At 62.3% G+C, this 54724-nt stretch carries 58 protein-coding genes and 3 pseudogenes (2 of these 61 running past the window's edge); 23 read left to right on the top strand and 38 right to left on the bottom strand.

Annotation, left to right across the window (positions count from 1 at the left end; all coding sequences use genetic code 11):
• A protein-coding gene (locus tag HJB82_RS16435; RefSeq protein WP_221140683.1) for a hypothetical protein crosses the window boundary here: on the top strand, positions 1 to 17 show its final stretch. It extends 1828 nt beyond the left edge of the window; 17 of the gene's 1845 nt are visible here — the last part of the coding sequence; its start codon lies beyond the left edge, outside the window; the stop codon is at positions 15 to 17.
• Between the two features lie 24 nt (positions 18 to 41).
• Here HJB82_RS16435 and HJB82_RS16440 read toward each other — a convergent pair whose 3' ends face one another.
• Positions 42 to 287: a hypothetical protein gene (locus HJB82_RS16440; protein ID WP_221140770.1), complete on the bottom strand. Its 246-nt coding sequence runs from the start codon at positions 285 to 287 to the stop codon at positions 42 to 44.
• Positions 288 to 607: 320 nt separating this feature from the next.
• On the opposite strand from HJB82_RS16440, the gene xseA reads away from it, so the two are divergent.
• From xseA to HJB82_RS16460, 4 genes are all read left to right on the top strand, one after another.
• The gene (xseA, locus tag HJB82_RS16445; protein ID WP_221140685.1) at positions 608 to 2194 is read left to right on the top strand and encodes an exodeoxyribonuclease VII large subunit; all 1587 of its coding nucleotides are present in this window, start codon (positions 608 to 610) and stop codon (positions 2192 to 2194) included.
• Positions 2195 to 2264: 70 nt separating this feature from the next.
• On the top strand, positions 2265 to 2960 hold the full coding sequence (locus HJB82_RS16450; protein ID WP_221140686.1) for a YafY family protein: 696 nt from the start codon (positions 2265 to 2267) through the stop codon (positions 2958 to 2960).
• Positions 2961 to 3026: 66 nt separating this feature from the next.
• Complete coding sequence (locus HJB82_RS16455; RefSeq protein ID WP_207582559.1) at positions 3027 to 3401, top strand: VOC family protein; 375 nt, start codon at positions 3027 to 3029, stop codon at positions 3399 to 3401.
• A gap of 3 nt (positions 3402 to 3404) precedes the next feature.
• Entirely contained in the window at positions 3405 to 3893 is a 489-nt protein-coding gene (locus HJB82_RS16460) for an EVE domain-containing protein (RefSeq protein WP_221140687.1), read from the top strand.
• 36 nt (positions 3894 to 3929) lie between these two features.
• Here the strand turns inward: HJB82_RS16460 and HJB82_RS16465 are convergent, their stop codons facing one another.
• Complete coding sequence (locus tag HJB82_RS16465) at positions 3930 to 4430, bottom strand: MarR family winged helix-turn-helix transcriptional regulator (RefSeq protein ID WP_207584238.1); 501 nt, start codon at positions 4428 to 4430, stop codon at positions 3930 to 3932.
• 81 nt (positions 4431 to 4511) lie between these two features.
• Here HJB82_RS16465 and HJB82_RS16470 point away from each other — a divergent pair, with 81 nt between their 5' ends.
• Positions 4512 to 5423 (top strand): EamA family transporter, encoded by a 912-nt coding sequence (locus HJB82_RS16470; protein ID WP_221116671.1) that lies wholly within the window; start codon positions 4512 to 4514, stop codon positions 5421 to 5423.
• On the opposite strand, the gene HJB82_RS16475 is transcribed toward HJB82_RS16470, so the two are convergent.
• On the bottom strand, positions 5371 to 6624 hold the full coding sequence (locus HJB82_RS16475; RefSeq protein WP_221140688.1) for an aminopeptidase: 1254 nt from the start codon (positions 6622 to 6624) through the stop codon (positions 5371 to 5373). The genes HJB82_RS16470 and HJB82_RS16475 overlap by 53 nt on opposite strands.
• Positions 6625 to 6749: 125 nt before the next feature.
• The gene (locus HJB82_RS16480) at positions 6750 to 7433 is read right to left on the bottom strand and encodes a glutathione S-transferase family protein (protein WP_221140689.1); all 684 of its coding nucleotides are present in this window, start codon (positions 7431 to 7433) and stop codon (positions 6750 to 6752) included.
• 110 nt (positions 7434 to 7543) lie between these two features.
• On the opposite strand from HJB82_RS16480, the gene HJB82_RS16485 reads away from it, so the two are divergent.
• On the top strand, positions 7544 to 7987 hold the full coding sequence (locus HJB82_RS16485) for a MarR family winged helix-turn-helix transcriptional regulator (RefSeq protein WP_221116672.1): 444 nt from the start codon (positions 7544 to 7546) through the stop codon (positions 7985 to 7987).
• Here the strand turns inward: HJB82_RS16485 and ybaK are convergent, their stop codons facing one another.
• From ybaK to HJB82_RS32010, 4 genes and pseudogenes are all read right to left on the bottom strand, one after another.
• Positions 7988 to 8461 carry a Cys-tRNA(Pro) deacylase gene (ybaK, locus tag HJB82_RS16490; RefSeq protein WP_207582565.1) on the bottom strand — a complete coding sequence of 158 codons (474 nt, stop codon included), beginning with the start codon at positions 8459 to 8461 and terminating at the stop codon, positions 7988 to 7990.
• 28 nt (positions 8462 to 8489) lie between these two features.
• Positions 8490 to 8840 carry an ArsC family reductase gene (locus HJB82_RS16495; protein WP_207582566.1) on the bottom strand — a complete coding sequence of 117 codons (351 nt, stop codon included), beginning with the start codon at positions 8838 to 8840 and terminating at the stop codon, positions 8490 to 8492.
• 101 nt (positions 8841 to 8941) lie between these two features.
• Positions 8942 to 10003, bottom strand: coding sequence for a succinylglutamate desuccinylase/aspartoacylase family protein (locus tag HJB82_RS16500; protein WP_221116673.1), 1062 nt, complete (start codon positions 10001 to 10003; stop codon positions 8942 to 8944).
• Between the two features lie 96 nt (positions 10004 to 10099).
• A pseudogene (locus HJB82_RS32010) lies at positions 10100 to 10709 on the bottom strand (2'-5' RNA ligase family protein).
• A 168-nt stretch (positions 10710 to 10877) separates the two neighbouring features.
• Between HJB82_RS32010 and HJB82_RS16510 the strand changes: the two are divergent.
• Positions 10878 to 11441 carry a methylated-DNA--[protein]-cysteine S-methyltransferase gene (locus HJB82_RS16510; protein WP_207582569.1) on the top strand — a complete coding sequence of 188 codons (564 nt, stop codon included), beginning with the start codon at positions 10878 to 10880 and terminating at the stop codon, positions 11439 to 11441.
• A 34-nt stretch (positions 11442 to 11475) separates the two neighbouring features.
• Here HJB82_RS16510 and HJB82_RS16515 read toward each other — a convergent pair whose 3' ends face one another.
• Genes HJB82_RS16515 through HJB82_RS16525 form a run of 3 tightly spaced genes read right to left on the bottom strand, consistent with a single transcriptional unit; the run spans position 11476 to position 13503 of the window.
• A complete protein-coding gene (locus HJB82_RS16515; RefSeq protein WP_221132390.1) occupies positions 11476 to 12210 on the bottom strand; it encodes an SDR family oxidoreductase in 735 nt (244 codons plus the stop codon).
• 36 nt (positions 12211 to 12246) lie between these two features.
• Positions 12247 to 13098 carry an oxidoreductase gene (locus HJB82_RS16520; RefSeq protein WP_221132391.1) on the bottom strand — a complete coding sequence of 284 codons (852 nt, stop codon included), beginning with the start codon at positions 13096 to 13098 and terminating at the stop codon, positions 12247 to 12249.
• A gap of 36 nt (positions 13099 to 13134) precedes the next feature.
• Positions 13135 to 13503, bottom strand: a complete 369-nt coding sequence (locus tag HJB82_RS16525; protein ID WP_221116675.1) for an Atu4866 domain-containing protein — start codon at positions 13501 to 13503, stop codon at positions 13135 to 13137.
• A 125-nt stretch (positions 13504 to 13628) separates the two neighbouring features.
• On the opposite strand from HJB82_RS16525, the gene HJB82_RS16530 reads away from it, so the two are divergent.
• The 3 genes from HJB82_RS16530 (at position 13629) to HJB82_RS16540 (ending at position 16136) form a co-directional block, all read left to right on the top strand.
• The gene (locus tag HJB82_RS16530; protein ID WP_221132392.1) at positions 13629 to 14525 is read left to right on the top strand and encodes a LysR family transcriptional regulator; all 897 of its coding nucleotides are present in this window, start codon (positions 13629 to 13631) and stop codon (positions 14523 to 14525) included.
• Positions 14526 to 14697: 172 nt separating this feature from the next.
• Complete coding sequence (locus tag HJB82_RS16535) at positions 14698 to 15552, top strand: helix-turn-helix domain-containing protein (protein ID WP_221140690.1); 855 nt, start codon at positions 14698 to 14700, stop codon at positions 15550 to 15552.
• Positions 15553 to 15590: 38 nt separating this feature from the next.
• On the top strand, positions 15591 to 16136 hold the full coding sequence (locus HJB82_RS16540) for a YbhB/YbcL family Raf kinase inhibitor-like protein (RefSeq protein ID WP_221132394.1): 546 nt from the start codon (positions 15591 to 15593) through the stop codon (positions 16134 to 16136).
• A 349-nt stretch (positions 16137 to 16485) separates the two neighbouring features.
• On the opposite strand, the gene HJB82_RS16545 is transcribed toward HJB82_RS16540, so the two are convergent.
• The 6 genes and pseudogenes from HJB82_RS16545 to HJB82_RS16570 form a co-directional block, all read right to left on the bottom strand.
• Positions 16486 to 17298 carry an aldo/keto reductase gene (locus HJB82_RS16545; protein WP_221140772.1) on the bottom strand — a complete coding sequence of 271 codons (813 nt, stop codon included), beginning with the start codon at positions 17296 to 17298 and terminating at the stop codon, positions 16486 to 16488.
• A 124-nt stretch (positions 17299 to 17422) separates the two neighbouring features.
• Positions 17423 to 17938, bottom strand: a pseudogene (locus HJB82_RS16550) (dihydrofolate reductase family protein); the annotation flags it as partial.
• A 188-nt stretch (positions 17939 to 18126) separates the two neighbouring features.
• A pseudogene (gene rpiB, locus HJB82_RS16555) lies at positions 18127 to 18575 on the bottom strand (ribose 5-phosphate isomerase B).
• Positions 18576 to 18640: 65 nt separating this feature from the next.
• Positions 18641 to 20203, bottom strand: coding sequence for a glutamine-hydrolyzing GMP synthase (guaA, locus tag HJB82_RS16560; protein WP_221140691.1), 1563 nt, complete (start codon positions 20201 to 20203; stop codon positions 18641 to 18643).
• Positions 20204 to 20316: 113 nt separating this feature from the next.
• Positions 20317 to 20955 (bottom strand): 5'-methylthioadenosine/S-adenosylhomocysteine nucleosidase, encoded by a 639-nt coding sequence (locus HJB82_RS16565; RefSeq protein ID WP_207582571.1) that lies wholly within the window; start codon positions 20953 to 20955, stop codon positions 20317 to 20319.
• On the bottom strand, positions 20952 to 21401 hold the full coding sequence (locus tag HJB82_RS16570) for a PaaI family thioesterase (RefSeq protein WP_003544704.1): 450 nt from the start codon (positions 21399 to 21401) through the stop codon (positions 20952 to 20954). Before HJB82_RS16570 ends, HJB82_RS16565 begins: the two co-directional genes overlap by 4 nt.
• Before the next feature lie 219 nt (positions 21402 to 21620).
• Between HJB82_RS16570 and HJB82_RS16575 the strand changes: the two genes are divergently transcribed.
• On the top strand, positions 21621 to 22697 hold the full coding sequence (locus HJB82_RS16575) for a DUF2252 family protein (protein WP_221140692.1): 1077 nt from the start codon (positions 21621 to 21623) through the stop codon (positions 22695 to 22697).
• A 59-nt stretch (positions 22698 to 22756) separates the two neighbouring features.
• Here the strand turns inward: HJB82_RS16575 and HJB82_RS16580 are convergent, their stop codons facing one another.
• The 9 genes from HJB82_RS16580 to HJB82_RS16620 all read right to left on the bottom strand — a co-directional run bounded on the left by HJB82_RS16580 (position 22757) and on the right by HJB82_RS16620 (position 33014).
• A complete protein-coding gene (locus HJB82_RS16580) occupies positions 22757 to 23836 on the bottom strand; it encodes a DUF1513 domain-containing protein (RefSeq protein WP_221140693.1) in 1080 nt (359 codons plus the stop codon).
• 4 nt (positions 23837 to 23840) lie between these two features.
• Entirely contained in the window at positions 23841 to 24944 is a 1104-nt protein-coding gene (locus HJB82_RS16585) for an imelysin family protein (protein ID WP_221140695.1), read from the bottom strand.
• A complete protein-coding gene (locus tag HJB82_RS16590; RefSeq protein ID WP_221140696.1) occupies positions 24944 to 26482 on the bottom strand; it encodes a di-heme oxidoredictase family protein in 1539 nt (512 codons plus the stop codon). Before HJB82_RS16590 ends, HJB82_RS16585 begins: the two co-directional genes overlap by 1 nt.
• A 46-nt stretch (positions 26483 to 26528) precedes the next feature.
• On the bottom strand, positions 26529 to 27803 hold the full coding sequence (locus tag HJB82_RS16595) for an imelysin family protein (RefSeq protein ID WP_207582576.1): 1275 nt from the start codon (positions 27801 to 27803) through the stop codon (positions 26529 to 26531).
• Between the two features lie 266 nt (positions 27804 to 28069).
• Entirely contained in the window at positions 28070 to 29359 is a 1290-nt protein-coding gene (locus HJB82_RS16600; RefSeq protein ID WP_207582577.1) for an RsmB/NOP family class I SAM-dependent RNA methyltransferase, read from the bottom strand.
• Positions 29360 to 29512: 153 nt separating this feature from the next.
• Positions 29513 to 29875 (bottom strand): septal ring lytic transglycosylase RlpA family protein, encoded by a 363-nt coding sequence (locus tag HJB82_RS16605; RefSeq protein WP_221116681.1) that lies wholly within the window; start codon positions 29873 to 29875, stop codon positions 29513 to 29515.
• 407 nt (positions 29876 to 30282) lie between these two features.
• Positions 30283 to 31152, bottom strand: coding sequence for an SDR family oxidoreductase (locus tag HJB82_RS16610; protein ID WP_221132395.1), 870 nt, complete (start codon positions 31150 to 31152; stop codon positions 30283 to 30285).
• On the bottom strand, positions 31152 to 32309 hold the full coding sequence (queG, locus tag HJB82_RS16615; protein WP_221132396.1) for a tRNA epoxyqueuosine(34) reductase QueG: 1158 nt from the start codon (positions 32307 to 32309) through the stop codon (positions 31152 to 31154). Before queG ends, HJB82_RS16610 begins: the two co-directional genes overlap by 1 nt.
• 12 nt (positions 32310 to 32321) lie before the next feature.
• Entirely contained in the window at positions 32322 to 33014 is a 693-nt protein-coding gene (locus HJB82_RS16620) for a glutathione S-transferase family protein (RefSeq protein ID WP_207582581.1), read from the bottom strand.
• Between the two features lie 247 nt (positions 33015 to 33261).
• Here HJB82_RS16620 and HJB82_RS16625 point away from each other — a divergent pair, with 247 nt between their 5' ends.
• Entirely contained in the window at positions 33262 to 34059 is a 798-nt protein-coding gene (locus tag HJB82_RS16625) for an undecaprenyl-diphosphate phosphatase (RefSeq protein WP_207582582.1), read from the top strand.
• 680 nt (positions 34060 to 34739) lie between these two features.
• Here the strand turns inward: HJB82_RS16625 and HJB82_RS16630 are convergent.
• The 7 genes from HJB82_RS16630 to dnaN form a co-directional block, all read right to left on the bottom strand.
• On the bottom strand, positions 34740 to 35720 hold the full coding sequence (locus HJB82_RS16630) for a complex I NDUFA9 subunit family protein (protein ID WP_221116685.1): 981 nt from the start codon (positions 35718 to 35720) through the stop codon (positions 34740 to 34742).
• A 111-nt stretch (positions 35721 to 35831) separates the two neighbouring features.
• Positions 35832 to 36119, bottom strand: coding sequence for a DUF1330 domain-containing protein (locus HJB82_RS16635; protein ID WP_221116686.1), 288 nt, complete (start codon positions 36117 to 36119; stop codon positions 35832 to 35834).
• 28 nt (positions 36120 to 36147) lie between these two features.
• Positions 36148 to 36855, bottom strand: coding sequence for an orotidine-5'-phosphate decarboxylase (gene pyrF, locus HJB82_RS16640; protein ID WP_221116687.1), 708 nt, complete (start codon positions 36853 to 36855; stop codon positions 36148 to 36150).
• Between the two features lie 6 nt (positions 36856 to 36861).
• Positions 36862 to 37443, bottom strand: coding sequence for a histidine phosphatase family protein (locus tag HJB82_RS16645; RefSeq protein WP_221116688.1), 582 nt, complete (start codon positions 37441 to 37443; stop codon positions 36862 to 36864).
• A gap of 1 nt (position 37444) precedes the next feature.
• Positions 37445 to 38044, bottom strand: a complete 600-nt coding sequence (gene pmtA / locus HJB82_RS16650; protein ID WP_207582587.1) for a phospholipid N-methyltransferase PmtA — start codon at positions 38042 to 38044, stop codon at positions 37445 to 37447.
• Positions 38045 to 38139: 95 nt separating this feature from the next.
• A complete protein-coding gene (locus HJB82_RS16655) occupies positions 38140 to 39051 on the bottom strand; it encodes a DUF72 domain-containing protein (protein WP_207582588.1) in 912 nt (303 codons plus the stop codon).
• 54 nt (positions 39052 to 39105) lie between these two features.
• A complete protein-coding gene (gene dnaN / locus HJB82_RS16660; RefSeq protein WP_207582589.1) occupies positions 39106 to 40224 on the bottom strand; it encodes a DNA polymerase III subunit beta in 1119 nt (372 codons plus the stop codon).
• Positions 40225 to 40471: 247 nt separating this feature from the next.
• On the opposite strand from dnaN, the gene rsmI reads away from it, so the two are divergent.
• The 3 genes from rsmI to HJB82_RS16675 all read left to right on the top strand — a co-directional run bounded on the left by rsmI (position 40472) and on the right by HJB82_RS16675 (position 42428).
• The gene (gene rsmI, locus HJB82_RS16665) at positions 40472 to 41389 is read left to right on the top strand and encodes a 16S rRNA (cytidine(1402)-2'-O)-methyltransferase (protein ID WP_207582590.1); all 918 of its coding nucleotides are present in this window, start codon (positions 40472 to 40474) and stop codon (positions 41387 to 41389) included.
• Positions 41379 to 41747, top strand: a complete 369-nt coding sequence (locus HJB82_RS16670; protein WP_221140698.1) for a YraN family protein — start codon at positions 41379 to 41381, stop codon at positions 41745 to 41747. The genes rsmI and HJB82_RS16670 overlap by 11 nt, the downstream gene beginning before the upstream one ends.
• A gap of 177 nt (positions 41748 to 41924) precedes the next feature.
• A complete protein-coding gene (locus HJB82_RS16675) occupies positions 41925 to 42428 on the top strand; it encodes a cupin domain-containing protein (RefSeq protein ID WP_221116691.1) in 504 nt (167 codons plus the stop codon).
• A 20-nt stretch (positions 42429 to 42448) separates the two neighbouring features.
• Here HJB82_RS16675 and HJB82_RS16680 read toward each other — a convergent pair whose 3' ends face one another.
• Entirely contained in the window at positions 42449 to 43459 is a 1011-nt protein-coding gene (locus HJB82_RS16680) for a LacI family DNA-binding transcriptional regulator (RefSeq protein WP_221116692.1), read from the bottom strand.
• A 336-nt stretch (positions 43460 to 43795) separates the two neighbouring features.
• Between HJB82_RS16680 and HJB82_RS16685 the strand changes: the two genes are divergently transcribed.
• The 5 genes from HJB82_RS16685 (at position 43796) to HJB82_RS16705 (ending at position 50187) form a co-directional block, all read left to right on the top strand.
• Positions 43796 to 44779, top strand: coding sequence for a sugar ABC transporter substrate-binding protein (locus HJB82_RS16685; protein ID WP_221116693.1), 984 nt, complete (start codon positions 43796 to 43798; stop codon positions 44777 to 44779).
• 156 nt (positions 44780 to 44935) lie between these two features.
• Positions 44936 to 46456 (top strand): sugar ABC transporter ATP-binding protein, encoded by a 1521-nt coding sequence (locus tag HJB82_RS16690; RefSeq protein ID WP_221116694.1) that lies wholly within the window; start codon positions 44936 to 44938, stop codon positions 46454 to 46456.
• The gene (locus HJB82_RS16695) at positions 46440 to 47468 is read left to right on the top strand and encodes an ABC transporter permease (RefSeq protein WP_207582596.1); all 1029 of its coding nucleotides are present in this window, start codon (positions 46440 to 46442) and stop codon (positions 47466 to 47468) included. The genes HJB82_RS16690 and HJB82_RS16695 overlap by 17 nt, the downstream gene beginning before the upstream one ends.
• A 62-nt stretch (positions 47469 to 47530) precedes the next feature.
• Positions 47531 to 48478: a glutathione synthase gene (gene gshB / locus HJB82_RS16700; protein ID WP_207582597.1), complete on the top strand. Its 948-nt coding sequence runs from the start codon at positions 47531 to 47533 to the stop codon at positions 48476 to 48478.
• A gap of 176 nt (positions 48479 to 48654) precedes the next feature.
• The gene (locus HJB82_RS16705) at positions 48655 to 50187 is read left to right on the top strand and encodes a YifB family Mg chelatase-like AAA ATPase (protein WP_221140700.1); all 1533 of its coding nucleotides are present in this window, start codon (positions 48655 to 48657) and stop codon (positions 50185 to 50187) included.
• Between the two features lie 128 nt (positions 50188 to 50315).
• Here the strand turns inward: HJB82_RS16705 and cysK are convergent, their stop codons facing one another.
• Both cysK and HJB82_RS16715 read right to left on the bottom strand, forming a co-directional pair.
• Positions 50316 to 51278 (bottom strand): cysteine synthase A, encoded by a 963-nt coding sequence (gene cysK / locus HJB82_RS16710; protein WP_207582599.1) that lies wholly within the window; start codon positions 51276 to 51278, stop codon positions 50316 to 50318.
• 144 nt (positions 51279 to 51422) lie between these two features.
• Positions 51423 to 52040 (bottom strand): LysE family translocator, encoded by a 618-nt coding sequence (locus HJB82_RS16715; protein ID WP_221116695.1) that lies wholly within the window; start codon positions 52038 to 52040, stop codon positions 51423 to 51425.
• 234 nt (positions 52041 to 52274) lie between these two features.
• On the opposite strand from HJB82_RS16715, the gene HJB82_RS16720 reads away from it, so the two are divergent.
• Complete coding sequence (locus tag HJB82_RS16720; protein WP_221116696.1) at positions 52275 to 52793, top strand: Dps family protein; 519 nt, start codon at positions 52275 to 52277, stop codon at positions 52791 to 52793.
• Positions 52794 to 52886: 93 nt separating this feature from the next.
• On the opposite strand, the gene HJB82_RS16725 is transcribed toward HJB82_RS16720, so the two are convergent.
• Positions 52887 to 53801 carry a DMT family transporter gene (locus tag HJB82_RS16725; protein WP_207582602.1) on the bottom strand — a complete coding sequence of 305 codons (915 nt, stop codon included), beginning with the start codon at positions 53799 to 53801 and terminating at the stop codon, positions 52887 to 52889.
• Between the two features lie 97 nt (positions 53802 to 53898).
• Here HJB82_RS16725 and HJB82_RS16730 point away from each other — a divergent pair, with 97 nt between their 5' ends.
• On the top strand, positions 53899 to 54363 hold the full coding sequence (locus tag HJB82_RS16730) for an Lrp/AsnC family transcriptional regulator (RefSeq protein ID WP_221116697.1): 465 nt from the start codon (positions 53899 to 53901) through the stop codon (positions 54361 to 54363).
• A gap of 145 nt (positions 54364 to 54508) precedes the next feature.
• Here the strand turns inward: HJB82_RS16730 and HJB82_RS16735 are convergent, their stop codons facing one another.
• On the bottom strand, positions 54509 to 54724 hold the final stretch of the coding sequence (locus HJB82_RS16735) for a GNAT family N-acetyltransferase (RefSeq protein ID WP_221116698.1). It continues 684 nt past the right edge of the window; only the last 216 of its 900 coding nucleotides appear in the window; its start codon lies off the right edge, out of view — the gene reads right to left on this strand; the stop codon is at positions 54509 to 54511.

Raw genomic sequence — 54724 nt, forward strand, 5'->3', positions numbered from 1 at the left:
GGCCGGTGGCGAACTGACGCCGGCAGCTTTCGGTAAAAAATTTAGTGGGAAACACGTGTCGCGCGACGACGACGCGCATTGGCAAAGAGCCCGAGAACGAAGAGCATGAGGCCGCCATTAAAGCCGAGCACGGCATAGACGAACGCCAGGATCGACACTGGTCCGGGCGAGGTTATCGCCGCCGCCGCGAACATTATTCCTATCAGAGCGGCGACCAGCGCGATTGCGGCAGCCGAGCGGGTTTGCCCGGCGCTAATGCCCAATGCTGCTGCTGTGAGAATAATCATTTCAGCACCTTCCCAGAGATAACGAGGGGAAGCATAGGAAGCGCCAACTAACAAAGATTTACCGGCGGCCACCGCCGAAAAGCCTTTGTATTGCGGTGGTTAGCAACTCCTTTCGTCTATAACGCGCATTCTAACTATACGTTCCGCAACCAAACGGATTTACCCGATTTCGTTGTTCATCCGCCAAGCTGCCACGGCCGCATGGTGAGCATGCGTGGCGTAGCGTGCGCCCGCCGCCAACGACCTCGACATCCCGGAAAACAGATCTCGGCGATGACCGCGACCTTCCAGTTTGCCGCCGATGGACATAGAAAGAAGGGATGAGCAACGTCATCGACAGCGATTCGCCGACCAACCTTGCCGAATATTCGGTTTCGGAGCTTTCCGGCTCGATCAAGCGCACCGTCGAAACCGCCTTCGACCAGGTCCGCGTGCGCGGCGAGATCTCCGGCTATCGTGGCCCACACTCCTCCGGCCATGCCTATTTCGCGCTGAAGGACGACCGTGCCCGCATCGATGCCGTCATCTGGAAGGGCACCTTCTCGCGGCTGAAATTCCGCCCGGAAGAAGGCATGGAGGTCATTGCCACCGGCAAGGTCACCACCTTTCCCGGCTCTTCGAAATATCAGATCGTCATCGAGACGCTGGAACCGGCCGGCGCCGGCGCGCTGATGGCGCTGATCGAGGAGCGCAAGCGCAAGCTTGGCGCCGAGGGCCTGTTCGATGCCGCCCGCAAGAAGCGGCTGCCCTTCATGCCAAGGGTGATCGGCGTCGTCACCTCGCCGACCGGTGCGGTAATCCGCGATATTCTTCACCGCATCTCCGATCGTTTTCCCGTGCATGTCCTCGTCTGGCCGGTGAAGGTTCAGGGCGAGGGGTCCGGCGAGGAGGTGGCGAACGCCATTCGCGGCTTCAACGCGCTGGAGCCGGCCGGCGCCATTCCCCGCCCCGACGTGCTGATCGTCGCGCGCGGCGGCGGCAGCCTCGAAGATCTCTGGAGCTTCAACGACGAAATCGTCGTGCGTGCTGCGGCCGAAAGCCGGATCCCGCTGATCTCGGCCGTCGGTCATGAGACCGACTGGACGCTGATCGACTATGCCGCCGATGTCCGTGCGCCGACGCCGACAGGGGCTGCGGAAATGGCGGTGCCGGTCAAGGCGGAGCTCGAGGCCCAGGCCGCCGCCCTTGCCGCGCGGCTGCAGGGCTGCATGAACCGGCAGATGGATCAGCGCCGCCAGTCCGTCCGGGCGCTGATGCGGGCATTGCCGTCGCTCGATCAGCTTCTCGCCTTGCCGCGCCGGCGTTTCGACGAGGCGGCGGCCGGCCTCGGGCGCGGGCTGGAGCTCAACACCATCAACAAGCGTCGCGGCTTCGAGCGCGTGGCCGCGCATTTGCGCCCTGATCTGCTCTCCGGCCGCATCGCCGAGCGCCGCCAGACGCTGAACGAGCGGATCGGGCGGGCCGAGCGCATGGTCGAGCGGCTGATCGACCGTTCGAAATCGCGGGTCGACCGTGCCGAGGCGGTCTTCGCCACACTGCCCGCCCGCCTGCAGGCGCAGACCGGCCGCGCCCGCGACCATCTCGCCAATCTCGTCAGGCACGCCGATACCGCGACATCCCATCGGCTGATTCGGGCAAAAGCCGCGCTTGCGGCGCAGGACCGCGTGCTGCAGTCGCTCTCCTACAAGAATGTGCTGAAGCGCGGTTACGCGGTGATCCGCGACGACGAGGACAGGCCGGTCTCTGAGGCCACAGCTCTTTCGGCAGGTGCGGCGGTCTCGATCGAATTTTCCGACGGCCGCATCGGCGCGGTGACCACCGAAGGCGGCATGCCGCCAACCTCGCTGAAGAGGCGGCCTGCCAAGCCGGAAGCCGGCGGTCCATCGAAGCAGGGAAGTCTTTTCTAGCAATTTGAGTAAAACGCGCAGTCTGATCCTGCCACTATCTGGCAGTGGCAAGAATGTATAGTTTGTCTGCATGTCCCGTTCAGAACGCCTCCTCGATCTTCTCCAGGTGCTGCGCCGCCACCGTCGGCCGGTGAGTGGCGTGGTGCTGGCCGACGAAATCGGCGTCAGTATCCGCACCCTTTATCGCGATATCGCCAGCCTTCAGGCCCAGGGCGCCGCGATCGAGGGTGAGCCGGGCGTTGGTTATGTCTTGAAACCGGGATTTCTCCTGCCGCCGCTGATGTTTCCGCCGGAAGAGATAGAAGCGCTTGTGCTCGGCTCCCGGTGGGTGGCGGACAGAGCCGACGGTCATCTGCGCGATGCGGCGCGAAATGCGCTGGCACGGATCGCCGCCGTGTTGCCGACCGAGCTGCGTGACGAGCTGGACGCCTCTGCGCTTCTGGTGGGACCTGGCGTCGGCATTCCTGTCGACTCCGTCGATCCGGCCCTTCTGCGCAAGGCGATCCGCACCGAACGCAAGCTTTCCCTGTCCTATCGCGATGGAGCCGGCGTCGGGTCGGAGCGTGTGGTATGGCCGTTTGCGCTGGCCTTTTTCGATCAGGTGCGTGTGCTCCTCGGCTGGTGCGAACTCCGCCAGGATTTCCGTTCTTTTCGCACGGATCGAATTGCCCATGCGGAAGCGCTCGACGCCCGCTATCCCAAGCGCAGGCAGGCACTGCTGAAACAGTGGCGGGAGGGTCAGGGAATATCGCAAGGAGACAGATGATACTGCCAGTTTCTGGCAGTATCATTTCATAAGGTCATAACGTCCAACCAACGACAGGAGATCCTTATGACCGACAAAAACAGCATTCTTCTCTACGTGACCGACGCCCCGACCAGCGCCCGCTTCTACACCACGCTGCTTGGGCAGGAGCCCGTAGAGACAAGTGCAACCTTCGCCATGTTTATCTTGCCGTCCGGCCTGGGGCTCGGTCTCTGGGGCAAAGCCGGTGTGGAGCCCTCGCCGGCGGCAGCCGGCGGCGGCAACGAGATAGGGTTCAAGGTTTCCACGGCCGGCAAGGTCGATGCGACCCATGCCGATTGGCAGGCCAAGGGCGCCAACATCGTCATGGCGCCGACCGATCTTGACTTCGGCCGAAGCTTCGTCGCGGCCGATCCCGATGGGCATCGCCTGCGGGTCTATACCGTGTCCGAGGCGGTTTGAGCCATGGCCAATGCCTGGATCGCCGTCGCTTCCGCAGCGCATGTCCGCATCGGCCGTCAAGCCGGTTTCATGCAGGTCTGTCACGGCAAGGCGTCACCCCTCAGGCGAATCACGCCTGGGGATCGTGTGATCTACTACTCGCCCACTGTCGTCTTTGGCGGCAAGGACCGCCTGCAAGCTTTCACCGCGATCGGTCTGGCACACGATGGCGCGCCTTACCAGGTGGAGTTGGAAAGCGGTTTCAGCCCCTGGCGGCGGGATGTCGATTGGCGGCCTGCGGAGGAAACCTTGATCCGGCCGCTGCTCGGCCGGCTCGCCTTCACGCAGGTCGGCCCCAATTGGGGTTATCAGCTCCGTTTCGGTCTGTTCGGCATCAGCAATGAGGATGCCGATATGATTGCAGAAGCAATGCGGCAAGAGCGGCAGGATTTCTCCCCGAATGCCGCCATCTCTGAGCCTTCGAAGCAGGCCCCGGAATGCTGCATGGCATAACCGCAGTGTTCATCATCACCGGCAAGCGTGCGAAAATTACTCGAAATCCGCAAGCAGCTTCCGCAACAGCCTGTCGAGGTCCGCCTTCTCGGCAGCGCTCAGGTTTTTCGACAGCCGGTGCTGATTGGCGACATGGGCGTCGACAGCGGTCTCGACCGTCGCAAGTCCCTTTTCCGTCAGCGCGATGAGCACGCTCCTGCGGTCGTCGGGATTGAGGATCCGCTCGACGAGGCCCGCTTTTTCCAGCTGGTCGATGCGGTTCGTCATCGTGCCGGAGCTGACCATGGTCATCTCGAGGAGCTCGCCCGGCGAAAGCCGGTGGGGCGCACCGGCGCGGCGAAGCGTCGCCAGCACGTCGAAGGCGGAGGACGAAAGCCCCTGCTTCAGCAGCACCGCCTCTACCTCGCGGCCGAGATGGGTGCCGAGGCGCTTCAGGCGCCCGAGGATGCCCATCGGTTCGACGTCGAGATCCGGCCGCTCGCGTCGCCATTGCGCCAGGATCTTGTCGACATGGTCGATCTTGCCGTCTTCGCTCATCATCCACCGATAGCATTCATTATCTTGACGTCAAGATAAGAACCGATAGGATGGATTTGTCTTGAAATAGAGATTCTTGAGATGAAGATAAATTCTGGCTATGCCACCGATCTTGCGATGACCGCACTTGCACCCGCCATCTGGGGCAGCACCTACATCGTCACCACCGCATTGCTGCCGGCCGGGTATCCGCTGACGGTGGCGATGCTGCGGGCGCTGCCGGCCGGCCTGCTGCTTCTGCTGCTGGTGAGAAAGCTGCCGTCCGGCATCTGGTGGGGAAGGACCTTCGTTCTCGGCGCGCTGAACTTCTCGTTCTTCTGGGCGATGCTCTTCGTCTCCGCCTACCGGCTGCCGGGCGGCGTTGCCGCAACGGTCGGCGCGGTGCAGCCGCTGATCGTCATCGCGCTGTCGCGGCTTTTTCTCGGCAAGCCGGTCCGGCAGCTCGCCGTGTTGGCCGGTCTTGCCGGCATGGCCGGCGTCGGGTTGCTGGTGTTGACGCCTACGGCGGGGCTCGATCCCGTAGGGGTCGCCGCCGGTCTCGCCGGCGCCGTCTCGATGGCCTTCGGCACGGTGCTGACACGGCGCTGGGCGCCGCCGGTCTCGAACCTCACCTTCACCGCCTGGCAATTGACGGCAGGCGGCATCCTGCTGGTGCCCTTTGCGCTTTGCCTCGAACCGGCGCTGCCGGCACCGAGCCTCGCAAACATTGCCGGCATCGCCTATCTCGGCCTGATCGGCGCTGCCTTTACCTATTTGCTGTGGTTTCGCGGCCTGTCGCGCATCGAACCCTCGGCAGTCTCTTCGCTTGGCTTTCTGAGCCCGCTGGTCGCGACCCTACTCGGCTGGCTGGCGCTCGGCCAGAGCCTGGCGCCGGCGCAGATCGCCGGCCTCGCCATGGTGCTTGCCAGCGTCTGGCTCAGTCAGCGCATAATGATGCCGGTCAGGCCCATTCGCCCTGCCGCATCACCGGAACCCGCGAGCCATCGGGCTTGACGCCGTCGATATCGACCTTATCAGAGCCGATCATCCAGTCGATATGGATCAAGCTGGAATTGCCGCCCTGCGCCTTGATCTGCTCCTGGCTCAGTGTTGCGCCGTCAAGGAAGCACTTGGAATAGCACTGGCCGAGCGCGATGTGGCACGAGGCGTTCTCGTCGAACAGCGTGTTGTAGAACAGGATACCGCTGGCCGAGATCGGCGAGGAATGCGGCACCAGCGCCACTTCGCCGAGCCGGCGCGCACCCTCGTCGGTATCGAGCACCTTGTTCAAGACCTTTTCACCGCGCGAGGCCTTGGCCTCGACGATGCGGCCGCCTTCGAAGCGCACCTGGATATTGTCGATCAGCGTGCCCTGGTGCGAAAGTGGCTTGGTGCTGGAAACATGGCCTTCGACGCGTAGCGCATGCGGCGTGGTGAAGACTTCCTCGGTCGGGATGTTGGGATTGCAGGTAATGCCGTTTTTGGCGGTGGACGCGCCTCCATGCCATTCATGCCCGTCGGCAAGCCCGACCATCAGGTCGGTGCCCGGTCCCTGGAAATGCAGCGAGGCGAAGCGCTCGCCGTTCAGCCAGGCGGAGCGCTTGGCGAGATTCGCATTGTGCTCGGCCCAGGCGGCGACCGGATCGCTGACATCGACGCGCGAGGCGGTAAAGATCGCCTTGGCGAGCTTGGCGATGGCGATCGGCTCGGGATCGTCGGGGAAGACCACCTTGGCCCAGGATGGATTGGGATAGGAGACGATGTTCCAGTTGATGTCGAAATTCGAGATCTTTTCTAGCGCCGGCTTGTAGGCGGTTGATGTGGCGCGATTGGCGCGGCCGACCTTGTCGGCATCCTGCTCGGAAAGCAGCAAAGGATTGTCGCCGGCGATCGCCAGCCGGGCCGCCCCGTTGGCATAGGCCTTGGCCATGCCCTCGTAGAGCCAGCCGGAGGCGCGGTCGAAGCTCTCGTCGCTGCCATGCTGATAGCGCGAAAGCGTCGTTTCCTCGTCGGAATAGAAGGCGGTGACCAGGCCGGCGCCGGCCTGATAGGCGTGTTTGGTGATCAGGCGAACGAGCGGCAGCGCCACCACCGGCGCGGTAATCACCAGATCCTGACCCTTCTGCAGCTGCAGCCCGACCTTGACGGCAACTTTCGCAAGCTTCTCCAGCTTGACGGGATCAATGGTGTTCTGGCTCTGGGGCATGAAAGTCATGGTTCAACCTGCCTTTTGTCATCGACGTTCTCAAGGCTGGCAGACTTAGACCCGTTTGCGGCGAAAATGAAGCGCGCCGCTACCGAATTGCCAGCGGCCGGATCGACACCCGGCCACTTGCGCGCTCAGGCGGCGGCAGGCTGCCTAAGCAGGATCGAGTTGTGTTTGTTGAGGAAATCCGTCAGTCGCTCGGGGTAATCCTCGCCAACGGCGGCTCGGACACTCGCGCGCTCTGACAGCGCCTTGCGCCAGCGCTTTACCCGCTCGAGCCCGTCGAAAATGCCGCTGTCGCCGAGCGTGTCGAAGAGATCGAAATAACGAAACACAGGCGCGAAGACGGCGTCGACGAGGCTGAAGCCACTGCCGGGAAAATAGGCCCCGTCGCCCAGCGCGCCCTCGAGCGTCGTGAATTTTGCGATGAGCGCCTTGCGCTTGGCCTCCAGCTGCAGTTCATCCTGCGCCGTTTCATAACCCCAGAGATCGGACAGCACGGACGTGCCGAATTCCATCCAGCCGCGATGACGGGCGCGGGTCAGCGGATCGGCCGGATGCAGCGCAGTTCCCACCTGCGTTTCCTCCAGATATTCGCAGATGACGCTGCTTTCGAACAGCACGGCCTCGCTGCCATCCTTTTGTTCGATCCGCAGCAGCGGCACCTTGCCGAGCGGCGAGATTTTCAGGAACCAGTCCGGCTTGTTGGCAAGATCGATGTTGATGCGCTCGAACGGCACGCCCTTTTCGAGAAGCACGATCGCGGCGCGCTGCACATAGGGGCAGAGGTGGTGGCTGATCAATGTAAGCTTGCTCATGGCGCTCTCCTGATGCCGCACGCCGCGGCTGAAAATATCAATAACGATGATAGATGCAAATGCATATAATAGCGATTGCGCCGGCGTTCAAGTTAAATGTAACTGCATCTATGTCCGATAAGTCCCCGACGCCGAGCGAAGCCGCGACCAGCGCATGGATACACATCATGCGCGCCCGCGATCGTCTGCTTGCGGCGATCGAAATCGATTTCAAGGCGGCGAAAATGCCGACGCTTTCCTGGTACGACGTGCTTTGGGAGCTGGCGAGGGCAAAGGGCGGGCGATTGCGTCCCTATGAGATCGAAGAACGGACACTGCTTGCCCAATATAATCTCTCCCGTCTGGTAGACCGGCTGGAAAGGGAGGGCTTGGTCCACCGCGAGACCTTCGACGAGGATGCGCGCGGCCGCTGGGTCGTGATCACCGATGCCGGGCTGCAGCTGCGAGAGCGCATGTGGGCGGTCTATGCCAGGTCGATCGAAACCCATATTGGCTGCAAGCTTGCCGAGACCGAGGCAAATACCATAACAGCTTTACTGGCTCGTTTCCTTTGATCAGGCGATCAACGATACGCCGACCGCTTTCAAGGCCTTCAACGCATCCTTTGGATCGAGCCGCACCTGCAGTCCGCGTTGGCCGCCATTGATATAGACGAGCGGTTCGGCCAGGGCGGTTTCCTCGATCGCCGTCGGCATGGATTTCTTCTGGCCGAAGGGGCTGATGCCGCCGACATGATAACCCGTCAGCCGCTCGGCATCGGCCGGCTTCATCATATTGGCCGATTTGCCGTGAAAGGCGCTCGCAAGCTTCTTCATGCTGACTTCGCGGTCCGACGGCACGACGACGCAGACCGGCTTGCCGTCCACCTCCGCCATCAACGTCTTCAGCACCCGGTGCGGCGCTTCGCCAAGGGCTTCCGCCGCCTGCAGGCCGACGCGCTCGGCGCCCGGGTCGTAGTCATAGGCATGGACCGTGAAGGCGACGCCTGCCTGGGAAAGAACCTGTGTCGCGCGCGTGGTCTTGGACATCTCTAGCTCGGGAGTTGTTGCCTGTCGTTCAGCCTGCAAATGCACAGGCGTAAATCGCCGGCTTGAAGCCGATCAGCAACTTGCCGCTGGCCTCCAGCACCGGCCGTTTGATCATCGACGGCTGGTCGAGCATCAGTTGGATCGCCTTCTCCCAGCTGAGGTTCTCCCGCTCTGCATCAGCCAGTTTGCGGAAGGTGGTGCCGGCGCGGTTGAGCACGGTATCGAGCCCGGCCTGATCGATCCAGGCATCAAGATGGGCGCGGTCGATGCCGAGCGCCTTGTAATCGTGAAACGCATAGGCAACGCCGTGTTCTTCCAGCCAGCTGCGGGCCTTCTTCATCGTGTCGCAATTCTTGATACCATAGATGGTGACGGTCATGCCCGATCGATTCCCTGTGATCGCTGCGAGATACCATGCAAGAAGACCGGCGCAAATGCCCGCGACACTTTATCCCGGCGCTCGCCGGGATCCGGCTCGGCTCAATTCTCCAGCGTGCCGGCCTTGCGCAAGGCGTCGCTGGGACTGTCGCAGACAATCTTCATCAGGTCGCCGCGCCGCCGTACCAGCCGGTCGGACGTTCGGGTCAGGATCAACCCGTCTTGCGGGGCGCGGAGTTCGATGCTGCCACCCGGCTGACCCGGGCGGGTGACAATCGTCGCCAGGAGCTCGCCTTCCACAACCCTGTCGCCGATGGCGCGATGCAAGAGCACGGCCCCACCTTCAGGAGCGCGAATGATCTCGACATTGTCGAGCGGCACGGCCGGACCGGAAAACGCCTTTGCCTCAGCCTTCACCTCACCGACGATCCCCCGTGCCGCAAGGAACCGCCACAGCCCCTCCGCATCCTTCTCAGCCAGCACCGGATCGACGTCGCGTTTGCCGCGCAGCTCGACGGTGACCGAAAGCCTGCCCGGCAGCCGCGATTGGCGCTCGCCGGAAACCTCATATTTCCAGGCAAAACCGACCGCCTCTTCGAAGGCCGAGCTTTCGCCATCCGAAAGCAGCGCGGCCTCCATATCGAGTGCAGCGGCAAGATCGGCCGCCTCCGGCCAGAAGGCTTCGTCGATATAGGCATATTGCAGGGATTCGTCGTCGCAATGCAGGTCGAGGACGAGATCGGCGCCAAGCGCCATATGCAAGAGCTGTCGTTTCAGCCTGTCGGTAGCCGGATAATCATCGAGGTCTTCGATCAGCGTGGCCCGATCGGCAAGGGAGATCAGCGGAAAATCCCGGTTGAAATTGGTGCGTGAGCCAAGGTCGAAACGACCCTGCAGGTCGCCGAAATGCGATTGCGCCGCACCGATCGGATTGGCCTGCGGCACGATGGTGATGTCGCCGACGATCCCGCCTTCGCTTTCCGCCTGCCGCAGCCGCTCGCAGAGGAAATGCAGGAGCACCGTTCCCGGCAGTTCCCCGGCATGCAGTGCGGCCTGGATATAGATCTTCGGCGCCTTCGGATCGTGGCCCGCAAAGCGCAGCACCGGCAGCCGCCACTCCGTTCCCGGCGTATCTCCTGGGATGATGATCTCTGAAACATCCATGCTGTCTTCGTTCTCCGTTTGCCATCCCGACGGTTGTTCAGCTTTATGCGCGGAAATCGCGGAAGCGCAAGCCTTGGTCCGGAGATGCCATTGCCGTCAGCCAAGCAGCGGCCAGCGATCGATGATGTGGTGTTCGGTTTTTCCAAGAACGCTGTGAATGAGCAGGAATTCCCGCGCCGTCCACGAAACCGGTTGGTCGAGGCTCGTCGGCGGCACTGCTTTGCGGTCATAGAGCAGCGTCATATGCGCCGTGAAATTGCGATCGATATTGTCACGCAATCCGGTATTGTGCAGGCCGACACCAAGCTGGACATGCAGTCGCATGAGCGGCATCAGCCCGTCTTTGCTGCAGAGCACCAGAGGCCGCGCCTTGCCTTCCCGCTTGAAGCTCATGATCCTGTCGAAGGTGGACGGCGATCGGCGCGCCCTCGACTGTGGCGGCGGCCTGCCGGGCCGCAAAGATCACGTCCTCCGGCAACACTTCATAGTCGCCGATGCCGATAACGCTCACATGCAGGGTCGTCAGCCGCGGCTTTGCGGAAACGGAGAAGGTTTTGCAATAGTCGTCGGCGATCGAAGCCGCTTGCCGTTCGACGATCGCAGGCGGGCGGAGCGCAAAGAAAAGCCTGTGGCCGCCGTTCCGGCTTTCACCCGCCTGCCCGCGTCGATTTTGACCATGGTCGAAATCGAAGGAAATCTGGTTCATGGCCTGTCAGGTCGTCATGACCGCCTCGCGCTCCAAAAAAGAGGTGAAAGATACGCCGGCAAGGTAGAATATCAAGAACAAAAAAAGAACGAGATGCGCAAGAATCGGGTTGAAACAGCGGCCGTTCCGTACGATTTTGGTGGTAATCGAAAACGCGGAGGCTGTGTCATGGCCCAGACGATCCATCACTATCTCATCTTCGAAACCGCGGCTGGTTTCTGCGGCATCGCCTGGAGCGACGCCGGCATCGCCCGCTTCCAGCTGCCGACGAAAACCGCGGAAGCGACCGAGCGGCTCTTACTGCGCCGCCTGCCGGGTGCCGAGCCCGGCGCGCCGACGCCTGATGTGCTCGAAACGGTCGCCGCCGTGAAGCGCTATTTCCAGGGCGAGGAAACGGATTTTTCCGACGTCGAACTCGATCTTGCCGGGCAGGATGCCCTCTTCAGGGATATTTACGCGGCGGCAAGGCGTGTCGGCTGGGGCCATACGACCACCTACGGCGCGCTGGCGAAAGAGCTTGGCGCCGGGCCGGAAGTCGCGCGCGACGTCGGCCAGGCGATGGCGAAGAACCCGGTCGCATTGATCATCCCCTGCCACCGGGTGCTGGCCGCCGGCGGCAAAATCGGCGGTTTCTCGGCTCCCGGCGGCTCGTCATCGAAGACCCGCATGCTGGAGCTTGAAGGCGTCCAGCTCGGCCCGCCGCCGCCCGCCCAGCAATCGCTGGGGTTTTAGGCGGCGGGGCGGTCTCAGCCGGGATGCCGGCTGCTCAATGCGGGCTGGCCGTTGGCCGGACGATGATCTCGCTGACATCGACATCGTCAGGCTGGCTGACGGCATAGAGGATCGAATTGGCGATAGCCTCGGGGCTGATCGTGACCGCCCTGAAAACCCTCATGGCGTTCCGCGCGGTCGGATCGGTAATCGTGCCGGCCAGTTCCGATGTCGTGGTGCCGGGGGAGATGACCGTCACCCGGATGCGATCTGTCTCCTGCCGCAACCCGTCCGAGATCGCCCGCACCGCGAATTTCGTCGCGCAATAGACCGCGGCCGTTGGGGAAACGGCGTGGCCGCCGATCGAAGCCAGGTTGATGATCTGTCCGGATCCCTGCGCCTTCATGATCGGAAGCGCAGCGGCGATGTCGTAGAGCACACCCTTGATGTTGACGTCGACCATCCGGTCCCACTCGTCGACCTTGAGGGCCGCAAGCGGCGAGAGCGGCATGACGCCGGCATTGTTGACGATAACGTCCAACCGGCCGAATTCGGACCTGGCAAAACCCGCAAAGGCCTCCACTTGGGAACGGTCGGTGACATCAAGCTTTCGCAGCCGCACGCTGCCGCCCTTGGCTGCTATTTCGCCGGCGAGTGTCTCCAGCCGCTCGGTGCGGCGCGCGCCGATCACGAGATGCGCGCCCGCGGCAGCCAGCACCTTTGCAGCAGCCTCTCCGATGCCGCTGCTGGCCCCGGTAATGGCGATGACTTTTCCTTCGATCGTCGACATTTCAAGCTCCTTTGTCGATTGAGTGTTTCTTGGTGGTCAGCTGGGGAAATCGGCGCTGAGCGTCGTCTCCGCCCAGGCGTCGAAGTTTCCGCGCAGCGCGTCCAGCCGTTCGCGGGCGATCTTCAGGGCAGGTGCGCCGAGCAGCAGACGCAGCGGCGGTTCCTCCGCCTCGAAGGCCGATAGGATGGCGGCTGCGGCACGGACCGGATCTCCCGGCTGTTTGCCGGAGACCGAGCGGGTGGCCTGGCGCCGCTTGCCCGATGTCTCGGCATAGTCGTCGATAACGGTGCTGGATTCGACCATCGACCGGCCGGCCCAGTCCGTGCGGAAAGCGCCGGGCTCGACGATCGTCACATCGATGCCAAGCGGCTTGACCTCATGAGACAGCGATTCCGACAGCGCCTCGACCGCGAATTTGGTGGCGTGGTAATAGCCGGTGGCAGCGAAGGCGACGAGACCGCCGAGCGAGGAGACATTGAAGATGTGCCCTCGCCGGCGTGTCCGCATACCCGGCAGAACCTGCTTGGTGACATCGATCAATCCGAAGACATTGGTCTCGAACTGGGCGCGTATCTCCGCATCGTCGCCCTCCTCGATCGCCGCGAGATAGCCGTAGCCGGCATTGTTGACGAGCACGTCGATCGCGCCGAAATGTCTCTCGGCGTCATGAACCGCGCCGGCGACGGAGCGGCCGTCCGTCACATCGAGTGCGAGAGCAAGCGCGCGGTTGCCGTGTTCAGCTGCGAGATCCCTGAGGGTCTCTGGTCTGCGCGCGGTCACGGCGGCGCGCCAGCCACGGGCGAGAACCGCCTCCGCAAGCGCCCGGCCGAGGCCGGACGATGCGCCGGTGATGAACCAGATGGGTGTGGTGGAAGACATGATCGTCATCCTTTCCGGCCGAAACGGCCTTCTCCCGAGTGATGTCTATTGGCGGCGGAGCACCATGCCGCCATGATGGAGCGTATCGCCGTCGACGAAATCGCCGTCGGCCGTGAAGCCGGTGTCGTCCCAGTATTCGATATGGCTTCCGGTGACTTCGTAACGGCCTCGATAGGCGCTCTCCCGGTTGCCGCGGGCCTCGTCGTAACGGCCGTCGGGCAGGAGTTCATGGCGGATACGGCCATCATCCGTCACCCATATGCCGACATAGGGATGTTGCTGCATCGTGTTCTCGCTTGTTTGTTGACGTATGGATCGCCGGTCGTTGACGGCATCCGCGGGGCCGATCGCCGTGCCGGCCAGGGTGGTGACGGCGAAAATTTGCAGAACAGCGCTCTTGGAAATCCTTCGCATCGTTTTTCCTTTCGATAGAGGGCTGGCATGACGGCCGCCTTGCCTGACCTCGAGAGAAAAATAGGCTGCGCAATCGAGTTGATTAAGTTGCCAATACCGGATGCCTTGGTTAGAGCTGCTAACCAATGATCGACGATCTCGAAGGCATTTCAGTCTTTCTCGCCGTGGCGGAAGCGCGGAACTTCCGGCTGGCCGGTGAGCGACTTGGCGTCACCCGCTCCGCCGTCAGTCAGGCTCTGCAGCGTCTGGAGGATCGTCTTGGGGTCGCGCTGGTCCAGCGCACGACGCGCAGCGTTAGCCTGACCGAAGCCGGCGACGTGTTCTTCGAGGCGGTTCGCCCATCGGTCCGGCAGGTCAAGGATGCGATGCAGACGGTGCGGGAGATGCAGGCGCGCCCGAGCGGCCTGCTGAGGATCACCGTTTCCTCGATCGCCGAGAGTTTTCTGTCCGGCACCTTGTTGGCCGGGTTCATGCAAGCCTGCCCTGAGATCAAACTCGATATCACCGTCACCGATGACGAATTCGATATCGTCGAGGCCGGCTTCGACGCCGGTGTCCGGCTCGGCGAAGTCATCGAGCAGGATATGATCGCGATCTCGGTCTCCGAGCCGCAGCGCCAATCCGCGGCCGCATCCCCCGCCTACCTTGAGCGCCGCGGCCATCCCCGCCATCCCAGCGAACTGCAGGATCACGCCTGCATCGGCTGGCGACCTCGCCCCGATACGGCGCCTTATCGCTGGGAGTTCACCGAAAATGATCGCGACTTCGACGTCGCGGTCGATCCCGCCGTCACCACCAACGACATGGGGATGATGATCCGCATGGCCTGCGCCGGCGCCGGGATCACCTTCGGCATGGTGGAAACCTTTGAGGCCTATATCGAACGCGGCGAACTCGTGCCGCTGCTCGAAGATTTCTGCCCGCCCTTCCCGGGCTTCTATCTCTATTATCCCAGGCGCCAGAGGCAGCCGCTGAAGCTGCGGGCGCTGGTGGAGCATATCAGGAAGTCCGCTAGGCATTAGATATGGTCGAGCCCTGCCCGAACCCGGTACGATACCAGCGAATTTCCCGAGGATGAGAGCGGCTGGCTCCTGCGGCATAGGCCCCGGCTCAAGGTTGCCCCAGTCACGCGGTTTTGCTATTTCCCCATCGCTAAGGATCAGGGGCGAGGGGCATCCTATTGCCGGAGAACCTATGCTGGACGACGTCTTTCCCATTCCGACCAGGGCCCTGATCCGTCAGGGTGGACGCGCCTGCTTTTCTCGTCTCGTCAGCACGAGCCCCTTGTTGATCCAGGTGCAATCCGGAACGAAGATCGTCATGGCGGATGATAAGGCTTTGCGCCTCGAGGCAGGCGCATATGCCTTGCTGCCCGACTATCGACCGTTGACCATGGAGAATATTCCCAGGGCGCCACAGAAATATCAGACCCTGGCGCTTCCTGTCCCCAGACCGCTCTTCGAAGATGCCTATAGCAGCATGGAGTCGGTGGCCGTTCCATCGCGGCCTATCCCGGCAGGCGCCTCAAACCTGCCGGAGGAAGCAGCGGCATTGTTTGACTATTGCTGTCAGCCCGGCAATCTGACGCGGCTTCCCGGCGTTATTGCCAAGGCTCGTCTGATGGAACTCGTCACCTGGTTTGCGCTCTGCGGAGCGGTGCTGGGTCAATGCCAGAGCCCTCGGCTCGAGGATCGGCTGAGGCAGATGATTGAAGGTGATACGGCCCGTGATTGGACGCTGGGGCAGGCGGCGCGCGCCTTCAACATGAGCGAGGCGACGCTCAGGCGTAAGCTGGCCGCCGAGAATACCGGTTTCAGCGAGATCTTGAGCGATACAAGAATGAATCGCGCCCTGGGCCTCATTCAAACCACAACCTTGCCGATGGCGCAGGTTGCGCTTGAGGTCGGTTACGATTCCCCGTCGCAATTCTCGGCGCGGTTCAAAGAGCGGTTTGGCGTCAATCCGCGCCACGTGCGGGGCGGATCTGAGCGTTTTGAGCGGATCGGGGCAGAAGTTGAGCATAGCGGGGCAGATGCACCTGCTCCGTGACGATAGCTTTCCTGCATTATCAACCGCAGGAAAACAGCATGCGTTCCATAATAGCAGTCCTTCTCGCCGCGTCCGTCTTCGGCGCCGCCGCCGCCCATGCCGAAATGAAGCTCACCTCGAAAGATCTGACTTCAGGCAAGTCCATGGCCGATGCGCAGGTCTTCAACAGCTTCGGCTGCGCCGGCAAGAACATCTCGCCGGAACTGGCCTGGTCGGATGCTCCCCCGGCGACCAAGAGCTTCGCCGTCATGGCTTACGATCCGGATGCTCCAACGGGTTCGGGCTGGTGGCATTGGTCGGTGTTCAACATTCCCGCGGATGCCTCGGAGATCGCCACCGGCGCCAGCGGTGACAAAAAGCTTCCCGCAGGCGCCGTGGAAGGCCACACGGATTTTGGTGTCTCAGGGTATGGCGGCGCCTGCCCGCCGGCCGGCGACACGCCGCACCATTACCAGTTCACCGTCTACGCGCTTTCGGTTGACAAGCTGCCGCTTCCCGATACTGCGCCGGGCGCCATGGTTGGTTTCTATGTCAGGGCAAACACGCTCGACAAGGCCTCCGTCGAGGTCACCTACGGCCGCTGAGCTTGGCATCGCAGCCGTCATCCCTAGTGCATGTCGCCCTGAAGTGTGCGGCGGTTCTGGGATAACGATATGCATAGAAACAAAGGACTAAAGCGCGGCGCATGAATCAAGTTTGATGCGCCGCGCTTTAGATCAGGATAATTTTAGGCCTGATCGGCCTAGAATCTGAATCCCGATCTAAATCAAAGCAATAGAGCATGATGTCATAAGAAAACCGCGCACACTTTGCGGCATCATGCTCTGGATGACAAACAGCCGGCCGAGGTGAGTGAACCTCGGCCGTTACTGCTGACGACGATCCTGACCGGCCAAACAGCCATCCGTGTTGGCGGTCTGCCTTACGTTCAGATCATCCGAGGTGTCGCGGATCGCCGCTCGGCCAGGCCACCCCGTCACCGAGGTCCATCGTTTCGATGGCGCGCATGTCGTTTGCGTCGATAGCGAATACGAAGATGTCGAGATTCTCGCGCATGCGTGCCGGGTCCATGGTTTTGGGAAGAACCGCAAAGCCCTTCTGCACGCCCCAGCGGAGCAACAACTGAGCTTCCGTGACGCCGTATTTTGCCGCCATTGCCTTAAAAGGCGATGCCGCTTCGGCCCCCGTTGCTTTCATCTCCTCGGTCTTGGCGCTTTCTTGACCGTCTTTCGCCCGCCACGTCGAGAGCGGCACCAGGGAACTGTAGGCAATCGGTGCGATGCCATTGTCGGCAAGATAAGCGACCAGATCCGGCTTCTGCGACCAGGGGTGCAACTCGATCTGGTTGGCTGCCGGCAGAGGCAAACCGGCAGCCTTGATCTCGTCGATATGCGCCTCCGTGAAATTGCTGACGCCGATCGCTCTGATCTTGCCCTGTGACTTGAGGTCGACGAGGGCGCGCCATTCGTTCAGCCGCTCGGTGCCCCCGGATGGCGCATGGATGAGGTAGAGGTCGAGATAGTCCAGCTCCAATGCGGCAAGGCTTTTTGCAAATGCCGCCATGATGCCTTCGTAGGTCTTCGGCGCATCACCCCAGGCAGCATTGCCGGGCCAGACCTTGGTGGTCACGAAAATGTCCTTTCGGGCAAGACCCGCGGCGGTGAGGCCGGCTTTGATGCCTTGGCCGACGCCCGCCTCGTTCTGATAGCCCTCGGCCGTATCGATATGACGGTAGCCGGCAAGAATGGCAGCCTTGACCGTGGCTGGGGCGTCCTCGGCAGAGACGTGGAAGGTGCCGAAGCTGCGCCACCGCGCCCCCGGGAAAAGCCTTCGAGCTCATCAGCTTGAGAGGCGCTGGGGCGGGGAGTTCGCAGAACAGCGGCAGGCCTTTGCCCAGCGCCACGGGGATCACAAGCAGGGCGAATTGATCGACCAGTCCCTGGGCGACAAGACTGCGGGCAAAGCTGACGCCGCCGTGGGCGATGATCGGCTTGCCCTCCTGGGCCTTCAACTTGGTGATTTCCTCCGAGAGCTCACCGCTCGCCACATAGGCCTCCGCCCAACTGCTTGCGCCGGGCTGCAATTCCGCAGACTGTCCGGTCCCCTTGGCGCTGATGTCATCGAGCGCCGCCGTGACATTCGTGAGGATCGCCGGCCCCTGTCGTGAGAAGACGGCCTTGGGGATCTGGTTCATCGGCGGCGCGAACGCCAGGGTGGAGGTCGGCCAGAAGGGGGCCATGGAAAGGAAGCTGCGGCTGCCCATAATGTGCAGGCCGGCATTCCCTATAAACTCGATGCTCCAGGCCTTCGCCTCCCGATCGAAGCCGAACATCCATGTGTTTCGGCCGTCCAGGTCACTGATGAAGCCGTCGACCGATATGGACATCTTCAGGATCAGGTCTCTCACGGCGCTCTCCTCCTTGGGTGCTGACCCAAGGACGCACCAGATCGACAAGATCCGACATCACACGATCGTTTTGTAGCCGTCGGCCCTTCTGTCGCCGCCGGCCCGGGCATTCCTCTGCCGCTGAGCCTACTCGACATCTTCTCCCAAAGAAGACGCAAGGAACGGCGCTACTCCTCCAGCGCCCCAATCATTTCCACCCGCGTCGCATGCCGACCGCCCTCGAACTGGGCGGTTAGGAACGCATCTACGATGTCGAGCGCCAGCCCTTCGCCCACCACGCGCACACCAATCGACAGCATGTTGGCATCATTGTGCTGTCGGATCATGCGGGCTGAAAACGTGTCGGCGCAGATGCCGCAACGGATACCCTTTACCTTATTCGCTGCCATCATGATGCCCTGGCCGGTGCCGCATAGGATGATGCCAAACCGGCAATCACCAGAGGCGACGAGCCGCGCCGCCGCTCGCCGTGTTTGGGATAGTGGGTGCTTTCCGGCGTCGTCGGTCCGATGTCGACCACCACCCAGCCATGTGCCGCGATATGGGCGGCAATGGCCTGTCGGAGCTGAATGGCCGTGTGGTCGCTAGAGAGGACAATACGATTGTTGGCTGTCATGGAGAAGTCGTCCCGTTTCCCCGAAGCAATTTAGCGGGCTGGGCGAGTTGGATCAACTCAGCCCTTCATTCCCACTCGATCGTGCCAGGCGGCTTCGATGTCACATCATAAACCACGCGGTTGATGCCGCGCACCTCGTTGATGATGCGGGTCGCGGCGCGGCCGAGGAATTCCATGTCGTAGTGGTAGAAGTCCGCCGTCATGCCGTCGACGGAGGTGACGGCGCGCAGCGCGCAGACGAATTCGTAGGTGCGTCCGTCGCCCATGACGCCGACGGTCTGGACGGGGAGCAGCACGGCGAAGGCCTGCCAGATGGCGTCGTAGAGGCCGGCCTTGCGGATTTCGTCGAGATAGATCGCATCGGCCTCGCGCAGGATCTCCAGCTTTTCGCGGCTGATACCGCCGGGGCAGCGGATCGCAAGGCCGGGGCCGGGGAAGGGGTGACGGCCGATGAAGCTGTCGGGCAGGCCGAGTTCGCGGCCGAGCGCACGCACCTCGTCCTTGAAGAGTTCGCGCAGCGGCTCGACGAGCTGCATCTTCATGCGCTCCGGCAGGCCGCCGACATTGTGGTGCGACTTGATCGTCGCCGAAGGGCCGCCGGTGAAGGAAACACTTTCGATCACGTCCGGATAGAGCGTGCCCTGGCCGAGGAAATCGGCGCCGCCGAGTTTCTTTGCCTCTTCCTCGAAGGTTTCGATGAACAGCCGGCCGATGATCTTGCGCTTGGTTTCCGGGTCGCCGACGCCTTCGAGTTCGCCGATGAAGCGGTCCGAGGCATCGACATGCAGGAGATGCAGATTGTAGTGCTCGCGGAACATGGCGACGACGCCGGCCGCCTCGTCCTTGCGCATCAGGCCGTGGTCGACGAGGATGCAGGTCAGCTGGTCGCCGACCGCCTCGTGGATCAGCAGCGCTGCGACCGAACTGTCGACACCGCCCGAAAGCGCGCAGATGACGCGCTTGTCGCCTATCTGCTTGCGGATCTCGTCGACCGCCTTCTGGCGATAGGCCGACATCGACCAGTCGCCCTTGAGGCCGGCGATGTTGTGAATGAAGTTGCCGATCAGCTTGGCGCCGTCGGGCGTATGCACCACTTCGGGATGGAACTGCACGCCGTAATATTTGCGCTTCTCGTCGGCGATGAAGGCGTAGGGCGCGTTGGAGGAGGTGGCGACCACCTCGAAACCATCCGGCAGCGCGGTGACGCGGTCGCCATGGCTCATCCAGACCTGGTGGCGCGAGCCGGAGGACCAGAGGCCCTCGAACAGCTGGCAGTCCTTGTCGACATCGAGGAAGGCGCGGCCGAATTCGCGGTGATGGCCGCTCTCGACCTTGCCGCCAAGCTGCATGCACATCGTCTGCTGGCCATAGCAGATGCCGAAGACCGGCAGGCCGCTGTCGAAGATGATCTGGGGCGCTCGCGGCGATCCCTCGTCCACCGTCGAAGCCGGGCTGCCGGACAGGATCACGGCCTTCGGCTGCAGGCGCTTGAAGCCCTCTTCGGCCGATTGAAAGGGAACGATCTCGCAATAGACGCCGGCCTCGCGCACGCGCCGTGCGATGAGCTGGGTCACCTGGCTGCCGAAATCGACGATGAGAACGGAGTCGGGATGTGCTGTCTGGGTCATGGCGAGGCTTTAATGAAAAGCGCTTCGCCTTGCAATCCGGGAAATCGGCGCCATTCGGTTTTTATTGTTTCGATTGTCCCCGCGCACCGGGCAAAACGTGCGGCGCTGAGGGCTCAGAACCAGAAAACCCCGTCCTCCAGCGCCGTGAACAGGCTGTCGACGCCGTAGGAGAGCTTGCGGTCGACGATGTGCAGATATTCGGTCCAGCCGGAAATATGCTGCAGCTCGACCGCGCCGTCGGAAATGCCGCGCAAGCCGATCAGCGGCAGCTTATAACCCTGGCAGGCGCGCAGCACCGCAAAGGTCTCCATGTCAACCATGTCGGCGTCGATGTCGGTATAGGCGGCACCCGAAATGACGTTGCCGCCGGTGGAAAGGCTTGCTTCGGGAATGCCGGGAATGCGCAGCGGCAGCTCGAGCACCGCCGGCAGGTCGAGAAAGGGTGTCCTGCCTTTTTCGAAGCCGAGCGGCGAGGCGTCCATGTCGCGGTAGGAAACCGAGGTTACCTGATAGATTTCGGTCTGCTCGAGTTTCGCGGAGCCGGCCGAGCCGAGGGAAACGACGAGATCGGGCAGGTCGTCGGCCGCATCGAGCCGCGCCAGCGTCTTGGTCAGCGCGACCGCGGCTTCGACCGGGCCGACGCCGGTCATCAAGGGTTCGATGCGTGACCGCAGGAAGGGGCCGTATTCGGCCTCCGCCGCCATGACGAACAGCATGGATTTACCCGCGACCGACTTCAGCTCGAACTTCATCCCGTAATTCCTTCTCTACCGCGGATCACCATCATCGTCCCGGTCATGGAGGCGATGAGTTTCGCTGGCCCGTCGCTGATCGCGTAGCCTCGCCCGTCGGCAACGATGATGGTGGAGCCGGGTTTGGTGATCTCCCCGCGAAACAGGAAACGATCGCCACGCCCCGGCGACATGAGATTGACCTTGAACTCGATCGTCAGGATCGAGGCCTCGGGGTCGATGACGCTGTAGGCGGCAAAGCCGCAGGCCGAATCGAGCGCTGCGGAAATGATGCCTGCGTGCAGGATGCCGTGCTGCTGTGTCAGTTTGACGTCGAAGGGAAGCTCGATCTCGACGACGCCGTGCTCGACGCGCGTCAGCTCTGCGCCGATCGTCTCCATCGCCGCCTGGCGCGCAAAATTGCGGCGGATTCGCGCGCGGAAATCGCCCCTGTCAGTCTCGCTCATGTCTGCCCCTCTTGCAGCCGGGAAAGTGGCATGGCGGGCCGGATTCGACAAGCTGCACATTGCTGAAATCCGTCTCAGCGCCAATGGAAAGCTGCGGCCGTGTCGCCGGGGCAACCTTTCGCCTTTCCGTCGCCATGCAAGCCGGTACGAAGACGATTGCAGCTTCGCGCCGAGCGCGTATTCTCCGCGCCAGATCTCGAAAGGATGGAGCGCCGGCGTATGACGACGATATCGCAATCGGTCCGGAATTTCGAGACCTGGCTGGCCGGCGAACTCGGAGCCGATCTTGTCGCGGAGGATCTCCGCGAGAAGCACGAGAAGATGCGAAGCGGCGGCTTCGTCTTCCTGCGCGCCACCTATTGGCGCTGGTGTGAGACCATCCTCGATATCTGCCCGGAACTCGGCCGCGCGCCCGAGGTGCTGGCGATCGGCGATACGCATCTGGAGAATTTCGGCACCTGGCGCGATGCCGAGGGTCGGCTCGTCTGGGGCGTCAATGATTTCGACGACGCGGCGGTGATGCCCTATGCGCTGGATCTCGTTCGCCTTGCGGCAAGCGCCATCCTGGCGCGCAACGGCGACGGTCCCTCGGTTCGCATGATCGGCGAACTGATCCTTGGCGGCTATCGCAGGGGCCTTGAAAATCCGCTGCCGGTCATCCTCGAGCGCGATCATAAATGGCTGCGCAAGGCGCTGATGCTGCCGAATTCCGAACGCCGGGAATTCTGGGAAAAATATGAAATGCTGCCAGCCGGAAGCGAGAAGGCGCCGGCCGCTTATGTCAAGGCGCTCGCAGACGCACTGCCGCCCGGCTCAGGACCTTTCGTGGCGAAGCCACGCAGCGGCGGCACCGGCAGCCTCGGCCGGCCGCGTTTCGTCGCCTATGCCGAATGGCAGGGCGGACCGGTGCTGCGAGAGGCCAAGGCGCTGCTGCCGTCCGCCTGGTCGCTTCGCCACAGACCACAGGACGTGGCGATCCATGCGGGCGAGATTGCCGACGGGCGGATGCGGTGCGTCGATCCGCATTACCGCGTTTCCGGCCGCATCCTCGTACGCCGGATCTCGCCGAACAGCTGCAAGATCGAAATCGACCGGCACCCCGAAATCCTGCTTTCGCCGACGATGCTCGAGCTGATGGGCTTCGAGATCGCCAATTGCCATTCCAACGATGCGGCAGCGGTCGCCGTGATCCTTCGGGATATCAAGACACGCGGAAACGAATGGCTACATGAGGCGGCAAGGGCCGCGGCCTCGAGCATCAGCGCCGAGCAGAAGGCCTATGTGCGCGACGGTTGATGCATGTCGCCCTGATGTGTGAGCGGTTTTCGCGCGAGATCACGCTCTACGTCGCTGGTTCAGATCCGAACGATGTGCTGATCCCAGGCGACGTCGCTGCGGGTCGACAGGAAATCGCCATCATAGGAGGAGACGGCAAAGCCGCTCTTTGCCGGCGCGATGCCGGCCGCATCCGGAATGCTGGTTTCGGCGAGCACCTTGCCCGTCCTTGCGTCGAGGGTCACCGAGGCGCCGCCCTTCGGCGAGGTGATACCGACGAGGCCCTCACTGCGATTGACGGCAATCGCTCCGACGTAATTGGCGAGCCTGCGCGTCGTCTGCTCCGGCAGGTCGATGAAGGTAAGGTCCTCGCCCTTGGTGAAATGGCCGACGAGCGGCGGCAAATCCTTGCGGTGACCCTCGTACTGGCAGGCAAACCAGATGCGGCCCCTGTCATCGAGATCGATGTGGCGGGTGGAGAGTTCTGCCCATTCCGCCGGCAGCACATGTTTTTCGACCAGAGCACCGGTCGCGGCACCGATCAGCACCAGCGACGGCTGCATCTCCCCGAGATTGAGCTTGGTGCGGCCGAAATCCGGATGCGTCTCGATGCCGCCATTGGCGACGATCAGAAGACGTCCGTCGTCGGAGACCGTCATGTCGTGCGGGCCGATGCCGTAGGTCTCGAATTCGCCGATGCGGGTGAAGCGGTCGGTGGCGTCGTAGAGGCCGATCATGCCGCGATTGCCGTCGAAGTCGTTCTCGCTGGCGTAGAGCAAACGACCATCGGCGGAGAAGGCGCCGTGGCCGCAGAAATGCCGGTCTTCCCGCGAGCTGATGACAATCGGTTCGGCCTTATTTCGCGGATCGAAAATCATCGCATAGGTGCCCGGCCGGCGGGCGAAGGCGACGGTCCTGCCGGTGGCGGCACTGAAGGCCATGCCGTGAGCCCGGGCGGGAAGCTTGACCTGATCGATGACCTCGCCGCGCTCTGTCACAGTCGCGACGGCAAAGGAGCCGTCGGCCGCACGAATGCCCGAGGCATAGACCGCGTCCGCCCGCTCCAGGGCCATCAGCGATTTCGGTGCCAGGGTGGCGAGGAAGCCGAGCCCGGCCGCCTTGACGAAATCGCGTCGGTTCATCGCAGCACTTCGCATCATTGGTTCAGTCCCCGTCCGAAAAGGAAAAGCCGGCCGAAAGGCCGATGGCGGCGCCATATTCGTCGCTGATCCGGGTGATCAGATCGCGGCTCTCGGCCAGCAGCGTATCGAGCTTGGCCTTCTCCGCATCGCTTAAGGCGGCATCGATGTCGGGATTGAGTTTCGGCACGCTGTCGAGCAGCGATTTGAAATCCTCGTCGATTGAGGCGGCGATCGGCTGTTTGTCCGGCGGCAGAAGTTCGGCCATGCCGGCCTTCTGCCAGAGCGTGCGCAGTCCCTCCAGATTGGCGGCCATCGATTTCCAGGTGTTTTTCGAGCGCCAGTAGATCGCCATGCGCGGGCGCGGTGCGGTGTCCTTGCCCTTGTAGAACTGTTCGAGCCGCTGGTCGCGGACATTCTCCGCGCCGTGGACGAGAATGCCGAGCAGCGCGGTCACCGCTTCCTTGTTGTCCATGAAATCGTTGCTCTGCGGGCCTGGATGTTTCCAGCTCGCCTGCACGCCGTCGGGCTTTTCCCAGGCGGCGACGACTTCGCCGGCCTCACGCTGGATGTTTCCGGCAACCGCCTGGCCGTAAAGGCAGCGGAAGCCGCCCTTCTGCTTGACGAGATCGTCGGCGCCATTGCCGTAAAGCACGTATTCCAGCGCCGTCAGGCCCTGCAGCGCAACGCTCTTGCCGGCGATCGCATCGACCGCCGCATCCTTCGGATCGGCCTTGGCGATCAGCGCCTGCACCTGCTTCAGGCCGACGCCCTTGCGGTCGGGGTAAAACAGGATGTGCTCGAAGAGATTGTCCTGGATGACAGGCCCGGTCTGGACGATCTCGATGATCGACCAGTAGCGGATGGTGTCGTCAAATGTGGATTTGGCCTTGTCGAGCTTCTGCTGCGTGCCGTCGTCGCAGAGATCCTTCATCGCCGTCGTCAGCCGGGCGGCCGATTGCTGCATGTTGCGATAACCGGGGCGGATGACTTCGTCGACGGCGCGCTGCATGACCGACGGAACGGCATCCTCGTTCAGCCCTGCCGGAGGGGTGGCGGCGGTCTGGGCGACCGCCGATGTGGCCAGGCCGATCAGAGTGAGGCAGAGCAGGGGGTGCCAAAGGCGCATCAAAGTGACTCCAGGAATGTAATCAGGGCCGCCCTGTCGTCTTTTGACCGGGAGGAGAAAGCGTTGCGGGCCTTTTCAGCTTCGCCGCCATGCCAGAGGATCGCCTCGGTGAGATCCCTCGCACGGCCGTCATGCAGGAAAAAGCTGTGTCCGCTGACCGTCCGGGTCAGTCCTATACCCCATAGCGGTGGTGTGCGCCATTCACGTCCGCTTGCAAGACCGACCTGCTGCCCGTCGGCAAGCCCGTCGCCCATATCGTGCAGAAGAAAGTCGGAATAGGGCCAGATCAGCTGGAAGGATTGCGCCTTGTCGGGCGAATCCCTGCGGGTGACGAATTTCGGCACATGGCAGGAAATGCAGCCGCTGTCGTAGAAGATCCGCTTGCCCTTCAGCGTCTCGGGAAAGCTCGCCTTGCGGCGGGCCGGAACGGCAAGGTTTTCGGAATAGAAGGTCACTAGGTCGAGAATGGGATCCGGTGCCTCTTGCGCCCCCAGCCGTTTCTGTACGCCGGTCGGCATATCAAGGCATTTCTCTTCCGCCTTGGTGCAATCGCCCTGCGCATTCGGCTGATCGGATGTCGAGATGCCGATATCGCTGGCAAAGGCATCGGCACTCTGGTCGCGCACCGTGGCGTTCTGCGCCTTCCAGCCGAACCGGCCGAGTGTAACCTCGCCGCTGCGGTGGTCGCGCACCATCGCCGCCTTGCCGGAGATGCCGTCGCCATCGGCATCGTCTGGGTCGGCATGGGCAAGGATATCGGCCTCGGGAATCGCCTCGATCAGCCCAAGGCCGATCATGGCCGAGGCGACACGCGGCGAAATTGTCGTCGCCTGATCGAGCGATCCATAGGCAAGGTTCGTCACCGCATAATGCGGCCGGCGCAGCGATACGGTCTCGCCATCGCCGAGCGTCACCTTCTCTTCATCATAGTTGATTGCCATCCGGCCTTCGGCAGCAAGGCCGGGAACGGCAAAGTCCTGCAGCTGATGGCCATAAACCGGATCGGGGAAGTTGACGACGTCAGCTCCCGCGATCGCCTTTTCCTCGTCCGGCGTTGCGGCTGCTCGCGAAAGCCGCAGCAGCATCGAGACAGCACTTGGGCCACCCTCCGGCGGTTTGCCGCGGCCGTCATTGACATGGCAACTGATGCAGGAGCGGGCGTTGAAAAGCGGCCCAAGGCCATCGGAGGCCTGCGTCGAGGAGGGAGCGGAAACCCAGAGCTTGCGGAAGAGCGAATTGCCGAGCCTGAAATTCTGCTCTTCCTCGAAGGGGATGTTGGCCGAAATATGCGAGAAGCTGTCTTCGGTGACCGGGTCGATCGAAGTCGTAGCACCCGCCTGCATCGCTTCGTATTGCTCGGCCTTCGAAAAATCCTTGGTCGGCCGCGTCACGTCGGTGACGCGCTTGAGATCGGCTTCGGAAAGGTCGATGCGTTTCGCCGGCAGATCGAAACCGGCGGCAAGTGCTGCGGAAAAACCGGCAAGCGTGGCGCAGAGCACTGCGCTGGCGATCAATCGGCGGGCCGGGGCATGCGACATTTCAGGGTTCGGGCCGCTCCGTTATCGAAGCGGCCCGCCTTTTTGCTTATTTGAAGACGGCGTTAGGATTATCCAAGCTGTCGGAACCTTCAAGCTGAACCGTGCCGAGATCGAGTGCGGCAATAACGCGCTGCACCGATTTCGTCTGGTCGATCAGCCCGGCGATGGCGGCCTGGACGACGGCATTGCCTTCCTTGTTGCCCTCACCGATCATCTGGTCGTATTTCTCGACCGTCTCGCCGCGCTTTGCCATGGCATTCATCGCATCGAGCGTCTTGTTGAGCTTGTCTTCCATCTCGGCGTCGAGCGCCTTGTCCTTGGCGGCCACTAGATCGTGCAGCGATGGACCGCTGAGCTTGGTGCCGTCGACCCGGGTATAGTTGCCGGTATAGGCGGCGGCGATGCCGATCGCGTCGTTCAGATGCGAGTTGTAGGTATTGTCCGAGAAGCAATCATGCTCTTCTTCCGGATCGTGCAGCAGCAGGCCGAGTTTCATGCGCTCGCCGGCCAGCTCGCCGTAGGAAAGCGAACCCATGCCCGTCAGGATCGCGACGAGACCGGCCTTCGGGTCGGCTTCGACATTCTTCGTCGCAGCGCCGTCCGCCTTCCAGTTGTCGGTCATTTCCTGCAGGTCGGACACCAGCAGGGTGGAGGCGGATTTCAGATATTCGGCGCGGCGGTCGCAATTGCCGTGCGTGCAGTTCTTCAGGTCGTAATCCGTTGCCGGGCGGTTGCCCGCGCCAGGTCCCGTGCCGTTCAGATCCTGGCCCCAGAGCAGGAATTCGATGGCGTGGTAGCCGGTCGCGACATTGGCATCGATGCCGCCGGCCCCGGCGAGCGTGCCGGAGAGGAATTCCGGCGTCAGCTTGGAAGCGTCGACATCCTTGCCGTCGATCTTGATCGTCTTGTTAGCAATGACATTTGCCACATAGAGCGAATTTTCGTCGCTCTCGCTGCCATAGGAGGGATCGACATAATCGATCAGGCCTTCATCGAGCGGCCATGAGTTGACCTCGCCTTCCCAGTCGTCGACAATCGGATTGCCGAAGCGATAGACTTCCGTCTGCTGATAGGGAACGCGCGCCTTGATCCAGGCGTCCCGGGCTCCCTTCAGCGTCGCGTCGGTCGGCGCCTTCAGGAAAGCGTCGATTGCGGTATCGAGCGCCTTTGCCGTCGTCAGCGAGTCTTCGTATTTCGCATGTCCGACGTCGGCATAGTGTTTGACCACGGCGGCAGCATCGGTCTCGGCATGGGCGGGCAGGGCGAGCAGGGCGGCGGGGGCAATCGCCAGCACGGCTGCGCGGAATGTGTTGAGCTTCATGATCCTCTCCTGTGACGGATATTCCGTCTAGCGCATCGGCCCGAAAATCGGCATCGATTTTCGGAAAGCACGATGCGCCGATTCAAACTGTTACAGCGTCCTTTGCGCGTCTGATAAGACGCGCGGCGCTATAATCGGGCTCCGTCTCTTCGCCCAAAAGCAAACTTGTGTCAAACACTCTAGTTTGGAATGATTGTAAGATTGGATAGCCGCCGCAGGCACGCTCTTCCAAGCGCATCTGCTTGAAAAAGCGGCAGCAACCGCCCTCAGCCCTTCCGCTGCATGCGGCAGAAGAAGAAGCCGTCCGTATCGGTGGAGGCGGGCGTCAGCGTCACCGTCAGGCCGTCGGAAGAGTGCGGACGTGAGACGTCTTTCCCGAAGAGCGCATCCCAGGCGGGCAGGGCGCTGACGATCTGGAAATCAGGATGGCCAGCCGTAAAGCGGCGCACCTGTTCCTCGTTTTCCTGGGGCAGCACCGAGCAGGTGACGTAGATCAGCTCGCCGCCTGGCTTGACGAAGCCACTTGCCTGCGTCAGCGCATCCTGCTGCTGGGCGGTGCGTTCGTCGAGGTTCTTTGCCGTCAGCCGCCATTTCGTATCGGGGCGGCGGCGCCATGTGCCGGTGCCGGTGCACGGCGCGTCGACCAGCACCTTGTCGCAGCGCCCGGCAAGGCTGGAAAGCGCCCTAGCGTCGTCATGCACCTGGACATTGCGCGTGCCCGCCCGCTTCAGCCGCTCGATGATCGGCGCCAGCCGTTTGCGGTCGGCGTCATAGGCGTGAACCTGCCCCTTGTTCTGCATGGCGGCCGCCATGGCGAGCGTCTTGCCGCCGCCGCCGGCGCAATAGTCGAGAACCTGGTCGCCCTCATGGGCAAGCACCAGGTCGGCGACGATCTGCGATCCTTCGTCCTGAACTTCGAACCAGCCCTTTTGGAACGAAAGCTCGGCTGTCACGTTGGGTAGACGCGAAGCGCCTTCGCCGGCGGCAATCCGGATGCCGTAGCGAGCGATCTTCGCCGCCTGCGCGCCGGCTCGTTCGAGCGCCTTGACGGCCTTGTCGCGGGAGGACTTCAGGATGTTGGCGCGCAGATCGAGCGTCGGGCGGGCGGCAAGCGCCTGTGCCTCGGCGAGCCAGCTGGCGCCGAAGGCTTGTTCGAAGGAGGATTGGACCCATTCGGGGATATCACCGCGGATATGCGGCGGCGCATCGTCGAGCGAGCGGCTGGCAAATGCCGCAGCGGCATCGGCGTTCAGCGGCGCCGGCGCAAATTTGTCGTCCGCCAGTTCGGCGGCAAGGCTGTCGGGTGTGAAACCCCATTGGCGGAACATGACGGCATGGGCAATGGCTGCAGCGCTGTCGTCATCCATCAGCCAGGCATGGGAAAGCCGCATGCGCAGGGCGTCATAGACGATGTTGCCGATTGCGGCACGATCGCCGGAGCCGGCGAAACGATGCGCGAGGCCCCAGTCCTTCAGCGCGTCGGCGACGGGCCGCTTGCGGGCATCGATATCCGCGAGCACAGAAATCGCCCCTTCGAGGCGGCCGCCCAGACGCATTCAAAGTCTCCTAATTGCCATGGCCTGCGACCGATCCGCACGGGCGCGACAGGCGCGGGGCGGAATGTTCACAAGTCTCAACCGCGTGGTAACCGCGATTGACGGCAAGAGCAAGCGCCGCTGACGGCGCAGCTGGTTGTCCGGCAGTACGCCTTAGCTGATTACCTGGTAGCAGACCTTCGCCGTGCCGGAGCTCACCATGCCGATATTCTGGGCGGCGGCGCGGGACAGGTCGAGCACCCGGCCGCGGATGAACGGACCGCGATCGTTAATGCGAACGACGACGGTGCGGCCATTGTTGCGGTTGGTGACCTTCACCTTGGTGCCGAACGCAAGCGAACGATGTGCGGCAGTCAAGACGGCAGGGTTCATACGTTCCCCGGAAGCAGTTTTGGAGTGAAGTGCGTACCATGAAGCACCGCCGCAACCATCTCCAGCAAAACTCTCCGCCGGAAGCACGGAAGAGCAGGCTGCAATAGTTACGGCAGCGATAATAGAACGACGTATTTTCTTCAAAACAGAGTATCCCTCAACTATTGAACGCAACGCCTCAACAGGCGGCGGGGCTTAAATCTGTGAAAAAGTGGCGAAAAAGTGCCGCGGTTGATCACGGAATATTACAATCTGTAACATTCGTGAGCGCGACGGGGGAATTTCGGAAACGGGCGGCGATCACTGCGACAGAAAAAACACAATGAAATCAGTTAAAATCCGAACGAATTTTTCAGAAGAATGGTTAACATCCCGGCGTTCACAAAAATCGCAAAAATTTTTTTCCGACTTTGCCATATTTGCTGCCACATTTGCGCAAATTTAAAGGCCGTTAACTATAATAAAGGGCGAAAATCGTCCCGCCAAATGCGGAAAGTAGGAATTTCCTACTCATTTTGGGCGATGACGTCGGTCACATCGAGCAGCCGGTTCTAACCCCGCCAACGTCCGTCCTGCCACAATTGCGCAAGCGACATCGGATAGTTCGGGAAGGAGAATTCGAAGCCGGCGGCCTTCAGTTTCGCATTCGAAACCCGTTTGTTCTCGCCGTAGAAGGAGCGCGCCATCGGTGACAGTTCGGCGGTTTCGAAGGCCTGCTCCGGTGGCGGTGCGACGCCCATCAGCCGCGCCGCCTCGACGATCACATCCTGCGGCGGGCCGGGCCGGTCATCGGTGACATTATAGATGCCGCCGAGGCCACCATCCGACAGGAAGCGGGCCGCCGCACCGATATCCTCGACGCGGATACGGTTGAACACCTGGTCCTTCTTGATCAGCCGTCGGGCCGTGCCCTTGTCCAGATTGCAGAAGGCATTGCGTCCCGGCCCATAGATGCCGGCAAGCCGGAGCACCGCCGCCGGCACGCCGCGCTCCCGGCCCATCGCCAGCCAGCCCTCTTCCGCCTCGAGCCGCTCCTTCGACCGCCCGGAAACCGGAACACACGGAGTGTCCTCGTTGATCCAGGCGCCCTTGTGATCGCCATAGACGCCGACCGTGGAGAGATAGCCGATCCATTCGAGCCTGGGCGGCAGGCTTGCGCCGCCTTCGCCGAGCAGCCGCAGCAGCGGGTCACCCTTCCCCGGCGCGATCGACTGCACGAGATGGGTGACGCTCTCCAGGGCTCGGCGCAACTGGTCGTCCAGGGTCTCGCCATCGAAAAGGAAGGCTTCGACGCCGTTTTGCCGGAGCGCCTCCACCTTGTCGGCCGAGCGCGTGGTGCCGGAAATGCGCACGCCGTTGCGGGCGAAGGCCTTGGCGATCGCCGTGCCGGAATAACCGCAGCCAAAGATCATCACATGCATCAGCTCACTCCCGCCAGCCGCCATTCGTTCAGCACGTCGTCGTCACTCTCGTCTGCCCTTCGTGCGGCAAAACCCGTAAATTCGCCAGCCTCCATCAGCCGCGACAGCGCCCAGACCGCCATCCCGCGCACCACCGGCGAGGCATCGTCGGCGAGTAAACGACATTGCCCGACCAGCGCCGTCTCGCCGGAATTGCCGGCGGCGATCAGCACATTGCGGATAAAGCGGTCGCGGCCGATCCGCTTCACCGGCGAGCCGCTGAAGAAGATGCGGAAGCCGGCATCGTCGAGCGTCAGCAGAAAGGCGATCGTCGGCTCGCGCAGATCTTCCCGTGCCTTCAGCTTCATCTCGGAAGCGGAGCTTGCGAACTTGTTCCAGGGGCAGGCGGCCAGACAGTCGTCGCAGCCATAGATGCGATTGCCGATCAGCGGCCGCAGATCGGGGTCGATCGGCCCCTTGTGCTCGATGGTGAGATAGGAGATGCAGCGCCGCGCATCGATCTGGTAAGGCGCCGGGAAGGCGGCCGTCGGGCAGACGTCGAGACAAGCGCGGCAGGAGCCGCAATGATCGGTCTCCGCAGCATCGACGGCAAGATCCGCCGTGGTGAACATCGTGCCGAGAAACAGCCACGAACCGTGTATGCGGCTGACGAGGTTGGTGTGTTTGCCCTGCCAGCCGAGGCCGGCTGCCGCCGCCAGCGGCTTTTCCATCACAGGCGCGGTATCGACGAACACCTTCACATCGGCGCCGGCGCGTGCCGCAAAGCGCGTGGCGATCTCCTTCAGCCGGCCCTTGATGATGTCGTGATAATCGCGGTTGCGCGCATAGACGGAGATCGCCGCTCTGTCCGGCTTGTCGAGAATGCCGCGCGGATCTTCCTCCGGGGTGTAATTGAGGCCGAAGACGACGACGGAGCGCACCTCGCTCCAGAGTGTCAGCGGATCGCCGCGCCGTTCGCGCGTCTCCGCCATCCACGCCATCGTTCCGTGCCACCCGGCATCGATGAACTCGCCAAGGCGCTCCTTCGCTTGCGGGATCGCGTCGGGCCGCGTGATGCGACAGAGATCGAAGCCCTTGGCGGCGGATTCCGCCCGCACCAACGCGGTCAAATTGTCGCGGCGGCGGCGCTCTTTGTCATCTCTATCAGCTTCGGGCATGAAGAGCCCTCGTCAGAAATCCAGGTCGGCATAGTGCGAAACCGGCGTCAGCCCGCGCACCCGTTCGGTCAGCATCGGCCGGAAGGAGGGACGCGACTTCAGCCGCTGGTACCAGTCCTTGACGAGGGGCGCATCCGCCCAGTCGATCTCGCCGAGATAGTCGAGGATCGAAATCGAGGCCGCGGCGGCAAGGTCGGCATAACTCATCCGCTCGCCAGCCAGCCACTGGCGCGAGCCGGCAAGCCAGGTGAGATAGCGCATATGCTGGCGAATATTCGCGCGGGCCGTGCGCAAAACCTTCGAATCTGGCGCTCCGCCGCCCTGATCGGCGGTCATCTGCAACTTGTAGACACGCTCGCGAGCGAGCGGCTTGGTCACGTCGTTTTCCATCTTCTGCATGAACCATTCGCTCAGCCGGCGGATTTCCGCCCGCTGGAACGGGTCCTCGGCGAGCAGCCGCCGATCGCGTTTCAACACGCCGTGCGTCTCGTCCAGGTACTCGGAAATGACGGTCGCGCCGCAGAGCGCCCGCATGCTGTCGTCGACATAGACCGGCAGCGTGCCGGCCGGGTTGAGCGCCAGGAAATCCCGGCGCTTCTCCCATGTCTGCTCCTCGATCAGATCGGCCTGATAGCCGTATTCGGCCAGGATCAGCCGGACGAAGCGGGATGCGGATGACATGGGATGATGATAAAGCGTGGGCATCGATACTCGGGCTTTATGATTGCTGTTACAGGACTGTGTGGCAGCTCGGTTATAGCGCCCTAGTCATGACTCATTGGTTGAAGCTATAGGAGTTTGGCCCGGCCAATACAAGCGAATCGGCTTTCACGCCAACTGACGAAAGACAAAACACGCTTCTTGCGTATGAGGATAGCGGCCGCGCCTGATCGGCTGAAGCTAGGCTCAAGCGCGGCTCAAGTCTGACCGACCTTTAAACCGGAGACAATTTATGGACTATATCAATGCTGCCATTCTCGGTGTCATCGAGGGGATCACCGAGTTTCTGCCGATCTCGAGCACCGGCCATCTCATCATTGCGGAGCAATGGCTCGGCCACCGGTCGGACATGTTCAACATCGTCATTCAGGCGGGTGCTATCCTCGCCGTCACCATCATTTATTGGCGTCGCCTGCTGGATCTGCTGCTGGGCTGGCGGGTGCCGGAGAACCGCGATTACGCCGCCAAGCTGATCGCCGCCTTCCTCATCACCGCAATTCTCGGACTTATCGTCAAGAAGCTCGGCTTTGAACTGCCGGAGACCGCAACGCCGATCGCCTGGGCGCTTATCATCGGCGGTATCTGGATGATCTTCGCCGAATGGGCCGCGGCGCGCAAAGCCCCCCATAAGGAGATCACCTGGCTTGTCGCCATCCTGGTCGGCATCGCCCAGATCGTTGCGGGCGTCTTCCCGGGAACCTCGCGCTCCGGCGCCACGATTTTCGTCGCCATGCTGGCCGGCACCGGCAACCGCGCCGCTGCGACCGAATTCGCCTTTCTCGTCGGTATCCCCACCATGTATGCCGCGAGCGGCTATGAATTGCTGAAGACTTTCAAGGATGGCGGCGCGGCAAACGAAGACTGGACGGCGCTCGGCATCGCCTTCGTTGTTTCCACGGTCGTCGCATTCGTCGCCGTCAAATGGCTGCTGGCCTATATCAGAAGCAACCGCTTCACGCTGTTTGCCGTCTACCGCATCATTCTCGGTGTCTTGCTGCTTGGCATGGCGGCAACCGGCCTGATCGCCTGAGACATTCCTAAAAACGCATTGCATTCGCGCGATCTCCAGGCGCGAATGCAAATGCCCCGGCGCGCTTGGCCATCAAGCCCCCGATTTCCGGAAGCAGCCGATTTTTCAGATAGCAATGTTGAAAGAGTAGACGCCCGCTGCTTTTAAAGCCGGCAAGACCGAGCGTTTATTGGGAACGTCCTGCTTCAGACGCTCCGGCCGCTGCTTGTCTTTGTGAGGCCGGCATCGAGGCGCGGCCTTTTCGTCAATGGCTGATCGAAGCCGTCGAGCAAGGATCGACGCCGTAGGCCGGCGAGCAATCACCCTTTATCGCCGCGACAGAACCTGGCGCCACAAAGGAGCCTGCCAGGATAATTAGCGCCGCACACGCAAAAAGGAGCGCGATTGACTTGCCCATCGAGAATTGCCTTTCACAGTGATTGCCGTACGCGATCCCAGGCGTTGAGTCCGTCGGAAGACGCGCGGGTTTGGTAGTCAGTGGAATGGCAAATAGCAATAAACGTTCCTGCTAAATTTGGCGTTAATTCCACAAAATTCCCGATGCGTCTTTTATGCAACTGCACTTGGTATGGCCGGCACAACACCATTTCAAACTTGTGCCAGCTTTGCTTGAGCCGGCAAAGCAAAACGCCGTCCGCGTCATGCGCGAACGGCGTCGTTCCGAAGATTCAAAAAATTGGTCAGGCGGCCTTGCCGGTGCCCGTGTACTGGCCATGCGGCCGATAATGCACGAGATAGGAGTCGAGCACCGACGCTGCCATGGTCGGCGTGATGCCGAGGCCCTGCAGGGTGCGGCCTTCCGCCTCGGCTGCTGCGGAGACGATGTTGTCGTATCTCAGCATGCGAACCTGATCCGGGGTGATCGGCGGCGTCACGAAGGGGATCAGCGAAGCGATGCTGCCGATCAGCGAAGCGACGCTGAAGGGCAGGGAGACCAGCGGGTTCTTGCGGCACGTCACCTTCAGCATTGTCTCGAGACATTCGCGGAAGCTCAAGACCTCAGGCCCGCCAAGCTCATAGATCTTGCCGCCTGCGACCTTGCCATCGACGGCGCGGGCAACGGCCTCGGCGATATCCTCGACATAGACCGGCTGGAATTTCGTCTTGCCGCCGCCGACCAAGGGCAGGACGGGCGACATGCGGGCCATATCGGCAAACTTGTTGAAGAAGCTGTCCTCCGGTCCGAAGACGATCGACGGACGCAAGATCACCGCATCGGGCTTGATGGAGAGGATTGCGGTTTCGGCACGGCCCTTGGTGCGGCCATAACCTGAATCCGAATTCACATTGGCGCCGATCGCCGAAATATGGGTCAGCGTGGCGCCTGCGCCGCGCGCCGCTTCGGCAACCGCGCGGGCGCCGAATTCCTGCACGGCGTCGAAGGTGTTGCGGCCGGTCTCGTGCAGAATGCCGACGCAATTGACGACGTGGCTCGCACCGTCGACGGCGCGGTCGATCGAGCTGCGATAGCGAAGGTTCGCCTGTACGAAGGAGATCTGGCCGACATTGCCGAGCGGCTGCAGGAAATTGGCGAGATCGGGACGGCGCACGGCGACGCGGATATTATAACCGCGCTTGGCGAGTGCCCGGACCACGTGCCTGCCCACAAAGCCGGACCCTCCGAATACGGTGACGAGCGGCGGCAGGTTGGCAAGGGTCATGGCAGGCTCCTCGAAAGGCTTGGCGGGATGCTGTATCGGCTCCGTCTTAGCCCAATCCCGGCGCGACGGGAAGGCCTATCGCGCCCTCAGTTTTTGCGGATTCGAGCCGGGTCAGACGCCCTCGACGACGACCATTTCCGCATCCGCCACTTCCTGACGGATTTTCGCGGCGATCTGGTATTCCGGCGAATTATAGCAGTCGACCGCATGCTGCAGCGAGGGGAATTCGATCACCACGTTGCGCACCCGCGCCTTGCCCTCGAGTTCGGTGAAGGCGCCGCCGCGCGCCAGGAAATTCGCGCCGTATTTTTCGAAGGCCGGCTTGGCCGCCGCCACGTAATCCATGTAGCGCTCGGCATCGCGAACATCGACGCGGGCGATCCAGTATCCCTTGGCCATGATCTTCTCCCTTTTGTGTTGGGTTCTGTCAGCGGTTTGCCGGCCAGAGCGCGCCGACCATTTCGTTGAGGACGGCGCGGGCCGCTTGCCGGGGATCGGGCGCCTTGACGATCGGCCGGGCAACGACGAGATGCGTCGCCCCCGCCTTCAGCGCGTCGAACGGCGTCATCACCCGCTTCTGGTCGCCATGGTCGCTGCCGGTCGGTCGAATGCCGGGGGTGACGATTGCCATGTCGGGCCCGACGATCTCGCGCACCTCGGCCGCCTCCGCCGCTGAGCAGACGATGCCGCCCATGCCGGCAACTCGCGCCTGTCCGGCGCGGCGCAGCACCAGGCTGTGCGGATCTTGGCTATAGCCGGCATCGGCAAGGTCGTCGGCATCCATCGAGGTCAGCACGGTGACGCCGAGCAGGCAGAGGCTGGAACCGGCCGCTGCCTCGACTGCCGCCTTCATCGCCTTCGGATAGGCGTGCAGCGTCAGCATCGACATGCCCATCTTGGCGATGTTCTCGACGCCTGACGCAACCGTGTTGTCGATGTCGAGCAGCTTCATGTCGAGAAAGACCTTCTTGCCGCTTGCGGCAAGGTCGCGGGCAAATTCGAGGCCGCCGGCAAAGACCAGCTGATAGCCGATCTTATAGAAGACAATGTCGTCGCCGAGCGTTGAAACCAGTCTTTCCGCCTCGTCGATCGTTGGAACATCCAGGCCGACGATCAACCGCTCGCGTGCGTCCATCTGAAGTCACCCCTGCCAGTCTTCGATGGGTGTCCAGTCGCATGATAGGAGCCGATCCGCAAGGCCGAAAGCATAGAGATTGCCACCGCCGCCCGGCTGGTCGCGGTCGCGGCCGATCGGCTTGCCCGCCAGATGGCATTTGAGCAGCGTGCCGACGCCGCCATGGCCGACGAAGGCGATCGGCGCTGTCGCATCATGTGTGGCAAGAACGCTCTTCACCGCCTCGACGATGCGGCGCTGCGCATCGACGGCGCGTTCCCAGCCTTTGAAGCTCTCTTCCGGATGGGCGAAGAACCAGTTGGCCGCCTCTTCGAATTGCGGCGGCGGTAGGAAGCCGGTGGCCGAACGGTCGTTCTCGTGCATGCCGTGGACGATCTCGATCGTCACGCCGGCGGCTTCTGCCAGAATTTCGGCTGTCTCGATCGCCTTCGTCTCGTCGCTGGAGACGATGCGCCGCAACTGCCGCGCCCAGATGCTCTCCGCTGCCTTGCGGGCGCGCACCGCGCCGACATCGGAAAGCCCCCATTTCGGCACCGGCACGTTGGCGTCGATCCGGACCTGCGGATGGGTGATGTAGAGCCCGAACATCTCAGCCGCGCCGATAGATCCAGAGCTGCGCCGGCGGAATGTTGCGCATGACGAAGTCGAAATGCTGAATATGGTAGCGGTCGGGATTGGCGGCGATCGGCGAGATCGCACCATAGGAAATCTGCACCACCGGCCGGCCGGCCGGCAGCCGGTCGAGCAGGCTTTCGAGCAGCGACACCCGCATCGCCATCGGGAAGTTCAGAAGCGGAATGCACGAGATGACGCAATCGAACGTGCGGTCGCCGAATTCACCCAGCGTCGCCTGAAGATCGAAGGCATCGCCGTTGATGAAGTGCACGCCGGGATAGGCGCGCTGCAGATGCTGGTGGAAATCCGTCGAATATTCGATCGCGACCAGATTGTCCGGCTTCACACCGCGGCCGAGGATGGCTTTGGTGATGGCGCCGGTGCCCGGCCCGAGTTCGAGCACCGGCATGCCGGAATGCATGTCGATGACGCTTGCCATGCGCTTGGCGGTAATCGAGGAGGTCGGCACGATCGAGCCCACCGTCTTCGGCCCCTGCATCATGCCCCGGAAGAAACGGATCTCCTCATCGAATCTCTTCCCGAGGTGTTCCTTCACCTTGACTCGTAAGCGCATTCTCCACCCATCCGCACGTTGATCGAATGCCTTAATATGCCGGTTGTCGTTCCCGGGACAAGGATTTTCGCAACGAGGACATCGGCATCAACAGCTCATGCGGCTTTCGGCGCCGAACGCGGCATGAGATCGGCAAGCCTTTCGCTCAGATGATCGGCGTCGATGGGCGCGCGCAGCTTCTTGTCGGTATTGTCGAAATAGAGATAGACGTCGCGGCCCGTGTTGCGCGGCGTAAGCGGCGCCAGCACCCGCGTCGCATTTTCCGGTTCTCCGCCGGTTGCCCAGGAGCGGATCCGGTCTGCCCAGAGGTCGAGGGCCTCGTCCGCGTAGCCGCTGACATAGAGCTGTTCGGAGCCATGCAGGCGGCAATAGATGAAATCGGCGGTGATATCCATCAGCAGCGGCCATTCCACCGTGTCGGCGCAGACGAGCGCAACATTGTGGCGTCTGAGCATCTCGATGAAGGCGGCAGAGCGGAAGCTGTCGTGGCGGATTTCGAGCGCGTGGCGGATCGGCTGATCGCCGTCGCTTCGAAGCCAGGCCCGTCCCTTGACGTGCCCGTCATGACGCTTGGCAAGTGCTGTCGCTGCATCGCGGTCCTGCGGCAACAGCGCCAGGAAATTTTCGAAAAGATCGGCATCGAAGGCCATGTTCGGTGGAAATTGCCAGAGGATCGGCCCAAGCTTCGGGCCGAGCCGCAGCAGGCCGGAGGCAAGGAAATTGGCGAGCGCCGTCTCAATCGCGCGCAGCCGCAGCATATGGGTAATGAAGCGCGGCCCCTTGACCGCGAAGACGAAATCATCGGGCGCTTCGTCGCGCCAGCGGCCGAAGCTTTCGGAACGCTGCAGACTGTAGAAAGTGCCGTTGATCTCGATCGACGGGAAGTGTCGGGCAGCGTAGGAGAGCTCCTGCTTCTGCGGCAGGTCCTCCGGGTAGAATTGGCCACGCCAAGGCGCATAGGTCCAGCCGGATACGCCGATGCGCACCATTCCCGTGTTTGTCATCATCGGATCCTCCGCTTCGACAGGAGGAAAAACGGAGACGGGAGGCCTTCGTTCCCGTCAAACGCGCATCGGCATCAGCACGTAGAGCGCATCGTCGCCTGCCGTGTCGCGGATCAGCGTCGGCGAGCCGGCATCGGCCAGCAGGAAGATCGCCTCTTCGCCGGAAAGCTGCGCGGTAATGTCGAGCAGGTATTTGGCATTGAAGCCGATTTCCATCGCATCCGTGTCGTAGCCGACGGCGACTTCCTCGGTCGCACTGCCGGAATCCGGATTGTTGACGGTCAGCGTCAACTGCCCCTCGGAAAGCGCCAGCTTCACGGCGCGGCCGCGTTCGGACGAGATGGTCGAGACGCGGTCGACGGCCTGGGCGAAGGTCGTGCAGTCGACGCGCATTTCCTTGTCGTTGCCCGTCGGGATGACCCGCTGGTAGTCCGGGAAGGTGCCGTCGATCAGTTTTGAGGTCATGACGATCGAGCCGATTGTCAGGCGGATCTTGGCGTCGGAGACCTCGACGGTCACCATCACTTCAGGATTGTCGACCAGCTTCTGCAGTTCGCCGACCGTCTTGCGCGGAATGATGATGCCGGGCATGCCTTCGGAGCCGGAGGGCGCATCGACATCGGCGCGCGCCAGCCGGTGGCCGTCGGTGGCGACCGCCCTGAGCTTCAGGTCGCCCTTGCTCTCGATCGTATGGAAGAAAATGCCGTTGAGATAATAGCGGGTCTCCTCAGTCGAGATCGCGAACTGGGTGCGGTCGATCAGCATTTTCAGATCGGCCGCCTTCAGCTTGAAGGAATGCGTGAAGGTGCCGGCGGTCAGATCCGGGAAGTCCGATTGCGGCAGGCACTGCAGCGAGAATTTCGAGCGGCCGGACTGCACGGTCATCGAGCCGCCGTCGGCGCTGGTCGCCAGCAGCACTTCCGATCCGTCGGAAAGTTTGCGCACGATATCGTAGAGAAGATGGGCGGGAACGGTGGTGGCGCCGGCCTGCTCGACGCTTGCCGGCGTCGCCTCGGTAATCTCGAGGTCGAGGTCGGTCGCCTTCATGTCAAGGTTCTGGCCATCGGCCTTCAGCAATACGTTGGACAGGATCGGGATCGTGTTGCGACGTTCGACCACGCGGTGCACGTGGTTCAGCGATTTCAACAGGTTTGACCGCTCAATAGTAATACGCATGGGATGCTACCGCTTTCGACCGTGACTGTCCGGGCGCATCGAGCACCCGAAGAATGCTTTCCCGGCCTGGGCCGGGTGAGTGGACGGGCAAAATGGCAGACTTCAGCATCGGTTTGCAAGAGGCATGGAGGGCCAGGCGCCTGCATTTGCGGTTTTCCAGCGCAATGCGCACAGAAATCCGAACCCTTGCCGAAGCTGCGCCGCTCGCCCATAAAGGCGCGATGACGGCGGGACGAAAGCAAATGGCATGAATGAGGAAACGACAGAGCAGGCCGCCAACCGGCGAAGCTTCCGCCTGCACAATATGGCGGTGCCGGCGCGGCCGCTGGAACCGGCGCTCTATCTGGTCGCCACGCCGATCGGCAATCTCGGCGACATCACGCTGCGGGCGCTGGAAACGCTGGCCGGCGCCGATGTGCTTGCCTGCGAGGATACGCGCGTCACCCGCGTTCTGCTTGACCGCTATGGCATCCAGAACCGTCCCTTCGCCTATCACGAATACAATGCCGATGAGGCCGGCCCGCGGCTCATCCAGGCGCTGGAGGCCGGCCGCTCGGTGGCGCTGGTGTCGGATGCCGGCACGCCGCTGGTCTCCGACCCGGGCTATCGGCTGGCGCAGCAGGCGATCACGGCAGGTCACCGCGTCATCCCCATTCCCGGCGCCTCGGCACCGCTTGCAGCCCTTGTCGGCTCCGGCCTGCCGAACGATGCCTTTTTGTTTGCCGGTTTCCTGCCGGTCAAGGACAAGGCCCGCCGCGATCGTCTTGGCGAATTAGCCGCAGCCCCGGCAACGCTGATCTTCTTTGAATCGCCGCACCGTATCGGCGCCACGCTTCTGGCCGCCGCCGATGTGCTGGGCAGCACCCGGCCTGCCTCCGTCTGCCGTGAACTGACCAAGACCTATGAGGAATTCCGCCGCGGCACGCTTGGTGAGCTTGCCGCGCATTATCAGCAGGTGGAAAACGTCAAGGGCGAGATCGTCCTCGTCGTCGGCCCGCCCGAGCCTGTGGAAACGCCGGAGGCCGATGTCGAAGCCGTGCTGGCCGATCTCGTCAAGACCATGCCGACGGCCAAGGCGGCGACCGAGGCGGCCCGTCTCACTGGCCTGCCGCGCAAGGTGCTCTACCAGCGCCTACTGGCGCTGAAAGGCGCCGATGGGCGATAACGGTCTCACAGCCATCAGGCGGAAGGCCCTGCGCCGCGGCCTGATGTCGGAATATGTCGCCGCCGTTTTTCTGATGCTGAAAGGTTACCGCATCCTGGCGCTGCGCCACCGCACCCGGCTCGGCGAGATCGATATTATCGCCCGCAAGGGCGATCTCGCCGTCTTCGTCGAGGTCAAGGCCCGCCATGGCGAAGCCGCAGCCGTCGATGCCGTCTCTGTCTCTGCCCAGAAGCGGATAAGAGCGGCAAGCGATCTCTGGCTCGCCCGCCAGGCGGATCAGGCCCGTCTTTCCCAGCGCTATGATATCGTCGCGGTCACGCCCGGCCGGCTGCCGCGGCACTTTCAAGACGCTTTCTAATGCATGTCGCCCGGAAGTGTGCAGCGGTTCCGGGACAACGACATGCATAAAAACAAAGGGCTTTAGCCCGCCTTTCAAGATCGCCGTCCCAATCGTTAAACTTTTAGTCCCCGCGTGAACCAGGTTCTTACGACTCTCTGCTACCCCCTCGGTAGGGATAACAATTGGGGGTTGTTCATGGCCTGGAAGCTGATGCTTGCAAGTGCGGTCGCCATGGCGGCGCGCTCGGTGCCTTATGCCGTGGCGAAGCCGGCGGGGAAATCTTTCGTCGCGCATGCAAGCGACCTGCTGCCGCTGAAGCCTTCGCCGATCAATCCGGACTGGATCGTCAGCGGCAATCCGCAGGCCCGCACCGCCGAACATTCGCGCGGCCATGACGAGGCCTCGCTGACGGCGATCTGGGACTGCACCGCCGGCGAATTCCGCTGGTATTTCGGTTGGGACGAGACCGTGATGATCCTCGAAGGCGAGGTCCATATCACCGCCGAGGACGGCACCGAACGAACGCTTTGCGCCGGCGACGTCGCGTTTTTTGCCGGCGGCACCTGGGCGAGCTGGCGGATCGACAACTATGTCCGCAAGGTCGCCTTCCTGCGCAAGCCGTTTCCGAAACCCTTGGCGATCGCCTATCGCCTCCGCAACATGCTGCGCAATAGCGGCAACCAGGGCATCGCTGCCTGAGCAGGGCCGCCGGGTGTGCGTTAATCCGGCTGGGGCGGGGCGGTGGTTTCCCCGTTTAGAACCTCGCATGCAAACAGGATCGGATTGTCGAGTTCGGGCGCGGTCTGCTTGTTCAAAAGAACGGCCACCGCAGCCGCGGCCACGTCTTGAATCGGCTGCTTCACCGTCGTCAGCCGCGGCGTCGTCATGCTGGCGAGCGGGATACCGTCGAAGCCCATGATGGAAAGGGCGGCAGGGACCGGGATTCCCAGGTCATGCGCGGCCCGCATGCAGCCGATTGCCTGCTGGTCCGAACTTGCAAAGATCGCCGTCGGCCGCTCGTTGCGGGCCCGGGCCAGAAGGTAATTCCCCGCCGAACGACCGCTCTCATAGTCGAAAGCCGCCTCGGCAATCAGGGGCGGCCCTGCCGTTTTTGCGCCGCCGTCCATCTGCTCCAATGCGTCGAGATAACCCATGAGGCGGTCATTGGCGGGGACGGAATGCCCAGGCCCTGAGATGAAGCCGATGCGGCGATGCCCAAGCTTGACAAGATGCTCGACGCCAAGGCGAACGCCATTGCGGTGATCGGCGGCAATGCCGGAATATCCTGGCATCAGACGGTCGACGACGACGATCGGCAATCCCTTCGGCAGCTTGATCGTATGGAAATCATTGCTCGGAACGAGGATGATGCCGTCGACCTTACGGCTCGTCAGCTGCTGGATGCGATCGGCTTCCTTGGCGGCATGATCAAGGGAGGTCATGACGATGATATTGTAGCCGTGATTGGCCGCCGCTTGTTCCGCCGATTGCACGAGTTCCGAGAAGAACGGATTGGTCAGATCCGGAATGACGATGCCGATCAGGCGGCTGACCTTGCTGCGCATGCTTCGCGCCGACGGGTCGGGCATATAGCCGAGGTCTTTGATGATCCCGGTGACGCGTGCCCGCAACTCCTTGGTCACCGAGGGATGGTCGTTCAAAACCCTCGAAACGGTGCCGGTGGAAACTCCCGCAAGCGTGGCAACCTCTCTAATCCCGACCTTTGACATGACAGAAACAGTTGCCCTTCATCTTCGCCTTCGCAAGACGCCCGAGGGCGCATGACTGCGGCTTCCAGCTAATGGTCTTTTCCGCCCCAGTCAAAGGGCTGCGCGTCACTCATCATGGCCGTCTCTCATAGCATGAAGGCAGTGCATCACTCAATGGAACCGGTTCATCATACACGTCACTAAAGGGAAGAAAATTGCCGCTTCTTTGAGCTGCTTGCCTCATCAAAGTCATCTTGACAATTCCTAGGGGCGTGTTACCCAGTGCGTGTTGGAAACGGTTCATTTGCCGCGGGCAACTCAGATGGAGCTGAGCCCAGAGCCGTTCGGGAGGAAAAAATGTCCAATTCTAAGCGTGAATCCGTCTTGATCAATGCACCGCGCCGTGCGGCCCTGAAGCTCGGCCTCGCCGGCACATTGGTGCTGGCGCTGTCCTGCAGCGTGTCGCCTGCCTTTGCGGCCGAGAAGCCGAAGGTCGGCTTGATCATGAAATCCCTGTCGAATGAGTTCTTCAAGCAGATGAAGGCCGGCGCCGACAAATATGCGGCCGAAAACAAGGACAAGTTCGACTTCAAGGCTGTCGGCATGAAGGACGAGCGTGATTTCGCCTCGCAGGTCGATGCCGTCGAGAACTTCGTCACCCAGAAATACGATATCATCGTTGTGGCGCCGGCCGATTCAAAGGCAATGGCCACGCCGCTGGCAAAGGCGGTTAAGGCCGGCGTCAAGGTCATCAACATCGACGTGCCGCTTGATGCCGGTGCCAAGAAGGCAGCCGGTATCGATCTGGCGTTCTTCGGGCCAGACAACAAGGAAGGCGCAAAGCTTGCGGGCGATGCGCTTGCCAAGGACCTCGGACCCGGCGCCAAGGTGGTCATCCTCGAGGGCAACCCCGAGGCCGACAATGGCAAGGAGCGCAAGGAAGGCTTCATGGGTTCCATCAAAACCGGCAAGCTTGAGCTTCTTGACAGCAAGACCGCCCATTGGGAGACGGAGGAAGCCAACACCGTCATGACCAATTTCCTGACGAAATATAAGGATATCAAGGGCGTCATGGCCGCCAACGACTCCATGGCCCTCGGCGTCGTCAAGGCTCTCGATGCGGCCGGCCAGGCCGGCAAGATCAAGGTTGTCGGCTTCGACAACATTCCGCCCGTTCAGCCGCTGATCAAGGATGGCAAGATGCTCGCCACCGTCGAACAGTACGGCGCGCAGATGGCGGTCATGGGCATCGACTATGGCATGCGGGAACTTGCCGGCGAAAAATTCACCGGCTGGGTCAAGACCGACGTCAAGCTCGTCACAGCAGCCGATCTGAAATAATCGGGATTACCGACGACAAGGCAAAGAGGCGCCGGCTTGCTGTCGGCGCCAACGACTACCAACCGATCGACGCGTTGATCGCTCCGGAAGAGGCTTGTTTCGAGCCTCTCCGATGCGCCTTTCGTGGAGGATCGCCTAATCGTGCATGAGGTCGACGTGTCAGACGCAGCAGATGACGACATCCTGAGACTGGAAGGGATCGGCAAGCGCTTCCCCGGCGTCGTGGCCCTCAAGGATGTCTCGATGCGGATCAGCCGCGGCAAGGGGCACGTTCTCCTGGGCGAGAACGGTGCCGGAAAGTCGACGCTGATCAATCTGCTCGGCGGCGTCTTCAGGCCGGATGACGGCCATATTCTATTTGACGGCAAACCTTACCATCCCTCCTCGCCGCTGGAGGCGTTCAAGGCCGGCATCCGCGTCATTCACCAAGAACTGCACCCGCTGTCCAACCTGACGGTTGCCGAAAATCTCTTGTTTGAGCATCTGCCGCGCCGATATGGCCTGGTGAACTATAAGGCGATGAACGCCAGGGCGGCCGAACTCCTCGAAGAGGTCGGTCTCGACGTTGCCCCGACGACGCTGGCAGGCAGCCTCAGCGTCGCGCAGCTGCAACTGGTCGAGATCGCCAAGGCGCTTTGTTACGAAAGCAAGCTTCTCGTTCTCGACGAACCGACGGCAACTCTGACCTCCAAGGAGGTCGATCGCCTCTTCGAAATTCTGAAGCGCCTGAAGCGGCGTGGCGTCACCACGCTCTATATCTCACACCGGCTGGAGGAGATCTTCGACGTCGGTGACGACGTGACGGTGCTGCGCGACGGCCAGCATGTGATTACCCGTCCGCTGGCGGGATTGGCTATCCCTGACATCGTCGAGCTGATGGTCGGGCGCAAGCTTTCCGATCACGGCATTTTTAAAGGCGACAGCATCGTATCTGGCGAAGCGCTCGGCGTTTCCGGCCTGAAGGTGAACCGCAACAGCCCGGAACTGTCCTTTTCCGTCGCCAAGGGCGAAATCGTCGGCATTGCCGGCCTTGTCGGCAGCGGCCGCACCGAGGCGGTTCGGGCTCTCTTCGGCGCCGACGTCAAGGCATCCGGCGAAATCCGTCTGAATGGCGAGCTGGTCGAAATCAATTCGCCGAAGGATGCCGTTGCGGCCGGGCTGTGCCTGGCAACCGAAGACCGCAAGATGCAGGGCCTGATGCTCGACATGAGCTGCGCCCAAAACTCCACGATAACCGATCTCGCCAAGATCTCCCGCAACGGCCTGATCAGCGGCAAAGCGGAGGATGATCACGCCCAGCGCCTGGTGCGCGAGCTGCGGATCAAGACGCCCTCCATCCATCAGGCCGTCAGGACCTTTTCCGGCGGCAATCAGCAAAAGGTGGTCATCGCCAAATGGCTGTTCCGCGGCCCCAAGGTGCTGATCTTCGATGAGCCGACCCGCGGCATCGACGTCGGTGCGAAGGCCGAGATTTATGAGCTGTTGTGGAAATTTGCCGCCGAAGGAAAAGGTGTGCTGGTGGTATCTTCGGATCTGCCGGAGCTGATCGGCATTTGCCATCGCATCATCGTTTTCTCCGACGGCAAAATATCCGGCGAAATCGCTCGCGAACAATTTGACGAGAGCAGGATCCTGTCGCTCGCCTACAAGGAGTACAGTCGTGTCCGCCAACATTGAAAAACAGACCGAGGCAAAAGAGGCGCGCTTCTGGGACAAGCTTATCCGGATCTCGATGAAGGAGGCGGGCGTCGCCATCGCCCTCATTCTGATCCTGGCGTTTTTCTCGGCGACCGCGCCCTATTTCGCGACGCCGGAGAATTTCCTGAAGATCTTCGTGCAGATTGCCATCAACACCGTGCTTGCTGCGGGCATGACCTTCGTCATCCTGGTCGGCGGCATCGATCTTTCGGTCGGCTCGCTGCTTGCCCTTTGCACGGTGATCGGCGCAACGATCATGATCAATCCGATGTTTTCGCCATGGCAGGCGATTATTCTCGCTTGTCTTGCCGCGATGGGCACCGGCGCTGTGCTTGGCGCCGTCAACGGCTGGATCTGCGAGAAGTGGAAGCTTCCCTCCTTCATCGTCACGCTCGGCATGCTCAACGTCGCCAGCGGCCTGGCGCGCGTCGTCAGCGACAATTCGACTATCACCGGCCTGCCGCAGCCTTTCGTCGATTTCGGCAACCTGATCTTCTGGGGCATACTCCCATCGATCTTTTTGATTGCGGTCGTCGTCGTCCTCATCGGCTGGTTCGTGCTGCGTTATACCGTCTTCGGCCGCTTCGTCTTCGCCATCGGCACCAATGAAGAGGCCGTTCGGCTCTCGGGACATCAGCCGAAAAAATACAAGATCGCGGTCTTCACCATTTCCGGGCTGACCGCCGGCATCGCCGCCATGGTCTATCTGCTCCGCCTCAATGTCGGCAGCCCGGTTGCCGGCATCGGTTATGAGCTGAATGCCATCGCTGCCGTCATCATCGGCGGCACCAGCCTCTCGGGCGGCAAAGGCTCGATCATCGGCACGCTGGTCGGCGCCTGCATTCTGCAGGTCCTGTCGACCGGATTGCAGCTTCTCGGCGCCGACGACAATATCAAGCCGATCGTCATCGGCGCCGTCATCGTGCTTGCCGTCATTCTCGACAGCTATCGCGGCCGGCTGATGCGGATCCTCGAAACGCGAAGCCCTTGATTGGCCGTTGCGTTTGATATCTCTCCGACCTACATCTGTCCGGCATTCAGCGAGGGACGGAAATGGCCAAGATCACCAATGTAGCGGTCCAGATGGACCATGTCGCCGGCATCAATATTGCAGGTGACTCCACCTTCGCCATGAGCCTGGAAGCGCAAGTGCGCGGCTACAGGCTATTCCATTATACGCCCGAGCGCCTGAGTTTTCGCGACGGCAAGCTCTATGCCAGCGTCGAGCCGATGCTGCTGCGCGATGTCAAGGGCGATCACTTTGAACTCGGCGCGCCGGAGCGCGTCGATCTTTCGACCATGGATGTCGTGCTGCTGCGCCAGGACCCGCCCTTCGACATGGCCTATATCACTTCGACGCATCTGCTCGAGCGCATCCACCCGAAGACGCTGGTCGTCAACGATCCGGCCTGGGTGCGCAATTCGCCGGAGAAGATCTTCGTTACCGAATTCGCCGACCTGATGCCGAAGACGCTGATCACCAAGGATGCCGCCGAAATCCGCCGCTTCCGCGACGAGATGGGCGACATCATCTTGAAGCCGCTCTACGGCAATGGCGGCGCCGGTGTCTTCCATTCGACCCGCGACGACCGCAACCTATCGTCGCTGCTTGAGATGTTCGGCCAGCTTTTCCGCGAGCCCTTCATCGCCCAGCAATATCTGCCCGACGTGCGCAAGGGCGACAAACGCATCATCCTGGTCGACGGCGAATTTGCCGGCGCCATCAACCGCGTGCCGGCCGAACATGACAGCCGCTCCAACATGCATGTCGGCGGCCGCGCCGAGGCGACTGAGCTGACGCCGCGCGAACAGGAAATCTGCGACCGCATTGGCCCAGCGCTCAGAGAACGCGGCTTCCTGCTCGTTGGCATCGATGTGATCGGCGATTACATGACCGAGATCAACGTCACCTCGCCCACAGGCATCCGCGAGGTCAAGAAATTCGGCGGCGCCGATATCGCCAGTCTGCTCTGGGATGCGATCGAGCGCAAGCGCGGCTAAGCTTGGCGCGCGAGCCACCCGCGCCTGCTATGACCGGGCACAACTCCGGTCACAGTCTACATCTGACTATGTTCCCATCGTGTTCTTGTTTTATTCCTGTTTCCATGCCAGATTGCAACTGCTGGCCCGGAAGGGTTGCGGGCGGTATAAGAGTTTGCGGGCAGGGGGATGGGTTTATGGTCGCGCGTGTCAGTACGGTGGCATTTCAGGGCATCGAAGGTGTGCCGGTCGAGGTCCAGGTCATGGTCGCTCCCGGCAAAGTCGGCATGCAGATCGTCGGCCTGCCTGATAAGGCGGTGGCCGAAAGCCGCGAACGTGTGCAGGCCGCCCTTCACGCCTCCGGCCTGGCGCTGCCGGCCAAGCGGGTGACCGTCAACCTGGCGCCGGCCGATCTGCCGAAAGAAGGCTCACATTTCGACCTGCCGATCGCGCTGGCGCTGATGGCGGCGCTCGGCGCCATCCCTGCCGATGCGCTGGCGGAGTATGTCGTCGTTGGTGAACTCAACCTCGACGGCACGATTGCCGCCATAGCGGGCGCGCTGCCGGCGGCGATCGGCGCCAATGGGCTCGGCAAGGGGCTGATCTGCCCGGCCGAAAGCGGCGCCGAAGCCGCCTGGGCCGGCGCCGAGGTCAATATTCTCGCACCCCGCAGCCTGATTGCCCTTGCCAATCATTTCCGCGGCACGCAGGTGCTCACCCGACCGGAGGCATCGATCCGCGCCAATGCCGCCAACCTGCCGGACCTTGCCGAGATCAAGGGCCAGGAAAGCGCCAAGCGGGCGCTCGAGGTAGCAGCCGCCGGCGGCCATAATCTCTTGATGGTCGGCCCTCCCGGTTCCGGCAAGTCGATGCTGGCGTCAAGACTGCCGTCGATCCTGCCGCCGCTCTCGCCCGCCGAGCTGCTCGAGGTTTCGATGGTCCATTCGATCGCCGGCCAGCTCTCCGGCGGCAAGCTTTCCGACCGCCGGCCTTTTCGCACGCCGCACCATTCCGCCACCATGGCCGCCCTCGTCGGCGGCGGCATCCGCGCCCGGCCGGGCGAGGCCTCGCTTGCCCATCACGGTGTGCTCTTCCTCGACGAGTTTCCCGAATTTACCCCGCAGGCGTTAGATGCGCTGCGCCAGCCGCTCGAAGGCGGCGAATGCGTCATCGCCCGCGCCAATCACCGCGTCTCCTATCCGGCGAAATTCCAGCTGATCGCAGCGATGAACCCCTGCCGATGCGGCATGGCCGGCGAGCCCGGCCATACTTGCGCCCGTGGCCCGCGCTGCATGAGCGATTATCAGGCCCGCATCTCCGGCCCGCTGATGGACCGCATCGATATCCGCATCGACGTGCCGGCCGTCTCCGCCGCTGATCTGATCCGGCCGATGGCCGCTGAGGCCAGCGCCGACGTCGCCCGCCGCGTCGCCCGCGCCCGCGAGATCCAGCAGGAGCGCTTCGAGGCCGCCGGCGCAAAGGGCATCGGCACCAATGCCCGCTGCTCCACCGCAATGATCGAGAAACTCGCCGAACCCGATGCCGGCGGCCTGCAGCTGCTGCGCGACGCCGCCGAAAAGATGAAATTCTCCGCCCGTGGCTACCACCGCGTCCTCAAGGTCGCCCGCACCCTCGCCGACCTCGACGGCAAACCGACGGTCGGCCGCCTCCATCTCGCCGAAGCGATTTCTTACCGCATTGCAGGGGAGAGGTTGCCGGCGGCGGCGTGAGGATAGAAGCGAATTAGGAAGTAGCGAATAGCGAATAGTTAAGTGCCTTGCCCGTCACCAAGCAGGCCTTCATCCTATTCGCTATTCGCGCTATTCGCGCTATTCGCGCTATTCGCGCTATTCGCTATTCAGCTACCCAGCCCTTCAAACAGCGCCGTCGACAGATACCGCTCCGCGAAGGACGGGATGATGATGACGATGTTCTTGCCGGCGTTCTCCGGACGGCTGCCGACTTTGATGGCGGCGGCCAGCGCCGCGCCCGAGGAGATGCCGACCGGCACGCCTTCGAGCCTTGCGACCAGGCGCGCCTGTTCGAAGGCCTCGTCGTTGGTGACGGTGACGACCTCGTCGTAGATGCCGGTGTCGAGGATTTTTGGGGCGAAGCCGGCGCCGATGCCCTGGATCTTGTGCGGGCCGGGATTGCCGCCGGAGAGGATCGGTGAATCGGCGGGCTCGACGGCGATGATCTGGATCTCGGGTTTGCGGCTCTTCAGCACCTGGCCGACGCCGGTGATCGTGCCGCCGGTGCCGATGCCGGAGATGAGGATGTCGACCGTGCCGTCGGTGTCGTTCCAGATTTCCTCGGCCGTGGTCTTGCGGTGGATCTCGGGATTGTCCGGATTTTCGAACTGCTGCGGAATGACGGCGTCGGGAAGCGACCCTGCCAGTTCCTCCGCCTTGGCGATGGCGCCCTTCATGCCCTTCGGTCCCTCAGTCAGCACGAGCTCGGCGCCGAGCAGCGCCAGCATCTTGCGGCGCTCGACCGACATGGTTTCCGGCATGGTGAGGATCAGCCGATATCCCTTGGCGGCGGCGGCAAAGGCGAGCGCAATGCCGGTGTTGCCCGAGGTCGGTTCGATCAGCACCGTCTTGCCGGGCGTGATCTTGCCCTGCGCTTCCAAGCCTTCGATCATCGCCACGCCGATGCGGTCCTTGACCGAGGCGATCGGGTTGAAGAATTCGAGCTTGCCGATCAGATTGGCCACCACGCCCTTTTCCCGCGCCAGCTTGTCGAAGCGCACGAGCGGCGTATCGCCGATGGTCTCGGTGATCGAGGAATAGATGCGGCCGCGGCCGGGCTTGTGCGACATGGGTGCCTCCCTTTGAAATCCTGCTCCTGAAATCGAGGAGGAGAATAGGGTCAAAGGCCTGAAGAGGCCAGACCGCGTTCACCCCGGGGGAGCGGGGAGCGGAGAAAAAAACCTTTGAAAACCGGTTCTTGCCGAATGTTTATTTCAGGCAGCCCGGGTGGCGATGAAGGCTGCCGTGCCGGCCAGGATGCCGGCGGCAACCCGGTTCAGCGCCTGCAGCGCGCGCGGTCGCTTCAGCATCGTGCGGGCCCGCGAGGCCAGCAGCATATAGGGCACGAGCACGGTGATCAGCACCACGAAGGTCACCGCAAGCAGCATCGCATAGTCGCGCAAGCCGATATTGCCGATATCGATCAGCGTCGGCACCAGGGCGACATAGAACAGCATCGTCTTCGGATTGCCGAGCGTCACCAGCAGGCCGGAGAGGAAGGATAGGCCGATATTGCTGGATTTCTTCGCCGCGATGTCCTGCGGCAGCAGCCCGGTCGTCCAGAGTTTCCAGGCGATATAGCCGAGATAGAGGGCGCCGGCGATTTTGATAATGATGAACACTTCGGTGAAGGTCTGCGCGACGAAGGCCAGGCCGAGAATGACCGCTGTCAGATAGCTCATGTCGCCAAGCACCAGGCCGAGGCCCATGAAGAAGGTCTCGCGGAAATTCGAGCCGAGCGCGCGGGCGACGATCGCGGTAATCCCGGGTCCGGGGATGGCGGCTGCGATGAACAGCGCTCCGGCATAGGTGATCAGGGCGGTGAGGCTCATCTTTGATATCCACTGGATTGCGCGATCTCTCTATAGGCGCGCTTCACGCCGTCATCAATGCTTCGGCGCTGATCGGTCCATGACCATAAGGAATAGGTCTGCTGAACGATAAGCCACTTGGAAAGCGATCCGGCCTTGCTAGTTCTCTCTCTGCACGCGCGCCATCGGCACCCTTTGCGCTCCCCGAAAAGACCGATGGCGCCGTCGAGATTTTCATCACCAAGGAGAAAATGAATGTCCCCTACCTCAGCCGAGTCCCGCAGACTTTCGCCGCTCAAGACCCCTTCCACCCTGCCGACCAATGCCGTCACCGATATTTCGGCGGCGCTGACCGCACTGCTCGCCGATGTCTTCACCCTTTATATGAAAACCAAGAACTTCCACTGGCACATGTCCGGCCCGCATTTCCGCGACTATCACCTGCTGCTCGACGAACAGGCAGAGCAGATATTCGCCATGACCGACGACATTGCCGAGCGCGCCCGCAAGATCGGCGGCGTGACGCTGCGCTCCATCGGCCAGATCGCCCGCCAGCAGCGCATAACCGACAATGACGCTGATTTCGTCACGGCCGAGGACATGCTGTCGGAACTGCGCGAGGACAATGGCCAGCTCGTTTCGCTGCTGCGCCAGCTGCATGGTCTCTGCGACGAGCATAATGATGTCGCGACCGCCAGCCTGATCGAGAACTGGATCGACGAGGGTGAGCGCCGCACCTGGTTCCTGTTCGAAACGACGCGCCGCCAGAAGTAAGACCGGCAAACCGGCGTGCCGGCCATCGATGCCGGCACGCCAATGCATGTCATCCGGACGTGTGCAGCAGTTCCATGCGACGCGCTTCAGCTCTCAACTCTCCAGCGCCCGCGGCCGCAGCCATCTTGGGCTCCAGCCGAGGTTCATGCCGGCGGCGGCAAGCAGGATGATCGCCGCGCCCGCGATCTGCATCGGCTGCAGCGCGTGGCCGAAGGCCAGCCTGTCGACGAGGATCGCCGCGATCGGATAGAGGAAGGACAGGGCGCCGGTGAGATGCGTCGGCAGCCGCTGGATCGCGCCATAGAGCAGCACATACATCAGCCCGGTATGAACGACGCCGACGGTGATAAGGATCGCCCACGTCCCCACATCCGCGGGTGGATGCGAAAAGTCGGTCATCGGCGCCAGCATCAGCATGCCGGTCGCGACCTGGATTAGCGCGATAAGATGCGGCGGCGTGCCCTTCAGCCATTTCGCGGCAAGCGCTGCGAGCGCGTAGAAGAAAGCCGCGCCCAGCGCCATCAGGATACCGAGGCCGTAGCCGTCGAGCGCATCGCCGCTTCCACCTGGTTTCCCCTGCACGATCGCTATCATGCCGGCGAAGGCGAGCACCAGCCAGAACAGCTTGGTCGCGGTGATTTTTTCGCCGAGAAACAGCGCGCCAAGCACCAGCAGCATGAAGGGCTGGGTGTTGTAGACGGTCGTGGCGATCGAGATCGTCGCATGAGAGTAGGAGGCGAACAGCAGCAGCCAGTTCAAGACGATGGCGACGCCGCCGAAGACGGCGATGCCGAAGGTGCGCAGCGTGAGAATGCCGGGCCGCAGCAGCCCGAGGGCGCCGCAGATGACGAGCAGGGTGAGCGCGCCGAACAGGCAGCGCCAGAAAACCACGCCGCTGACTGGCTGGCCCGACATGACGACGAACCAGCCGATCGTTCCCGAGATCAGCATCGCTGCCGTCATTTCCGCTGTGCCTCTTTTGATGTCGCTGCTCATGATTGCCTCCATTGTTGGCATCAGAATATTGAAGTGGCCGGCAATAATATATAATGATAAGAAGGAGAATGATCGCTATTGCCTAATCATGATAGGAAAAGATGACGCCATGGCTAATGATGCGCAATCGCTCGACGATACCGATCAGGCCATTCTGGAAGCCTTGGCCGGCAATGCGCGCATCTCGCTGAAGGAGCTGGCGCAGCAGGTGGGGCTCTCTTCGCCGAGTGCTGCCGAGCGTCTGCGGCGGCTGGAGGAGCGCGGCGTCATCAAGGCCTTCACCATCGATCTCGACCCCGCCGCCGTCGGTTATCCCCTGCAGGCGATCGTCCGCGTGCGCCCGCTGCCGGGACAGCTGCACATCGTCGAGCGCATCATCCAGGAAATTCCCGAAATCGTCGAATGCGACAAGGTGACCGGGGAGGATTGTTTTATCGCTCGCCTGGTCATCCGCTCGATGGCGGAGCTCGACGGCCTGCTGGACAGGGTCGCCGAACGGGCGGAAACCAACACCGCGATGATCAAGGCCTCGCCCGTCAAGCGCCGCCTGCCGCCGCTGTCACGGAAAAAGTAAAGTCGGCAAACGAGTGCTTAAAGCGCGTCGCGATCTTTCAGATTCGCTCCTTGCGCTTTAACTCTTTGTTTTACGCATGTCGTTGCGGCAAAAGCGCTTCGCGCTTTGCCTGGGAAAACCGCTGCACACTTTTGCGCGACATGCTTTAGAAATCCGCCATCGGCGACAGCATTGCCGGAAAGTGCGGGGCCTCATCGCCGAGCCCGCGCAGCATCAGCACTGTGCCGCTTTCCACCGGCTGCGGCGTGCCCGCCCAGCCGAGCTTATCGGGACGGAAAAACACCTCGACGGCGGCCGAGGCAATGTCGAGCCCGCCGAGGATCGCGGCAAGCGCCGGGATCTCCGTCGCCACGACATCGAG

The organism is Rhizobium sp. NZLR10 (assembly GCF_019685125.1).
GTDB lineage: Bacteria > Pseudomonadota > Alphaproteobacteria > Rhizobiales > Rhizobiaceae > Rhizobium.

Coding starts and splice junctions, on each gene's coding strand:
- HJB82_RS16440 (WP_221140770.1), bottom strand. CDS start 287: ATGATTATTCTCACAGCAGCAGCATTGGGCATTAGCGCCGGGCAAACC.
- xseA (WP_221140685.1), top strand. CDS start 608: ATGAGCAACGTCATCGACAGCGATTCGCCGACCAACCTTGCCGAATAT.
- HJB82_RS16450 (WP_221140686.1), top strand. CDS start 2,265: ATGTCCCGTTCAGAACGCCTCCTCGATCTTCTCCAGGTGCTGCGCCGC.
- HJB82_RS16455 (WP_207582559.1), top strand. CDS start 3,027: ATGACCGACAAAAACAGCATTCTTCTCTACGTGACCGACGCCCCGACC.
- HJB82_RS16460 (WP_221140687.1), top strand. CDS start 3,405: ATGGCCAATGCCTGGATCGCCGTCGCTTCCGCAGCGCATGTCCGCATC.
- HJB82_RS16465 (WP_207584238.1), bottom strand. CDS start 4,430: ATGAGCGAAGACGGCAAGATCGACCATGTCGACAAGATCCTGGCGCAA.
- HJB82_RS16470 (WP_221116671.1), top strand. CDS start 4,512: ATGAAGATAAATTCTGGCTATGCCACCGATCTTGCGATGACCGCACTT.
- HJB82_RS16475 (WP_221140688.1), bottom strand. CDS start 6,624: ATGACTTTCATGCCCCAGAGCCAGAACACCATTGATCCCGTCAAGCTG.
- HJB82_RS16480 (WP_221140689.1), bottom strand. CDS start 7,433: ATGAGCAAGCTTACATTGATCAGCCACCACCTCTGCCCCTATGTGCAG.
- HJB82_RS16485 (WP_221116672.1), top strand. CDS start 7,544: ATGTCCGATAAGTCCCCGACGCCGAGCGAAGCCGCGACCAGCGCATGG.
- ybaK (WP_207582565.1), bottom strand. CDS start 8,461: ATGTCCAAGACCACGCGCGCGACACAGGTTCTTTCCCAGGCAGGCGTC.
- HJB82_RS16495 (WP_207582566.1), bottom strand. CDS start 8,840: ATGACCGTCACCATCTATGGTATCAAGAATTGCGACACGATGAAGAAG.
- HJB82_RS16500 (WP_221116673.1), bottom strand. CDS start 10,003: ATGGATGTTTCAGAGATCATCATCCCAGGAGATACGCCGGGAACGGAG.
- HJB82_RS16510 (WP_207582569.1), top strand. CDS start 10,878: ATGGCCCAGACGATCCATCACTATCTCATCTTCGAAACCGCGGCTGGT.
- HJB82_RS16515 (WP_221132390.1), bottom strand. CDS start 12,210: ATGTCGACGATCGAAGGAAAAGTCATCGCCATTACCGGGGCCAGCAGC.
- HJB82_RS16520 (WP_221132391.1), bottom strand. CDS start 13,098: ATGACGATCATGTCTTCCACCACACCCATCTGGTTCATCACCGGCGCA.
- HJB82_RS16525 (WP_221116675.1), bottom strand. CDS start 13,503: ATGCGAAGGATTTCCAAGAGCGCTGTTCTGCAAATTTTCGCCGTCACC.
- HJB82_RS16530 (WP_221132392.1), top strand. CDS start 13,629: ATGATCGACGATCTCGAAGGCATTTCAGTCTTTCTCGCCGTGGCGGAA.
- HJB82_RS16535 (WP_221140690.1), top strand. CDS start 14,698: ATGCTGGACGACGTCTTTCCCATTCCGACCAGGGCCCTGATCCGTCAG.
- HJB82_RS16540 (WP_221132394.1), top strand. CDS start 15,591: ATGCGTTCCATAATAGCAGTCCTTCTCGCCGCGTCCGTCTTCGGCGCC.
- guaA (WP_221140691.1), bottom strand. CDS start 20,203: ATGACCCAGACAGCACATCCCGACTCCGTTCTCATCGTCGATTTCGGC.
- HJB82_RS16565 (WP_207582571.1), bottom strand. CDS start 20,955: ATGAAGTTCGAGCTGAAGTCGGTCGCGGGTAAATCCATGCTGTTCGTC.
- HJB82_RS16570 (WP_003544704.1), bottom strand. CDS start 21,401: ATGAGCGAGACTGACAGGGGCGATTTCCGCGCGCGAATCCGCCGCAAT.
- HJB82_RS16575 (WP_221140692.1), top strand. CDS start 21,621: ATGACGACGATATCGCAATCGGTCCGGAATTTCGAGACCTGGCTGGCC.
- HJB82_RS16580 (WP_221140693.1), bottom strand. CDS start 23,836: ATGATGCGAAGTGCTGCGATGAACCGACGCGATTTCGTCAAGGCGGCC.
- HJB82_RS16585 (WP_221140695.1), bottom strand. CDS start 24,944: ATGCGCCTTTGGCACCCCCTGCTCTGCCTCACTCTGATCGGCCTGGCC.
- HJB82_RS16590 (WP_221140696.1), bottom strand. CDS start 26,482: ATGTCGCATGCCCCGGCCCGCCGATTGATCGCCAGCGCAGTGCTCTGC.
- HJB82_RS16595 (WP_207582576.1), bottom strand. CDS start 27,803: ATGAAGCTCAACACATTCCGCGCAGCCGTGCTGGCGATTGCCCCCGCC.
- HJB82_RS16600 (WP_207582577.1), bottom strand. CDS start 29,359: ATGCGTCTGGGCGGCCGCCTCGAAGGGGCGATTTCTGTGCTCGCGGAT.
- HJB82_RS16610 (WP_221132395.1), bottom strand. CDS start 31,152: ATGCATGTGATGATCTTTGGCTGCGGTTATTCCGGCACGGCGATCGCC.
- queG (WP_221132396.1), bottom strand. CDS start 32,309: ATGCCCGAAGCTGATAGAGATGACAAAGAGCGCCGCCGCCGCGACAAT.
- HJB82_RS16620 (WP_207582581.1), bottom strand. CDS start 33,014: ATGCCCACGCTTTATCATCATCCCATGTCATCCGCATCCCGCTTCGTC.
- HJB82_RS16625 (WP_207582582.1), top strand. CDS start 33,262: ATGGACTATATCAATGCTGCCATTCTCGGTGTCATCGAGGGGATCACC.
- HJB82_RS16630 (WP_221116685.1), bottom strand. CDS start 35,720: ATGACCCTTGCCAACCTGCCGCCGCTCGTCACCGTATTCGGAGGGTCC.
- HJB82_RS16635 (WP_221116686.1), bottom strand. CDS start 36,119: ATGGCCAAGGGATACTGGATCGCCCGCGTCGATGTTCGCGATGCCGAG.
- pyrF (WP_221116687.1), bottom strand. CDS start 36,855: ATGGACGCACGCGAGCGGTTGATCGTCGGCCTGGATGTTCCAACGATC.
- HJB82_RS16645 (WP_221116688.1), bottom strand. CDS start 37,443: ATGTTCGGGCTCTACATCACCCATCCGCAGGTCCGGATCGACGCCAAC.
- pmtA (WP_207582587.1), bottom strand. CDS start 38,044: ATGCGCTTACGAGTCAAGGTGAAGGAACACCTCGGGAAGAGATTCGAT.
- HJB82_RS16655 (WP_207582588.1), bottom strand. CDS start 39,051: ATGATGACAAACACGGGAATGGTGCGCATCGGCGTATCCGGCTGGACC.
- dnaN (WP_207582589.1), bottom strand. CDS start 40,224: ATGCGTATTACTATTGAGCGGTCAAACCTGTTGAAATCGCTGAACCAC.
- rsmI (WP_207582590.1), top strand. CDS start 40,472: ATGAATGAGGAAACGACAGAGCAGGCCGCCAACCGGCGAAGCTTCCGC.
- HJB82_RS16670 (WP_221140698.1), top strand. CDS start 41,379: ATGGGCGATAACGGTCTCACAGCCATCAGGCGGAAGGCCCTGCGCCGC.
- HJB82_RS16675 (WP_221116691.1), top strand. CDS start 41,925: ATGGCCTGGAAGCTGATGCTTGCAAGTGCGGTCGCCATGGCGGCGCGC.
- HJB82_RS16680 (WP_221116692.1), bottom strand. CDS start 43,459: ATGTCAAAGGTCGGGATTAGAGAGGTTGCCACGCTTGCGGGAGTTTCC.
- HJB82_RS16685 (WP_221116693.1), top strand. CDS start 43,796: ATGTCCAATTCTAAGCGTGAATCCGTCTTGATCAATGCACCGCGCCGT.
- gshB (WP_207582597.1), top strand. CDS start 47,531: ATGGCCAAGATCACCAATGTAGCGGTCCAGATGGACCATGTCGCCGGC.
- HJB82_RS16705 (WP_221140700.1), top strand. CDS start 48,655: ATGGTCGCGCGTGTCAGTACGGTGGCATTTCAGGGCATCGAAGGTGTG.
- cysK (WP_207582599.1), bottom strand. CDS start 51,278: ATGTCGCACAAGCCCGGCCGCGGCCGCATCTATTCCTCGATCACCGAG.
- HJB82_RS16715 (WP_221116695.1), bottom strand. CDS start 52,040: ATGAGCCTCACCGCCCTGATCACCTATGCCGGAGCGCTGTTCATCGCA.
- HJB82_RS16720 (WP_221116696.1), top strand. CDS start 52,275: ATGTCCCCTACCTCAGCCGAGTCCCGCAGACTTTCGCCGCTCAAGACC.
- HJB82_RS16725 (WP_207582602.1), bottom strand. CDS start 53,801: ATGGAGGCAATCATGAGCAGCGACATCAAAAGAGGCACAGCGGAAATG.
- HJB82_RS16730 (WP_221116697.1), top strand. CDS start 53,899: ATGGCTAATGATGCGCAATCGCTCGACGATACCGATCAGGCCATTCTG.